At 35.3% G+C, this 57,671-nt stretch carries 49 protein-coding genes and 1 rRNA gene (1 of these 50 running past the window's edge); 39 read left to right on the top strand and 11 right to left on the bottom strand.

The genetic code is table 11. The annotated features are described in order from the left end of the window. From FFX44_RS09100 to hisC, 15 genes are all read left to right on the top strand, one after another. A protein-coding gene (locus FFX44_RS09100; RefSeq protein WP_289980221.1) for a gamma-glutamyl-gamma-aminobutyrate hydrolase family protein crosses the window boundary here: on the top strand, nucleotides 1-537 show its 3' portion. The gene continues 207 nt to the left of window position 1, outside the view; 537 of the gene's 744 nt are visible here — the last part of the coding sequence; its start codon lies beyond the left edge, outside the window; it ends in the stop codon at nucleotides 535-537. A 10-nt stretch (nucleotides 538-547) separates the two neighbouring features. Beyond that, nucleotides 548-1,900, top strand: a complete 1,353-nt coding sequence (locus FFX44_RS09095; protein ID WP_289980219.1) for a glutamine synthetase family protein — start codon at nucleotides 548-550, stop codon at nucleotides 1,898-1,900. Nucleotides 1,901-1,908: 8 nt separating this feature from the next. Beyond that, nucleotides 1,909-3,045: an amidohydrolase family protein gene (locus tag FFX44_RS09090; protein ID WP_289980217.1), complete on the top strand. Its 1,137-nt coding sequence runs from the start codon at nucleotides 1,909-1,911 to the stop codon at nucleotides 3,043-3,045. Continuing rightward, nucleotides 3,035-4,357, top strand: coding sequence for an APC family permease (locus tag FFX44_RS09085; protein ID WP_289980216.1), 1,323 nt, complete (start codon nucleotides 3,035-3,037; stop codon nucleotides 4,355-4,357). Before FFX44_RS09090 ends, FFX44_RS09085 begins: the two co-directional genes overlap by 11 nt. A gap of 218 nt (nucleotides 4,358-4,575) precedes the next feature. Next, nucleotides 4,576-5,481 carry a Gfo/Idh/MocA family oxidoreductase gene (locus FFX44_RS09080; protein ID WP_289980214.1) on the top strand — a complete coding sequence of 302 codons (906 nt, stop codon included), beginning with the start codon at nucleotides 4,576-4,578 and terminating at the stop codon, nucleotides 5,479-5,481. 45 nt (nucleotides 5,482-5,526) lie between these two features. Beyond that, nucleotides 5,527-7,326: a DUF2207 domain-containing protein gene (locus tag FFX44_RS09075; RefSeq protein WP_289980211.1), complete on the top strand. Its 1,800-nt coding sequence runs from the start codon at nucleotides 5,527-5,529 to the stop codon at nucleotides 7,324-7,326. A gap of 84 nt (nucleotides 7,327-7,410) precedes the next feature. Then, nucleotides 7,411-7,827 carry a GtrA family protein gene (locus FFX44_RS09070; protein ID WP_289980208.1) on the top strand — a complete coding sequence of 139 codons (417 nt, stop codon included), beginning with the start codon at nucleotides 7,411-7,413 and terminating at the stop codon, nucleotides 7,825-7,827. A 411-nt stretch (nucleotides 7,828-8,238) separates the two neighbouring features. Next, entirely contained in the window at nucleotides 8,239-9,882 is a 1,644-nt protein-coding gene (locus FFX44_RS09065) for a M20/M25/M40 family metallo-hydrolase (protein ID WP_289980205.1), read from the top strand. Nucleotides 9,883-9,896: 14 nt separating this feature from the next. After that, nucleotides 9,897-10,736: an arginine deiminase family protein gene (locus tag FFX44_RS09060; protein WP_289980204.1), complete on the top strand. Its 840-nt coding sequence runs from the start codon at nucleotides 9,897-9,899 to the stop codon at nucleotides 10,734-10,736. An 18-nt stretch (nucleotides 10,737-10,754) separates the two neighbouring features. Then, the gene (locus tag FFX44_RS09055) at nucleotides 10,755-11,585 is read left to right on the top strand and encodes a transporter substrate-binding domain-containing protein (protein WP_289980201.1); all 831 of its coding nucleotides are present in this window, start codon (nucleotides 10,755-10,757) and stop codon (nucleotides 11,583-11,585) included. Nucleotides 11,586-11,607: 22 nt separating this feature from the next. Continuing rightward, nucleotides 11,608-12,294 carry an amino acid ABC transporter permease gene (locus tag FFX44_RS09050; RefSeq protein WP_289980200.1) on the top strand — a complete coding sequence of 229 codons (687 nt, stop codon included), beginning with the start codon at nucleotides 11,608-11,610 and terminating at the stop codon, nucleotides 12,292-12,294. Nucleotides 12,295-12,306: 12 nt separating this feature from the next. Next, nucleotides 12,307-13,047 carry an amino acid ABC transporter ATP-binding protein gene (locus tag FFX44_RS09045; RefSeq protein WP_289980198.1) on the top strand — a complete coding sequence of 247 codons (741 nt, stop codon included), beginning with the start codon at nucleotides 12,307-12,309 and terminating at the stop codon, nucleotides 13,045-13,047. 21 nt (nucleotides 13,048-13,068) lie between these two features. Beyond that, nucleotides 13,069-14,349, top strand: a complete 1,281-nt coding sequence (locus FFX44_RS09040) for an aminotransferase class III-fold pyridoxal phosphate-dependent enzyme (RefSeq protein ID WP_289980196.1) — start codon at nucleotides 13,069-13,071, stop codon at nucleotides 14,347-14,349. Nucleotides 14,350-14,366: 17 nt separating this feature from the next. Continuing rightward, on the top strand, nucleotides 14,367-15,734 hold the full coding sequence (locus FFX44_RS09035) for an NAD-dependent succinate-semialdehyde dehydrogenase (RefSeq protein ID WP_289980193.1): 1,368 nt from the start codon (nucleotides 14,367-14,369) through the stop codon (nucleotides 15,732-15,734). Between the two features lie 126 nt (nucleotides 15,735-15,860). After that, complete coding sequence (hisC, locus tag FFX44_RS09030) at nucleotides 15,861-16,970, top strand: histidinol-phosphate transaminase (RefSeq protein WP_289980191.1); 1,110 nt, start codon at nucleotides 15,861-15,863, stop codon at nucleotides 16,968-16,970. A gap of 127 nt (nucleotides 16,971-17,097) precedes the next feature. Here the strand turns inward: hisC and FFX44_RS09025 are convergent, their stop codons facing one another. The 3 genes from FFX44_RS09025 to FFX44_RS09015 form a co-directional block, all read right to left on the bottom strand. After that, nucleotides 17,098-17,937: a YitT family protein gene (locus FFX44_RS09025; RefSeq protein ID WP_289980189.1), complete on the bottom strand. Its 840-nt coding sequence runs from the start codon at nucleotides 17,935-17,937 to the stop codon at nucleotides 17,098-17,100. A gap of 93 nt (nucleotides 17,938-18,030) precedes the next feature. Continuing rightward, nucleotides 18,031-19,176: a glycerate kinase gene (locus FFX44_RS09020; RefSeq protein ID WP_289980186.1), complete on the bottom strand. Its 1,146-nt coding sequence runs from the start codon at nucleotides 19,174-19,176 to the stop codon at nucleotides 18,031-18,033. A gap of 15 nt (nucleotides 19,177-19,191) precedes the next feature. Further along, nucleotides 19,192-20,499 (bottom strand): SLC13 family permease, encoded by a 1,308-nt coding sequence (locus tag FFX44_RS09015; protein ID WP_289980185.1) that lies wholly within the window; start codon nucleotides 20,497-20,499, stop codon nucleotides 19,192-19,194. A 300-nt stretch (nucleotides 20,500-20,799) separates the two neighbouring features. Between FFX44_RS09015 and FFX44_RS09010 the strand changes: the two genes are divergently transcribed. From FFX44_RS09010 to FFX44_RS08990, 5 genes are read left to right on the top strand one after another with little or no spacing between them, the layout of a single operon-like run. Next, nucleotides 20,800-21,249, top strand: a complete 450-nt coding sequence (locus FFX44_RS09010; RefSeq protein ID WP_289980183.1) for a LytTR family DNA-binding domain-containing protein — start codon at nucleotides 20,800-20,802, stop codon at nucleotides 21,247-21,249. 3 nt (nucleotides 21,250-21,252) lie between these two features. Continuing rightward, nucleotides 21,253-21,954 (top strand): hypothetical protein, encoded by a 702-nt coding sequence (locus tag FFX44_RS09005; RefSeq protein ID WP_289980182.1) that lies wholly within the window; start codon nucleotides 21,253-21,255, stop codon nucleotides 21,952-21,954. Nucleotides 21,955-21,981: 27 nt separating this feature from the next. Next, nucleotides 21,982-23,706, top strand: a complete 1,725-nt coding sequence (locus FFX44_RS09000) for an ABC transporter ATP-binding protein (RefSeq protein WP_289980180.1) — start codon at nucleotides 21,982-21,984, stop codon at nucleotides 23,704-23,706. Beyond that, nucleotides 23,706-25,487 carry an ABC transporter ATP-binding protein gene (locus FFX44_RS08995; RefSeq protein ID WP_289980178.1) on the top strand — a complete coding sequence of 594 codons (1,782 nt, stop codon included), beginning with the start codon at nucleotides 23,706-23,708 and terminating at the stop codon, nucleotides 25,485-25,487. Before FFX44_RS09000 ends, FFX44_RS08995 begins: the two co-directional genes overlap by 1 nt. 28 nt (nucleotides 25,488-25,515) lie before the next feature. Then, a complete protein-coding gene (locus tag FFX44_RS08990) occupies nucleotides 25,516-26,133 on the top strand; it encodes a DUF1054 family protein (protein ID WP_289980176.1) in 618 nt (205 codons plus the stop codon). Between the two features lie 177 nt (nucleotides 26,134-26,310). Here the strand turns inward: FFX44_RS08990 and FFX44_RS08985 are convergent, their stop codons facing one another. The 3 genes from FFX44_RS08985 to FFX44_RS08975 are packed head-to-tail and all read right to left on the bottom strand — an operon-like array spanning nucleotide 26,311 to nucleotide 30,629. After that, a complete protein-coding gene (locus FFX44_RS08985) occupies nucleotides 26,311-27,243 on the bottom strand; it encodes an NAD(P)-dependent oxidoreductase (protein WP_289980174.1) in 933 nt (310 codons plus the stop codon). A gap of 21 nt (nucleotides 27,244-27,264) precedes the next feature. Next, nucleotides 27,265-30,132 (bottom strand): YfhO family protein, encoded by a 2,868-nt coding sequence (locus FFX44_RS08980; RefSeq protein WP_289980171.1) that lies wholly within the window; start codon nucleotides 30,130-30,132, stop codon nucleotides 27,265-27,267. Nucleotides 30,133-30,176: 44 nt separating this feature from the next. Next, nucleotides 30,177-30,629 carry a flavodoxin gene (locus FFX44_RS08975; RefSeq protein WP_289980166.1) on the bottom strand — a complete coding sequence of 151 codons (453 nt, stop codon included), beginning with the start codon at nucleotides 30,627-30,629 and terminating at the stop codon, nucleotides 30,177-30,179. A 134-nt stretch (nucleotides 30,630-30,763) separates the two neighbouring features. Here FFX44_RS08975 and map point away from each other — a divergent pair, with 134 nt between their 5' ends. From map to FFX44_RS08955, 4 genes are all read left to right on the top strand, one after another. After that, nucleotides 30,764-31,552, top strand: a complete 789-nt coding sequence (map, locus tag FFX44_RS08970; RefSeq protein ID WP_289980163.1) for a type I methionyl aminopeptidase — start codon at nucleotides 30,764-30,766, stop codon at nucleotides 31,550-31,552. Between the two features lie 121 nt (nucleotides 31,553-31,673). Continuing rightward, nucleotides 31,674-32,546, top strand: coding sequence for a UTP--glucose-1-phosphate uridylyltransferase GalU (galU, locus tag FFX44_RS08965; RefSeq protein WP_289980162.1), 873 nt, complete (start codon nucleotides 31,674-31,676; stop codon nucleotides 32,544-32,546). A 129-nt stretch (nucleotides 32,547-32,675) separates the two neighbouring features. After that, entirely contained in the window at nucleotides 32,676-33,227 is a 552-nt protein-coding gene (locus FFX44_RS08960) for a LysM domain-containing protein (protein WP_289980160.1), read from the top strand. 148 nt (nucleotides 33,228-33,375) lie between these two features. Further along, the gene (locus FFX44_RS08955; RefSeq protein WP_289980158.1) at nucleotides 33,376-34,230 is read left to right on the top strand and encodes a YihY/virulence factor BrkB family protein; all 855 of its coding nucleotides are present in this window, start codon (nucleotides 33,376-33,378) and stop codon (nucleotides 34,228-34,230) included. A 160-nt stretch (nucleotides 34,231-34,390) separates the two neighbouring features. Here the strand turns inward: FFX44_RS08955 and FFX44_RS08950 are convergent, their stop codons facing one another. Both FFX44_RS08950 and tnpA read right to left on the bottom strand, forming a co-directional pair. Next, nucleotides 34,391-35,182 carry a RecX family transcriptional regulator gene (locus FFX44_RS08950; protein ID WP_289980156.1) on the bottom strand — a complete coding sequence of 264 codons (792 nt, stop codon included), beginning with the start codon at nucleotides 35,180-35,182 and terminating at the stop codon, nucleotides 34,391-34,393. A gap of 70 nt (nucleotides 35,183-35,252) precedes the next feature. Continuing rightward, entirely contained in the window at nucleotides 35,253-35,690 is a 438-nt protein-coding gene (gene tnpA, locus FFX44_RS08945; RefSeq protein ID WP_289980298.1) for an IS200/IS605 family transposase, read from the bottom strand. 159 nt (nucleotides 35,691-35,849) lie between these two features. Here tnpA and rlmD point away from each other — a divergent pair, with 159 nt between their 5' ends. The 6 genes from rlmD (at nucleotide 35,850) to FFX44_RS08915 (ending at nucleotide 43,747) form a co-directional block, all read left to right on the top strand. Continuing rightward, nucleotides 35,850-37,244, top strand: coding sequence for a 23S rRNA (uracil(1939)-C(5))-methyltransferase RlmD (gene rlmD, locus FFX44_RS08940; RefSeq protein WP_289980153.1), 1,395 nt, complete (start codon nucleotides 35,850-35,852; stop codon nucleotides 37,242-37,244). A 170-nt stretch (nucleotides 37,245-37,414) separates the two neighbouring features. Further along, complete coding sequence (locus FFX44_RS08935; RefSeq protein WP_289980151.1) at nucleotides 37,415-37,960, top strand: DUF402 domain-containing protein; 546 nt, start codon at nucleotides 37,415-37,417, stop codon at nucleotides 37,958-37,960. Nucleotides 37,961-38,099: 139 nt separating this feature from the next. Then, nucleotides 38,100-39,230 (top strand): AI-2E family transporter, encoded by a 1,131-nt coding sequence (locus tag FFX44_RS08930; RefSeq protein WP_289980150.1) that lies wholly within the window; start codon nucleotides 38,100-38,102, stop codon nucleotides 39,228-39,230. Between the two features lie 86 nt (nucleotides 39,231-39,316). After that, complete coding sequence (locus FFX44_RS08925; protein ID WP_289980148.1) at nucleotides 39,317-40,780, top strand: ATP-binding cassette domain-containing protein; 1,464 nt, start codon at nucleotides 39,317-39,319, stop codon at nucleotides 40,778-40,780. 80 nt (nucleotides 40,781-40,860) lie between these two features. Beyond that, nucleotides 40,861-42,144, top strand: coding sequence for a hemolysin family protein (locus tag FFX44_RS08920; RefSeq protein WP_289980147.1), 1,284 nt, complete (start codon nucleotides 40,861-40,863; stop codon nucleotides 42,142-42,144). Between the two features lie 25 nt (nucleotides 42,145-42,169). After that, nucleotides 42,170-43,747: a peptide chain release factor 3 gene (locus tag FFX44_RS08915; RefSeq protein WP_289980145.1), complete on the top strand. Its 1,578-nt coding sequence runs from the start codon at nucleotides 42,170-42,172 to the stop codon at nucleotides 43,745-43,747. 171 nt (nucleotides 43,748-43,918) lie between these two features. On the opposite strand, the gene FFX44_RS08910 is transcribed toward FFX44_RS08915, so the two are convergent. The 3 genes from FFX44_RS08910 to FFX44_RS08900 all read right to left on the bottom strand — a co-directional run bounded on the left by FFX44_RS08910 (nucleotide 43,919) and on the right by FFX44_RS08900 (nucleotide 47,645). Further along, nucleotides 43,919-44,986: a MucBP domain-containing protein gene (locus FFX44_RS08910; RefSeq protein ID WP_289980143.1), complete on the bottom strand. Its 1,068-nt coding sequence runs from the start codon at nucleotides 44,984-44,986 to the stop codon at nucleotides 43,919-43,921. A 46-nt stretch (nucleotides 44,987-45,032) separates the two neighbouring features. After that, entirely contained in the window at nucleotides 45,033-45,308 is a 276-nt protein-coding gene (locus FFX44_RS08905; RefSeq protein ID WP_289980141.1) for a DUF1827 family protein, read from the bottom strand. Nucleotides 45,309-45,437: 129 nt separating this feature from the next. Beyond that, nucleotides 45,438-47,645: an ATP-dependent Clp protease ATP-binding subunit gene (locus tag FFX44_RS08900; protein WP_289980138.1), complete on the bottom strand. Its 2,208-nt coding sequence runs from the start codon at nucleotides 47,643-47,645 to the stop codon at nucleotides 45,438-45,440. 174 nt (nucleotides 47,646-47,819) lie between these two features. Here FFX44_RS08900 and FFX44_RS08895 point away from each other — a divergent pair, with 174 nt between their 5' ends. The 9 genes from FFX44_RS08895 to FFX44_RS08855 form a co-directional block, all read left to right on the top strand. Beyond that, complete coding sequence (locus FFX44_RS08895) at nucleotides 47,820-47,999, top strand: hypothetical protein (RefSeq protein ID WP_289980137.1); 180 nt, start codon at nucleotides 47,820-47,822, stop codon at nucleotides 47,997-47,999. Nucleotides 48,000-48,204: 205 nt separating this feature from the next. Continuing rightward, the gene (locus FFX44_RS08890; protein ID WP_289980136.1) at nucleotides 48,205-48,471 is read left to right on the top strand and encodes a phosphocarrier protein HPr; all 267 of its coding nucleotides are present in this window, start codon (nucleotides 48,205-48,207) and stop codon (nucleotides 48,469-48,471) included. Beyond that, nucleotides 48,471-50,192 (top strand): phosphoenolpyruvate--protein phosphotransferase, encoded by a 1,722-nt coding sequence (ptsP, locus tag FFX44_RS08885; RefSeq protein WP_289980135.1) that lies wholly within the window; start codon nucleotides 48,471-48,473, stop codon nucleotides 50,190-50,192. Before FFX44_RS08890 ends, ptsP begins: the two co-directional genes overlap by 1 nt. A gap of 329 nt (nucleotides 50,193-50,521) precedes the next feature. Continuing rightward, nucleotides 50,522-51,706 carry a glycosyltransferase family 4 protein gene (locus tag FFX44_RS08880; RefSeq protein ID WP_289980131.1) on the top strand — a complete coding sequence of 395 codons (1,185 nt, stop codon included), beginning with the start codon at nucleotides 50,522-50,524 and terminating at the stop codon, nucleotides 51,704-51,706. A gap of 16 nt (nucleotides 51,707-51,722) precedes the next feature. Further along, the gene (locus FFX44_RS08875) at nucleotides 51,723-52,751 is read left to right on the top strand and encodes a glycosyltransferase family 4 protein (RefSeq protein WP_289980127.1); all 1,029 of its coding nucleotides are present in this window, start codon (nucleotides 51,723-51,725) and stop codon (nucleotides 52,749-52,751) included. Then, nucleotides 52,748-53,761: a lysylphosphatidylglycerol synthase transmembrane domain-containing protein gene (locus FFX44_RS08870; RefSeq protein ID WP_289980125.1), complete on the top strand. Its 1,014-nt coding sequence runs from the start codon at nucleotides 52,748-52,750 to the stop codon at nucleotides 53,759-53,761. The genes FFX44_RS08875 and FFX44_RS08870 overlap by 4 nt, the downstream gene beginning before the upstream one ends. 532 nt (nucleotides 53,762-54,293) lie before the next feature. After that, on the top strand, nucleotides 54,294-54,527 hold the full coding sequence (locus tag FFX44_RS08865; RefSeq protein ID WP_289980122.1) for a YkuJ family protein: 234 nt from the start codon (nucleotides 54,294-54,296) through the stop codon (nucleotides 54,525-54,527). Nucleotides 54,528-54,625: 98 nt separating this feature from the next. After that, complete coding sequence (locus FFX44_RS08860) at nucleotides 54,626-56,680, top strand: LTA synthase family protein (protein ID WP_289980091.1); 2,055 nt, start codon at nucleotides 54,626-54,628, stop codon at nucleotides 56,678-56,680. Nucleotides 56,681-57,562: 882 nt separating this feature from the next. Beyond that, a 16S ribosomal RNA gene (locus FFX44_RS08855) occupies nucleotides 57,563-57,671 on the top strand; the annotation flags it as partial.

Below are 57,671 nucleotides of genomic sequence, written 5' to 3'. Positions count from 1 at the left end.
CTTCCAGGTGGACCAGATGTTGACCCATTATTTTATGGTGAAGAACCTATCCCAGAGATTGGTATGACTCTTGGGATTAAGGATAAATTTGAAATTGCGTTAATAAAAGAAACGCTAAAAGTTGGGAAACCAATATTGGGAATTTGTCGTGGGATTCAAATCTTGAATGTTGCTCTAGGTGGAACACTATATCAGGACTTAGAAGCACAAAATCCAAATGTGAAAATCCAACATGCGCAAGCAACTTTGGGTCATTTCAAAACTCATCATGTCAAGATAGAAGAAAAGACACACTTGAATGATTTATTGGGAGAGAATTCTGTGGTGAATTCGAGACATCATCAAGCAGTCAAACAAGTTGCAGAGGGACTAACAGTAGCTGCAATATCTCCCGACGGAATTGTTGAGGCGGTTGAATCTGAGAACAATCATCAAATTCTTGCTGTTCAATGGCATCCAGAAAATTTATGGCAAAATGACGAAGTACAGTTCAAGTTGTTCACAGATTTTGTAGCGCGTGCAGCCAAAGAAAAATAGAGGCAAAAATATGCTAGGAGAAAATACAAAAAACATAATTGATCACTTGGATGAACAAGGGATTGAGCTTCTGGAATTTATTTATGTAGACTATACTGGAATTCCTCGCGGAAAGACGATCTTCCTTTCTGAAATAGGAAACCATTTGAGTTCCGGTACGGGGATTACAAAGGCAATGCCAGCTTCAACGATGCGTGATGAGATTGTTTCTATTGAAGGTATGAATGCAGTCGGAGAATACCGGCTCGTTCCAGATTTAAGATCATTACAGATATTACCCTATGCACCAACTGTTGCGACAATGATGTGCGATTATCGGGATCAAGATGGTTGTAAGATGGAATTTGATCCGCGTGTTTCCCTCCAAGCTGTTGTGGCTGAATATAAAAAGCTTGGTTTTGAGATAAAAATGACCTATGAGAATGAATTTACCTTGTATCAAAAAACAGATAATTCATTGGAACCTTATAATCCCAAAATCTGCTTTGCGGCTGAAGCAATGGATAATACATATCATTTTCTTCCAAAACTTATTAAAAACTTGCGCAAAGTTGGAATAGATCCAGTTGAATACTATCCAGAAGCAGGTGCAGGACAGCATGAGTTGCCAATTGCACCAACAGATCCACTGACAGCGGGTGATAATGAGATTAGATTGAAGAGAGTCATAAAAAAATTTTTCGCAGATAATGAATTATATGCAACATTTGCTCCCAAGCCGAATTTGAAATCTGCTTCTAACGGTGCCCATATCCACATGTCGTTATGGAAGGATGGCACGAATGTTCTGTATAACCGGGATGACCAATTGGAATTAAGTCAAATTGGTTATTACTTTGTTGGTGGACTGTTGCAGCATATCGATGCGCTGCTCGCGCTTACTTGTCCAACAGTCAACTCCTATCAAAGACTGCAACCAGGTCACTGGAGTTCTGCTTATGCAACGTTTGGCAAGGATAACCGAGAGGTGGCAATTAGAATTCCTTCAACTTTTAGAGGAGACAGAACAAATTCAATGAATATTGAATTAAAGGCAAGTGATGCAACTGCTAACCCTTATCTGGCCCTAGCTGGAATTCTTAGTGCTGGCTTAGAGGGGCTTAAGAATAAAAAAGCACCTTTGACACCGGTTGATGTTGCACCAGAAACGCTGACTGAAGATATGAGGAGAGAAAAGAAAATTAATCGCTTGCCACAGTCTTTGGGTGATGCCCTTGCTGCCTTAAAAAAAGACTCCGTAATGATCAAAACTTTCTCAAAGCTTGGGATTGAAACTTACATTAAAGTTAAACAAGCTGATATTGCTTATTTCGAAAATAAAACTGCTGAAGAAATAGCAGCAGAACATCGCGACATATACTAGGAGGAAAAATGGATTTAGCAGAATTTGTTCAATCAATGCCGCTTTTGGACCATCATTGTCACTATTTAATAAGTGCGAAGGCTAAAGACAGAGAAACACGACTAGCTCAGGTTTCGACTGAAGCTGCTAATAGTTATCCTATCGAAGATACAAAAAATAGGCTGGCTTGGTGGACATTCAAGGAAGAGGCAAAGCATTTTTATAAAAAAAACGATCAGAATTTCTTGCAACCTTTTACCAAGCAAGAATATATAGAATATAACCGTTCAATTTTTAGACACTATAATTACCAAATGCTACTAATCGATACAGGTTTTGTTCCAAATGATCCTGTAACAAGCATAGCAGAAACACAGGAAATAACGAGTGTCACAGTCTATACAATTTATCGAATAGAAACGCATGCAGAAAGCTGGATGCAAAAAGAAAATAGTTTTGAAAAATGGTGGCAAGCTTTAACGACAGATGTGGCAGATGCTAAGAAAAATGGATTTGTAGGATTTAAGTCGATTGCTGCATATCGTTTTGGTCTTAGACTCAAAAAGGTGGCTGTGGCAGATGCCATGAAGGCATTCACTAGCTGGAAAGAATCCGGAAGGACGCGTTTGACTGATGCAACACTCATCTGTTTTATTTTATGGAATCTTGCACCTCTTTTAGTTGCACAGAAAATGCCTTTGCAGTTTCATGTTGGGTATGGTGATGCGGATACAGATATGTTTGAAGGAGATCCATTATTGATGCGCTCTTTTTTGAATGAATGGAGTATGAAAGGTCTAATAGTTGTCTTATTACATTGTTATCCATATCATCGTGAAGCAGGGTATCTTGCCAGTGTGTTTCCAAACGTATATTTTGATACTTCTTTGATTAATCCATTAGGGCCTGCTTCAGTCGTACGGGTCTTAGATGAGGCACTTGAGCTGGCACCATACTCACGCTACTTATTTGCATCTGATGCAAGTACCTATCCTGAGATGTATGGTGTAGCAGCCAAAAGGTTTAAGGAAGCATTAATTCAACATTTTACTAAATTGAAGGATGTTCCAACCGAGCAAAAAGAACAATGGATTAGAATGATTTGTTATCAAACCAGTACTAATTTATATTTGAAAGCGAGAAACAAAAGGGAAAATGAAAAATAAAAGATTATCGTTATTAGAGGTCATGGGACTATCAGTAGCTATGTTAGCACCAACTGGAGCAATGGCATTTAATACAGCCGGAGCAGTAGCAAGTTCAGGAGTTGTTGCACCACTCGGATTCTTGCTGGCGGGCATAGGCATATTATTTGTTGGGATTTCTTTTGTCACCTTAGGGAGAAATATTGAAGGGGAAGGATCAGCCTATGCGTATAATGCCAAAGCCTTAGGAGAAAAAACCGGTTTTATTTCTGGATGGCTACTTGTTTTAACATACGTGACATTTGCATTCAGTAGTTCGGCGGTCGTTGGCAATTTCTTGAACGTTTTTTTTAAGCATTTTGATATAAATCTTCCTATCCCTTTATATGTGATTGCTGTTTTGTTGATTGGCGGAGCGTTGAGTCACCTTGGAATTGAATTTTCTACGAAATTTGCTATTATTTTGGAGCTGTTTGCAGTAGGTGCTTTGATTATTTTGACAGCAGCAATATTGTTTCAAGGCGGCGATGCTGGAATTACCTCCAAACCGCTGGATCCAGCAAATGGAACAGTTTCTGGGATTGGAGCAGGGATGATTTTTGCCCTGATGTCATTTGCGGGTTTTGAAGGGGCAGCAACAATTGTACCAAGAGCAAAGAAGCCTGCTAAAGCTATTACTGTTGCAATTTTTGGATCTGTTGTTTTTGCAATGATTTTCTATTTTGTTGTTAGCTACACAGAAATCATTGGTTTTGGAACTTCTAATATTGTTAAAATGCAAAATTCAGCGGCTCCTTTGAATTACTTATCAATTAGATACGTTGGAACTTGGATGGCAATTTTTATAGATTTTGCTTCTGTTACCAGTTATTTTGCCTGTTACTTCGGTGCTTTGAATGCTGGAGCCTTTATGATTCAAGCACTAGCAAAAGAGGGATATCTGATGTCTTGGATGGGTGAGCTAAAGGGAACAAAAAAGACACCGGTCCATGCACTTGATTTGATAACTATACTGTCATTGATTTTCTATGCAATAATTGGGATTGGAATTGGAGTTAGCGCTGGAAATTATTATAATTATTTAGGGACAATTGGTGTGATTGCTTTATTATTGGTTTATGTTTTAGTCAGTGTTGGAGCAATTGCATTCTTTCGGAAAAAGGGTAATAATAATCTTTTCCTTTTATTTATACCGCTGGTTGCAATTTTACTAATGGCTTTTCCTATTTATAGCAACTTGTGGCCAATTCCAGCGTGGCCGATGAACATATTCCCATACATTGTCTTTATTTGGGTAATAATCGGCTTTTTTATACCAAAGAAGAAACGTTAATATTTTAAATGAGATAGTTAAGCGAAAAGGGGAGTGCATCTTTAGGATGAATGACCTATTTCGCTTTTTATGTATAAAAATAATTTAAAAGGAATTCGTTTTCTTTTACGAAAGTACAGCAAAGAATTATTTTAAAAACTAAAATATTATATAGCGGTCAAATATGATAGGCTTTAAGTATAAGAATGAGAACGAAATTTTGAAGGAGGTTGTAATTAATGAAAATAGGAGTGGTTGGACTAGGCAATATTGCGCAAAAAGCCTATTTACCAACGTATTCAAAAATCAGAGATCAAGCAGATTTTATTTTTGCAACGCGAAATGAAGAAGTCCGAAACAAACTAACGAAACAGTATAATTTGACGAAAACTGTCAAAACTGTTGATGAGCTTGTTGCGCAAAATATTGATGCTTGCTTTATCCACAGTGCAACAGCTGCTCATTATAAACTCGCTAGAAAATGCTTAGAAAAGGGGATTCATGTTTTTATAGATAAGCCGGCTAGTGAGAACATAAAGCAAGTTAAAGAACTACAAAGGCTGGCATTAAAGCAATCTAAAATATTAATGATTGGGTTTAATAGGCGGTTTGCTCCAATGGTTGAGCGGTTAAAGAAAGTTAAAAATAAAAGAATTATTTCATTGCAGAAAAATCGGGTCAATGCAATTAGCGATCCAAAATTTATGATTTATGATCTTTTCATTCATCTTGTCGATACGGCAGTTTATTTGCTTGATGATAAAATCATTCAAACTAATAGTAAGATCATTCAAAATGCGGGTAAGCTGGAGATGATCACGTTGACAATAGAGACTGCAAAGACACTTGTTAATCTGACAATGGATTTAAATAGCGGTTCTAACCGGGAATTATACGAAGTGACGAGCAGTACAGGAACCTATGTACTGGAAAATCTTGCACAATTGAAGATATATCACGAAAATAGCAATGAGACATTTTCTTTTGATGATTGGGATAACCCGCTTTATGTTAGAGGATTTGAGCAGATGGTGGCTAACTTTATAACATCAGTCAAGACGATGACATCAAGTGATTTGCGGCAGAAAAACGTTTATTTAAGCCATAAGATCTGCGATGAAATAATAAATAAAATTCAGCAATAAAAGTTATATTTGGGGGAGATTATACTGAAGACACAAAAAGGTACGGTGAAAATATCTGAAAGAATACTGATATTAATCTTGTTTTTTATTATCGGAATTATCGCGGGTGCTGTTAATGTCAGTGCTGACGGTTTTGATATTAAAAGCTATGATGTGAATGCAGATGTTCAGAAGGATGGTAATGTTTGGTTAACGCAAAAGATAAAATATGATTTTGACGGTTCTTTTCATGGGGTCTATTATAACCAAGATATTAAAGGAATTAGTGGTGTTTCCAACGTAAGCGTTGAGACGATTGAAGATGGCAATGTAGAGAAGATTCCATTGTCTGTTAAGAAAAGTAACAATACTTTTTCTCAGATACAATCAGCAAATCAGTTAAAGCTAAAAGTCTATCACAGTGTTGCGAACAAAGAAGTGACCTTTGTTTATCATTATTTATTACATGGGGTAGTCAAAAATTATAAAGATACAGCTGAATTAAATTGGAAAATAATCGGGGCTCATTGGGATGTTGCACTCAATAATGTCAAGATTAAGATTGTGTTGCCTCAAAAAAATATTACAAAGTTGCAAGCTTGGACACATGGAGAGTTAAGCGGCAAGACGATAGTGAGCAAGAAACAGGGAAATGTAAAAATCTCATTGAGAAGGAATCCCGCTAATACTTTTATTGAAAGTCATATTGTTTTTCCAACAAGCGTGACTGCACTAAATCAAAATACTAGTGAGCAAAATGCTTTAAAATCTATCCAGAAAAAAGAGCGGACATTGGTCATGGAAGCAAATGAAAAAAGGAAGCGTCAAGAACAAAACAAATCCTTTTTTAAGAAAATTATGCTTTTTCTTATAATTATCTTAATTCTTTTATGGTTTATATGGAGTTATATGAATCCCGGAAATAAAAGCAAAAAGTTGCGCCCAATTGTTCATTCATATGAGATTCCAAGTCCTTCATCCGAGGTTACACAAGTCATATATCGGGATAAGAAACCAGATACTGCTGCTTTTAGTGCATTTATGTTAGAACTAGCGGCTAATCACCAAATCGAAATAGAAGAATCAAGCAAAAAGAAGAAGGATTTTAACGTTATTTTGAAAGATACTAATCTTGTTCGAGACTATAGTATCTTTAGAGTCCTGTTTAATACTGTCGGAGATGGGAATCAATTCACGTTGTCTAAATTAAAGAAGTTTGGTAAGAAGAAAAAAGAAGGTAAGAGGCTCTTTACTGCATATTCTTTGTGGCAACAAAAGGTTATGGAGGATGCAGATAAAATAGAATATAAGGATAAGCAGAATATAAGTTTGAGGAAGAAAGCCTTAGCATGGCTAATCGTCACAACATTAGTCACAGTGACTACATTGTTTTTATTAGCAAACAACTTTATTGTATGTGGCTTCTTAGTAATTTTGTATGCTGTTTTTGTATTTTCCTGTATCCATTATTATCGGTCACATGCACCATATTCTGAAAAAGGACAGGCACTAAAGTATCAGATTATGTGTTTCAGAGGAATGCTTAATGATATCGGAAATTTTGATATGAAAAAAGTTGGTGACCTAGTGTTGTGGGAACAAATTTTACCTTATGCAGTTTCATTAGGATTGGCAAAGAAGGTAATAAATGCGCTGAAAATTAATTTTGCGACAGCTGAACTCACTACGATGGGTGTCTATTATCCAATTTTGCTTGGTGGAAATTGGAATTTCAACGATACAATGACAACAAGTATGAGTTCTGCAATTACGAACTATAATAGTTCCGTTAGTGGCGGTTCTGGCGGCTTCAGTGGTGGTTCGTCTGGCGGCTTTGGGGGTGGATCCGGTGGCGGTGCCTTCTAAATCACAAAGGGGTCTAGGTTAGTATGGATTTCTGTAGTACAATTATACAGGTACTATTAAAATCATTTTTAGTTGAGGTTTATCATGAATAAGTTAATTGAGCTTTTTGAAAAATACAAACAGGTTATTGCTTATCTTTTTTGGGGTGGAGCAACAACTGTAATTAATATCGGAATATTTGAAATCTGGCATTTACAAGGTCTGAATTACCAAGTCGGGAATGTGATTGCGTGGTTCGTCTCGGTTCTTGTTGCGTATATTTCCAATAAGCTATGGGTATTTAAGACACCGTTTGGGACTCTTAAAGAATCTTTACACGAGTCAGGTGCATTTTTTTTCTATAGATCGGTAACATTAGTGCTGGATATCGTGATTACTTGGGTAGGGATTTCTTTATTAGGATGGAATCCACTTTTGGTCAAAATAATTGATAATGTTATTGTGGTTGCTGCTAACTATTTCTTCAGTAAGTGGTATATTTTTAAGAAAACAATTCATTAATATTTTCTATATTATAATTTTTTCGTAGTTTATAGGGTCGGTAACTAAGAAAACTTATGTTTTTAAGCGTGAAAGATAATGACACCAGAGAGCAACATCTGGTGTCATTTTTTCTATTCATTTTCTAATGAATAATAAAAAAACGGGTTGGTAAAACTAAGCATATAGCAAAAATTTATTTTGAAAGAAAATAAATAGTCAATAATACTTTTTTTTATAAATTCAAAAGTAAACGGTTCCAATTGTAACGATCCTTATATAATAGTATTTAAAGATGAATATGAGAAGTGAAAACGCATAAAAATGTCCTTTTTTCACGAGATGAGTATTAAAAAATCTAATGTGATGTTTGTTGACGTAAAGAAATATATAAATTATAATTCGATTAAATTAAGAGAATGAAGTGATAAGATGAAGTCAGCATTTGATTTAGAAACAATTCCAGATGAAAAACAGAGAATCGAGTTATTAACACGAGAATTAGTCGCCACAAAAAGTGTCAACGGAACAAAAGGTGAAGTTGTTTTAGTGGAGAAACTTGAAAAAATCCTTAGAACCTTTACGGTTTTCAAGAAACATCCTGAGTGGGTTTGGACACAGAAGATTAAGGGGGATGAATTAGGAAGAAAAAATATTTTTGCGTTTCTCGGTAAAGAAGGGATTCAAAAAACAGTCTTATATCATTCTCACTTCGATACTGTTGGTTTGGAAGACTTTGGATCAATTAAGGAGAAAGCACTGGATCCGACTTATCTAGAACAATATTTTACAAATTATGATAGTGATCGCGAAGTTCAAAATGATGCAGACACGGGAGATTGGCTTTTCGGTAGGGGTGCGCTAGATATGAAAAGCGGAGACGCTGTAAATATTGTTAATTTATTATATTTCAGTGAACACCCAGAGCTTCAAGAAGGTAATTTATTGTTCATGGGTAATTGTGTGGAAGAAAATGATCATAGTGGAGTAATTGCTGCTTTAGATGAGTTGAAGAGATTACAAGAAGAATGGAATTTACAATATAGTGTGGCTATCAACACTGATTTTATTAGTCCTAAGTATGCTGGTGATACACAGAAATATATTTATTACGGCGCTGCTGGCAAAACATTGACTTGTTTCTATATTAAGGGAATTGAGACTCATGTAGGTAACACTTACGCTGGGATAGATTCAACGTTAATTGCAAGTCGCATTAACCTATTAATCAATAATAATCCTGATTTTGTTGAAGATATTTCAGGTGAAGAAATCTTACCATCTTCGTGCCTTATGTTGCGTGATCAAAAGGATTTTTATAATGTGCAGACAGCAAAAGTAACTGAGATGTATTTCAATACCTTTACGTATAAGAAACCGGTTTTTGAAATCATTGAACAGTTAAAGATCGCGGTTAAGTCAGATTGTGAAAAATTAGTGAATGAAGCAAGGCAGCGCGAAAATAAATTTCTTAGTAAATTGAATTTTCCAGAGGTTGACAATACACGCAAACTCAATGTATACAGCTTTGAGGAATATCTTAATCACCTGGACGATTTGGGAATTGATTGGCAGTCACTTATTGACAGCTTTATCATCAGTAACCCTGAATTAGATAAGCGTTCTGCTGGATTTGAGCTGATTGACTATCTTGATCAGCAAGTTAACGATAATGAGGCCAAAGTTGTTTTATTCTTGGCGCCTCCATTTTGTCCGCATAACAGCATCTCACAAGACTCAAAGGTGTATCAGGATTTAGAAGAGGTGTTACAGAAAAACAACGAAAAAATTGATTTTACAATGAAACAATTCTTCCCATATTTGTCGGACAGCAGCTATTTAATGATTGATGAAACTCCACAAGAAATAGCAAAGATGAAGAATAATTTTCCACTTGTAGAACAACTATATCCGTTACCTTATGAAAAAATGCGAGAGTTAAACATTCCTGCAGTTGATATTGGTGTTTATGGCAAAGGTGCGCATACTTGGAAGGAAAGGGTTTATAAACCTTATTCATTCGGAATACTGCCTAAGCTAATTAGAAACTACACTCAAAAAATTTGGCAAGATTAAGGAGAATAGAAGATATGTTTGTAAGAAATGGAACAGCGGTATTAAAAAAAGTTTTAACCTGTCCTCCTACTTTTTTGGATGAGGCTGCACCAATTAATGAAATTTCAAAAAAATATCAAGATCAACCATTAGATAAGGCAAAGCTGCTAGACGAATATCAGCAGTTACTAGATGCTTACGCAAAAGCAGATGTGCAAGTCGAGCAGCTGACACCTCAAGAGAGCATGACTAATTCGGTTTTTGCACGCGATTTTGGTGGATGTGTAAAGGAAGGATATATATTAGGTAATTTCAAGGAACCATTACGTTATGCGGAGCATGCAGCATATGAAGAAAAAATGGCAGAACTAGGAATTCCTAAACTCTTAGAAGTAAAAAAAGGACTTTTTGAGGGTGGTGATTTTGCTTTTTTACGAGAAGATATAATTGCGGTCGGAATAATCGAAAGAACCAATATGGAGGGATTTAACGAGTTGAAAGAGGGACTAAAACCTCTTGGGTACCAGGTCTATCCTGTACCAGCAGATTCACGATACTTGCATTTAGATATGTGCTTTAATCTGGTTGATGACAATCTAGCAGTCGCATACGAAGAGGGGTTACCAATCGAATTTAAGGAGCTACTGAAGAAATTAAAGATCGAAATTATTAAAGTCCCTGAAGAAGCAATATTTCAACATGGGTGCAACTTGGAAAGCTTAGGCCAACATAGAGTTTTGTCATTGGAACAAAATAAAGATGTGAACAATGCCTTGCGTGAACATGGAATGGAGGTAATCGAATTAGATATTACTGAAACTTTAAAAGCAGGTGGGGGACCACATTGTATGACATTTCCGCTAGATCGTATATAAAAACTGGAGGGGTTTACTATGAAAAAAGGATTCAAAAAGGGATTGGGAGTTATTGGAGCAACACTTGCTTTAGGATTGATACTAGCGGGTTGCAGTAGCAGTTCGAGTTCTGATAATAGTGTTAAGAAAATTCAGGATAAGGGAACTTTGGTCGTTGGAACATCTGCTGACTATGCACCATTTGAATTTCCAATAGTAAAAAATGGAAAGAAACAGATTGTTGGATATGATATGTTGATTGCACAAAAGATAGCTAACGACTTGCACGTTAAGTTGAAGATTGAGAATACTGAATTTTCGTCTTTAATTTCTGAATTAAAGGGTAACAAAATTGATTTGATACTTGCTGGAATGGTTTCGACAAATCAACGTAAAAAAGCAGTTGCTTTCTCAAAATCTTATTATACGGTTGAAAATGTTTTATTAGTTCAAAAGAAAGATGCTGATAAATATAATTCTATTTCTTCATTAAAAGGTAAACAAGTAGGTGCACAACAATCCACGACACAACAAGAAATTGGGCAAACACAGTTAAAAAATAGTAATTTAGTTACAGAAAGTCTGGTAACTAGTTTAACAACTGAGCTCTCTGAAGGAAAGTTGGATGGAGTGATTGTTGAAAATGAAATTGCGAATAATTATTTAAAACAATATCCAGATAAATATGCAGTTGCAAAAGTTAAATTAACAACACCTAAGCAATATCGTCAAGTTAATGTTGCCCTTAGAAAAGGTGATAAAGCCCTGCTTAAGAGAGTAAATAAGGAAATTACAAAGTTACAAAAGAGTGGGGAAATGACAAAATTATTTAAGCAGGCTGAAAAAATACAAACTAAATACAGTAAGTAGTCAAAAGTAAAGGGTGAAGACAATGTTCGATTTTTTAAAGCAGTACTATCCAGTTTTTCTTGAAGGAACTGCGCAAACAATTTTAATTTCAATAATCGGTATCGTTATCGGCATCCTTTTGGGCCTCATTTTTGTAATGTTCCGGCTATCGAAGATCAAGGCTCTTTCTTATATTGCACGCGTTTATATTGCGATTGTTCGTGGAACGCCAGCAATGATTCAAGTCATGTTGATTTATTATACACTTTCTAATGTATTAGCCGTGCCACAGATTCAGTTTTTGGGTTCTGGATTGGACAGAGTTATTCCCGGGTCAATTGCATTGGGAATAAATTCTGGCGCATATACAGCTGAGATCTTCCGCTCAGGTATTATTTCAATTTCAAAGGGTCAGACTGAAGCAGGAATATCATTAGGATTGAGTGAAAGAACAACAATGTTTTCGATTATATTACCTCAAGCAGTTAGAAATATCTTACCTGCATTAGGTAATGAATTTATTTCATTAGTCAAAGAGTCCTCAGTGCTGTTTTACATTGGTGTCCAAGAAGTTACAGCGCAAGCCCTTGGAGTAGGTGGAACCTTGTATAATTTTGTTCCTCCTTTAATCGTTGCGGCAATTATCTATTTTGTGCTCACTTTTGTTCTTTCTCAGCTAATGCAAATAGTAGAAAGAAGAATGGGTCGCAAATATATACAGAGTAATTAGGGAGGGCAACCAATGGCAGAAGAAAATATTATTGAAGTAAAGAACTTGAAAAAAGCTTATGCGGATAATGTTGTTCTTGAGGATATTTCATTTACAGTAAGAAAATCAGAGAAGGTTGTTTTGATAGGACCATCTGGTGGTGGGAAAAGTACTTTGTTAAGATGTCTAAACAGACTTGAAGGTGATTATTCCGGAAATGTTATCTTTGAAGGGGAGGAACTAAATAGTGCCAGCAAAGATAAATTACGGGCACTCAGACAAAAAATGGGAATGGTCTTTCAGCAATTTAATCTTTTCCCAAATAAGACTGTTCTTGAGAATATTACATTTGCGCCTGTTAAGCTGAGAGTAGATACGCCAAAGCAAGCAATTGAGCATGCGCATTCTTTATTGAAGCAGGTTGGATTGTCTGAAAAGGCAGATGCATATCCGCAATCGTTATCAGGAGGACAACAGCAACGTGTAGCAATTGCGCGGGCACTTGCCATGAATCCCGAAGTCATGTTATTTGATGAACCCACCTCCGCACTTGATCCAGAGGTGGTTGGAGAAGTACTGGGTGTAATGGAAAAATTGGCGGCTGATGGGATGACGATGATTATCGTTACTCATGAGATGTCTTTTGCTCAAAATGTTGCAGATAAAGTTTTATTTATGGATAAGGGAAAGATTGCTGATAGTGGTAATCCAAAGTATATTTTTGAAGAAACTAAAAATACGCGGACACAATCATTTTTATCTAAAGTGATGTAGACCGTGAATGGAGTGGATAATGTGGTTAAGTCTTTATATGAACGTTCATTAGAAGTATTGCCTCCTGTTGCGAAGAGGTCAACAAAACTCGGTGTAACAAAAGGAAAAGGGGTCTATCTTACTTCTGAAGATGGCGAACAATATCTCGACTTTGCAGCTGGAGTAGGCGTTGTTAATTGCGGACATAATAATCCCAAAGTTGTTGTGGCAGTTGAAAAACAGTTGCATGAACTTGTGCATGGCGGGCACAATGTCGTTTATTATCCTTCATACATTGAATTGGCTGAAAAATTAGTGAAAAGAGTGGGAGAAGATTATAAAGTCTATTTCTCTAACAGTGGTGCTGAAGCTAATGAAGGAGCTGTGAAACTCGCATTGAGTGTTACAAAGAGAAATGGAATAATTGCATTTACAAGTTCATTCCATGGACGAACGCTTCTGACGGCTGCGATGACAGCTTCAAATGCACAGTATCGTAAGAACTATGAAGGCGTATTGCCGCCAGTTTATCATGTTGACTTTCCAGATGTTTACAATTCGAAATTGAGTGTTGATGATGAGGTTGCAAGATGTGTAACTCAGTTGGAGAATCTCTTTCATAGTGTTTTGGCACCATCTCAGGTTGCCTGCATTGTTGTTGAGCCAGTTCAAGGAGAAGGTGGCTATTTACCAGCTCCTAAAACATTCTTAGAAAAATTACGAGCAATTTGTGATGAGCACGGCATATTATTGATCTTTGATGAGATTCAGAGTGGCTATGGCAGAACGGGCCACTTGTTTGCAAAAGACTATTATGGAGTTCAACCCGATATCTTGACTTCTGCAAAAGGAATTGCAAATGGAATTCCTTTGAGTGCAGTAATTGGAAAATCAGAATATATGGATCAATGGGAACCAGGAGCACATGGAGGTACATTTGGTGGGAATCCGCTTGCGTGTGCTGCAGGAAATGCGGTTTTGGATATTATGAATGATGATTTCCTGGGAAATGTACGACAGAAGGGTACCTATTTCAAAGAAAAACTAGAATTGCTGGCAAATAAATATGATGTAATCAGTAGTGTTCGTGGCTTGGGATTAATGATTGGTGTAGAATTTAGAAATCCCCAAACTAATGAACCTGCTACGGAGTTGGTTACAAAAATTAGAGCAGAAGCATTGAACGAGCACCTGATTTTGTTGAATTGTGGAGTATTTCATAATGTGATTCGTTTCATTCCACCCTTGATAGTTTCGTATGATGTTATTGATAAAGCATTAGAGATCATTGATCGAAGTGTAGCAAAAAGTCTAACTCAGTAATGGAAAGGGGTCGTAATATGGCATATAAGGTTATCAATCCATACTCTGGTAAAGTGGTAAAGGAATATGAGTTGATGTCTAATGGTGAGATTGCAGAACGCTTGGATCAAGCCCAAAATTTTTATAAGGCTCAAAAAAAGGTCTCAGTTTCGGAAAGAGCAAAAAAATTGTTGGAATTTGCTGCAATACTTGAGAAAAATCAAGATAAATTAGCAACAGAAGCTGCAATTAATATGGGAAAAAGAGTTGCTGAGGGTAAAGGTGAGATTTTGTTGTGTGCAAATTTAGCTCGTTATTATGCAGAACAAGGACCAGACTTACTAGAACCTAAGCCTTATGCATATGCAGCTGGCAAAAAGGCACTTTTGGAACATCATCCGATTGGGATAGTTGTAAGCATTGAGCCTTGGAACTTTCCGTATTCACAAGTCATAAGAGTTTTAGCACCTAACTATTTGTTAGGGAACCCAGTTGTTCTCAAGCACGCAGGAATTGTTGCAGGATGTGCAAAATTACTCGAAGATTTGGCAATAGAAGCAGATCTTGGTGCTGGTGCATTTGCTAATCTTTTTGTGTCACATGATCAAATTGCTGAGATTATTGCGGATGAGAGGGTACAAGGTGTTGCTTTAACAGGATCTGAAGATGCGGGGCGGATAATTGCTGGACAAGCAGGCAAAAGTCTGATTAAATCGACGATGGAACTTGGCGGTAGTGATGTGTTTGTAATACTTGATGATGCGGATCTTGAATTGGCAATAAACGATGCTGTTGGTGCGCGGTTGCGGAATGCAGGTCAAGTATGTACTTCAGCTAAGCGCTACATTGTAGAAAAAGCTGTTGCTGCAAAATTTATTGCAGGTATAAAGCAGAAATTTATTAACATTAAATTAGGAGACCCACTAGCTGAAGATACTGAATTAGCACCATTATCCTCAAAAGATGCAGTTGAAGGACTTCAAAAGCAGGTGGAAGATGCTGTTGCAAATGGTGCTGATGTTTTAGTTCGAGGTGGCTCTGTTCAAGGCAACGGGTATTTCTTTAAACCAGTTGTTTTAACTAATATTAAACCCGAAAATCCGGCCTATTACCAAGAATTTTTTGGACCAGTGGCACAAGTTTATGTTGTCTCTAACGATGAAGACGTGATTGAGTTGGCTAATGATTCTTTCTTTGGACTAGCTGGGGCAGTATATTCGCAGAATGTAGAAAGAGCACATGTTGTTGCCTCTGAGATTGAAACAGGGCAAGTCTTTATTAACCGTCCGTCTGGGGCATATCCGGAACTGCCATTTGGTGGAGTAAAACATTCTGGCTATGGTCGAGAAATGAGTGACTTAGGGCTCTATGAATTTGCTAATGAAAAGATAATTGTGTTTAATTGAGTGATTTTATAAACGCAGACCAGATGCAATAAGAGAGAGGCAAGGTCAAAAGTTAAATTTTGATTTAGTCTCTCTATTTATTACGAATAAACGTGTTTGTTATTTTTTTAAAAATTGGAGGTCATCATGGAAGAGCGTGTAATGTATTTGAACTTACGGAAACAAGTTAATGATTGTAAGCCATATATAGCTGGTGAAACAGAAGCGTCGGTGTTAAGAAGATACGGATTGGATAAAGTTGTTAAGCTAGGTTCGAATGAAAATCCATTTGGTCCTTATAAGAATGCAAAAAAGGCTATGCAGGAAAGTTTAAAAGTAATTAATCGTTATCCTGAAGATGATTATGTAGAATTAACTGAAGTTCTCGCTAAAATTAATAATTTGGAAATCAAAAATGTTGCATTAGGGAGTGGGGCCGGCAATGTAATTGAAACAGTGGCTAGATTATTAATCGATGAGGGTGATGAGGTTTTAGTTGCTAAGCCAACATATCGTTTATATCGAGAAGTTTCAATCTTGATGGGAGCAAGTATCAAAGAGATTCCAGTAAAAGCAGATTTCACGTATGACTTGGAAGCCTTGCAAGAAAGTATTTCTGATAAGACAAAATTAATTTGGATGTGCAATCCTAATAACCCAACTGGAGTAATCAATGATAGAAAAGAGATTGAACGGTTCATCGAAAATGTTGGCGAGGATGTATGGGTCGTGTTAGACGAAGCATATGCTGACTTTATAGATGAGGATCAGCGTCCTGAGATAGTGGAACTTTTGAAGAATAAGAAATTAATTGTTATTAGAACTTTCTCTAAGTTCTACGGGATGGCTGGAGCTCGAGTTGGCTACATTATGGCTCAAGCACCAGTGATTAGTGCGTTTGATACAATTACGGAACCATTTTGTGTAAACCGAACCGGACTTTTTGCTGCGAAAGCTGCTTTATTAGAGGATCAGGAACAAGCAAATAGGATAAAAGAGTTTATTTTAGAAGAACGTGAACGAATGAGTGCTGCTTTGAGTGAAAAAGGATTTACAGTTATTCCATCAAGTTCAAATTTTATTTTTGCAAAGTTACCTGATGGTTATTATTCTGCAGCATTATGTGAACAGCTCATGGAAAAGGGAGTTATCATTCGTGAATGTGATGCTTGGGGCTATCCCGAGTATGTGAGAATAACGATTGGAAGGAAAGAAGAAAATAATTTCTTGCTTAATAAATTGGCTGAAATTATTTGAAATTAAAAAAGAAGCAACTATGTCCTGTGTAATGATCCTCCCCAAAAATAGATATTTCGGTATAACTTTTTGAGAAGTGATTCATTTTTTGGCATAGTTGCTTCTTTTTTGTAATAACATAAATATACTAAAGCCCTAGGCGACCACCATGAACTTTAACGACATTAGAAGTAACGATAAAAGCTTCAGGATCTATTGCATGAATTGCGCGCAGTAATGGGCCATAGCTTTGATTGTCGACAACGAGCATCAGTATTGCTTTTTGGTTGTCACTATAACCGCCGCGAACATCATATACGGTCAGGCTGTGATCGACATTGAGAGCCATTGCCTGAATTTCCTTTGTTTTATGGAGGCTCATGACTTGAATTTGAAATTTGTGATCTAAGCCTGTCTCTATATAGCGCATTACCATAGAAGTAATGACTAACGAAAAACCGGCTAAAAAGAAGGCATTCAATCCCATCGTAAAAATATTAAAGAAGGTTACAATAAAATCAATAACTAGGAGTGAAATCGCAGTGTTGATATGAAAGTACCTACGGATGATTAGCGGTGGCACAGTTGTTCCACCACTAGAAGCATCAATGCGATAGAGCATTGCAATTCCAATTGCAAAAATTGTTCCACCAATAATAACCGCGAGGAGAGAGTCATCAACAATCTTGAAACTAGGTGTTAGATACATGAAAAAGGGTAACAGTAAACTACCCAATGTAATTTTTTGAACAACTTCTCTCTCTAAAAAGAAGAAAGCCAAAATAATCATAATGATGTTTATTACTAGGACTGAAATTGCTGTATTAATCCCAAAAGAAGCGTTCAACAAGATTGCAATTCCAGTTGCCCCACCTGCTGCAACCTCAATTGGTGAGTAGAAAAAATTGATAGAGATAACTATTATTTCAAGTGCCACGACAAGTATCAAAAAATTAATTATTGGTCTTTTGCTGAGGTTTTTTGGCATAGATGACTCCTTCCGTATTACTTGTTAGTAATATTTTACCAAAAATCCAATAATGACGCGAGAATTCTTGTACCAAAATCAGTATTTTAAGTTCTAGGACTTGAGAGTGTTAATTAGACGTGCAATATTTTCAGAAGTTTGTGCAATGTCTGCTTCGCTATCTTTAAATGCACATTCTAGACTTTTAGCACCAGAGACGGTTGAAAAAATAGCATCTATTACATTGTCTTGGTACAAAGCATCGACGTCTTTACCTACATATCCAGCAAGAGCAATTACAGGAGAGTTGGGAGAAATACTTTTAGCAGTTTGCGCAACTCCAAATGGTGTTTTACCATATTTAGTTTGAAAATCAATTCCACCCTCACCAGTGATGATGAAGTCTGCATCCTGTATTTTATTTTTCAAGTTTGAATAATCCACAACGATATCAATTCCGTGTTTCATTTGTGCTGTAGTAAAAGCTAATAGTCCTGCACCTAATCCGCCTGCTGCACCTGCCCCGGGCAATGCTGCCACATTTTTTTTCAGATATTTCTGCAACATTTTTGAGTAATGAACCAAACTTTCGTCTAGTTGCTGTACCATTTTTGCAGTTGCTCCTTTTTGTGGGCCAAAAACTGCGGAGGCACCATTTTTACCAGTCAATGGATTAGTAACATCGGATGCAATCACTATCTTGACCTTACTTAAACGGCAATCGATATTTTGGGTGTCGATTTTAGCAAGCCGTATTAAGGCTGCACCACCAAATGGTAATTCTTTTTCCTTTGAGTCTAGCAAATGGACACCAATAGCCTGAGCCATTCCAGCACCGCCATCATTTGTAGCACTACCACCGATGCCAAGAATAATTTCTTCCACATTGTGATCAAGAGCGTCAAGAATTAACTGGCCTGTTCCAAAAGTAGTTGTAATTAGTGGGTTGGCTGTTGTCTTATTAATGTAGCCAATCCCACTTGCTTCGGCCATTTCAATTACAGCAGTTTTAGAATTTCCAAGCAAGCCATAATTTGCAGTTACTTTTTTCCCGAGAGGGCCGGTGACTTCCTTCGAAATAATGGTACCATTTGTAGCATCGACGAGAGATTGGACAGTTCCTTCGCCGCCATCAGCCATTGGGACAAGTTCAAAAACGGCTGTAGGAAAAATTTTCGAAATGCCTTTTTTTATGGCCAAAGCAACTTCTTTAGCTGTTAGACTTCCTTTGAATGAATCTGGAGCAATGACAAATTTCATGTTTAAAAACCTCACTTAAAATTTTAGAAAACCAAAAATAATTGTTGCAGCTACCATAGCTGTAAGTCCTATGATAGACTCATAAAGGATACACCGTGAACGTTCTTTGATGTCCATATGCATTGCATTTGCAGTGACATGAAAATAGTTACCATGGGGAAGTTGGTCAATTACGATTGCTCCTGTATGAACCATAGCAGCTGCAGCAAGCGGAGTAACTCCAAATCCTAGGATTGCTTTTGAAAATGATCCTGTTGCCAAGATAACACCTGTTGAAGTCGAAGCAGAAGCTGCTGCCATTAAGATTCCTGATAATGGTGCAAGTAAAACACCTGAAATATGGCTAATTTTAATCAAATTAATGATTTGTTCTGGTAAGTTTGAAGAGGTAATGGTCGCTCCAATTGTACCAGCACCGATTAAAATCAAAACAACATCCGTCATTCGATTTATCCCAGAGGCTGCATATTCACGAATTTTATTGCTCTGTTTCATAGCAATCGTACCAATAATAGCGGCAAAGGGGAGTATGTAGAGCGCATCTAAGTTTAAGTTAGTTAGAAAAGTAATATGGAGAAGGGAACCAATTGGATTTAATAATAGCAAGACAACCGCTACTAAGGGAGTTACAAGTGCAGTTTTCAAAGTTGGCAATTGTTTGAGAGATTTTGAACTACTAGGTAATTCAAAATCATGGTCTGTGATCATCGTCCCTTTTTTCTTAAGCAAGTTTGCGATGAAAATTGTCATTGCAAGTGCTAAAATGGCAGGGATTAAATCAGCAACCATAACTTGACTTAACTGCAGGTTGAATCCCTTTGCAGCAGCAATTGTGTTGGGATTAGGCGAAATTATGTTACCTGCTTTTCCACCTCCAGAAAGCGCGATTAGTAAGGATAACTTTGAGATATGCATGCGCTGTCCGACTTCTAGGGCAATCGGTGCAACTATTAGAACAGCGACAGGGATGAAAACGCCAACGGCTGTAATGACCATTGTGGCTAGGGATAATGCAAAAAGTGCAAAGCGATCACCTAGTTTAGTGACAATTGCGCGGGCAATCGTATCAGCGGCTCCTGATTCCATCATGACGCCGGCTAACATTCCTGCTGCAAGGACACGTAAAACTGTGCCCATAACACTTTGTGAACCTTGAATTAAAATATTAATTGTTTGGACTAGGTTTGCACCACCAAGTAAGGCACCGATTATGGCACCTAAAATCAGTGAATAAACAGGGTTAACCTTTTTTAAAATTAAAATAATGGCAATCGCCAAACCGATTAATGCAGCCCACCAAGAAATCGTAAGAGAGGAACTCATTTAAAAACCTCCTAATTGTGAAAAAAGCATCAAAATAAACAACAGAGTACATTGTACTCATATGTGATAATAATTACAAGCCCTTTTGTGTGTTGCTGGATAAGTGTTTGTAATAAAATATATGCGTTAAAAGTACCTATTTATTTTTTATTTTTATAAGCTAATTTAATCACAATTTTTTAAAAAGTTAAGTCGATGTTATTAGAATAATCACTTTAAACAAAAAAAACGACCACTTGCGTAAAATCAGTTTACCTTTTTAACGACATATGGTGTACTTAACTAGAAGGGAAAGAGCGTATGAAGATTAGAGTAGAAATTGATGAAGCGGTTGAAGAAACTGAAGTGGTTATTCGGGCTGCTAGACAAACTGATGATATTAAAAAATTGTATGAAGAAATTTCAAGAAAGGTTATCAACAAAAAAATTAAATTATTTCAAGGAATAGCAGAATTTCATATAAGCAGTTCTAATATACTCTTTTTTGAAACTGATGAGAGAAGTGTAAATGCACATACAAAAACTGATTTATTTGAAACACACTTAAGATTGTATGAGCTTGAAAAGTTGTTACCGCAAAATTTCATGAGAATCTCGAAATCGGCAATTATTAATTTGGATGAAGTATACACGCTAACACGTAGTTTAACAGGAAACTTGGTTGCGTTTCATGAGTCTTATAAACAAATATATGTTTCGCGAAAATATTTTAAGGATGTAAAAAAAAGATTAGAAAGTAGGGAAAAATAAAATATGAGAGCAAAACGCTTCTTTTTAGGAATTATAATTTTGATACTTGCAATATTACTTGTTTCAACAAAATTAGAAATTATTAGCTTTCAGTTTAAATTTTGGACAATTGTATTGACTGTGTTGTTTATATTTTTATTGGTACAGGGGATGGTATACAGGAGAATTTCACAAAGTGTCTTTTCAATAGCACTTTTGGTAATCCTTTATGCCAAAGAATTAGGGATTGAAAGATTAGGAACATGGACGATTATTTTAGCTGCATTCTTAGTGAGCGCGGGGTTGTCAATGATCTTTAAATCATTTGGCAAGAATAGAAAATGGTATTGGAATTGGAAACACAAAATAAGTTCACTTGAGACGGATACCTCTGAAAAGAAAATAAAAATCAATGAGAGTATGTCCAGCAGTGTTAGGTATATCAAGGCAAACAATCTTGAGCAAGTTGCCATTGATGCGCGGCTTGCATCTTTAAAAGTTTATTTTGATAATGTCCAAATTGAAGGGAATGAAGCAAATATATTTATTAATGGCTCATTAAGTGAAATAATAATGTTCTTCCCTAAAGAATGGAAGATTTCTGTCAATATCAACAGTGTATTGAGCGAAGTTAATACTGCACAAGAAGAAGGAAATGTTTTTGAGAAGAAAATATATCTCAGTGGGAATTTGAATCTAGCAGAATTAAAAATTAAGTATATTTAATAACTATTTTTGGGAGTGAATGTTTATATGGGAATTTTAAAACCCTATTTGAAAAATAATTATCTATCAATAATTGGTGCCGTTATTTCGGTAATTGTACTTGCCGGAAGCACCTTATGGCAGCCTAAGCTTTTACAAACAATTATGAAGGCGATCATTGCAAATAATCGTAATGAGGTCTATGACTATGGAATTCAGCTGATTGTTTTAGCACTAGTCGGAATCGTTGCGGGGATTGCAAGTACATTTTTTTCTGCTAAAGTCGCACAGTCAGTTACCACAGATTTAAGAGCAGATTTATATGCTAAAGTTCAAAAATTTTCTTTTGGAAATATTGAAAAATTTTCAGCTGGTAGTTTAGTTGTGAGATTAATCAATGACATGAATCAGATTTTGAACCTAGTTATGACAATGTTGACACAAATACTACGAATTCCAATCCTTTTTGTGGGGGCGTTTATCTTGGGAATTATTACAATTCCTAGATTATGGTGGATTGAAATTGTAATGATTCTATTGATATTATCGTTAACAGGTGCTGTTTTCTCGCATATGGGTAATTTGTTTGGAAGATTTCAAAAGTGGTTGGATCAGATGAATACAGTTGCTAAGGAATCAATGCAGGGTATTAGGGTTGTTAAATCATTCAACCAAGAAAAAAATGAAACCAAGAAATTTGCGGCGACAGCAGATGAACTGAAAAATTTGAATTTGACAATTGGATACTTATTTTCATTATTGATTCCTGCTTTTATGTTAATTTCAAATTTGATGATTTTACTAGCAGTTTATTTTATTGGAGCAAAAATTGTAAGCCATCCAAATGATTTAGCAGCAATTGCGTCCTTTATCTCTTATCTGATGCAATTAATGTTTGCTATCATAATTGGTGCGATGACAATGACAATGGCATCTAGAGGAATGATTGCATTAAAACGTGTCAAAGAGGTATTAGAAACAAAACCTGATGTTGTGTTCAATACCAGCTCAGATGAAAATTCTTTAACCTCAGATGTTGAATTTGAGAATGTTAGTTTTGCTTACCCCAATGCTAATGATGATTCTTTAAAAAACGTTTCATTTAAAATTAAAGCTGGTAGTTTTGTCGGAATTGTTGGTTCTACAGGATCTGGTAAAACAACTTTGGCACAGTTGATCGCGCGCTTATATGACCCAACAAAAGGTGGCGTTAAGATTGGCGGTAAAAATTTACAGACAATTACTGCAGCAACATTACGTACAACCGTTAGTTTTGTTTTACAAAAATCTATTCTTTTTTCCGGTACAATCGCAGACAATTTAAAACAAGGTAAAGCTGATGCAACAAATGAAGAGATGGAATGGGCACTAGACGTAGCTCAGGCTAAGGAGTTTGTCGATAAATATGAGGATGGTGTAAAACATCATGTTGAGGAGCGCTCGGCCAACTTTTCTGGTGGCCAAAAGCAAAGGTTGTCAATTGCACGGGGAATCATTGGAAAGCCTCAAATATTAATTCTTGATGATTCAACGTCTGCATTGGATGCAAAATCTGAGAAATTGGTGCAAAAGGCGCTTGAAAGTAAGATGCAAGCGACAACAGTCTTTATGATTGCTGAAAAAATATCTTCAGTAATAAAAGCAGACACGATTTTAGTGCTTGATAATGGGGAGTTAGTTGGAATAGGGACACACTCGGAATTATTAAAGAGTTCACCAATTTATCAAGAAATATATGCTGCACAGCTTTCACGGATAGGAGGACAAGCATAGTGAAGGATTTTAAGTTATCAATTGCATATTTCAAACATTATTTAAAACCTTACTGGAAAGGGTTGCTCTTTGTTGTAGCATTAACAATTGTTTCTACTTGGGCACAGATAAAAGCACCAGTTTATCTTGGAAAAGCTATGACAAACCTCAGCAGATATTTAGTTGCCTATATGAATCCGGCAACTCATCAAGAGGCATCCTTAGACAGCTTTCACAATGCACTTTGGATGATACTGGGTTTTTATCTTTTATCAATATGTACCATGCTGATCTCAAGCTTGTTGATCTCTCGGATAAATGCCTTATCAACTAATAAGATGCAACGCGGATTGTTTAGCAAGCTGCAAAAGATGACGATCAGCTATTTTGATAGACACCAAGATGGTAAAATTCTATCATTGTTTACATCCGATTTAGATAACATTTTTAATGCGATGAATCAAGCGATTTTCGAATTGATTTCACAGGTAGTACTCTACATAGGGGTCATCTGGATGATGTTTTCATTGAATGTGAAGCTGGCATGGGCGACTGTCGCCTTAACACCAATTGTGGTTTTAATTGCTTTTTTTGTTATTCGGAAGGCAAGGTATTACATTGATAATCAGCAAGATGAAATCAGTCAGTTAAACGGGTATATTAATGAGCAAATTAATGGTGAAAAAATAATTATCACCAATGGACTTCAAGAAAAGTCTGTGGAAGGTTTCAAGAGTTTAAATGAACGTGTGCGGAAGTCGACGTTTAAAGGGCAACTATATTCAGGGATGCTTTTCCCATTAATGCAGGGATTGTCACTGCTTAACTTGGCAATTGTCATAGCATATGGTTCTTGGATGGTAATCAATGGTGATGTAAGCAAGGCTGTTGGGCTGGGTTTAGTAGTTACATTTGTACAGTATTCACAGCAATACTTTCAACCTATTACGCAGATTACATCCATGTATTCCATGCTGCAATTGGCATTAACGGGTGCTAAAAGATTGAGTAATGTGCTAAAACAACCCGAAGAGCAAGTAAATAAAGACGGACGTGAACTTTTGAAGATTAATGAGGATGTCGCGCTGAAAAACGTTCACTTTGAATACAACAGCGGGAAAGAAATTTTACATGGAATTGATATTGCTGTGAAAAAGGGCAAGATGGTTGCTTTAGTTGGACCAACTGGCTCAGGTAAAACGACTGTGATGAATTTGTTGAATCGTTTTTACGATGTAACAAATGGGGAAGTTCTATTTGACGGAACAAATGTAAAAGATTTTGAACTGCATTCTCTACGTAAAAATGTTGGAATCGTATTACAGGACTCAATTCTATTTTCAGGGACAATTGCAGACAACATCAAATTTGGATTACCAGAAGCAACTGATAAGCAAATGATTGCTGCGGCAAAACAGGCACATATTCATGACTATATTGAGAGCTTACCAGACAAATACGAAACCAAGGTCAATGATGAAAATTCTGTATTATCTGTGGGTCAGAAACAATTACTTAGTATTGCCAGAACATTGTTAACTGATCCTAGTTTCTTAATTTTAGATGAGGCAACCTCAAATGTTGATATGGTTACAGAAGAAAAGATTAAAAAGGCGATGGATAACGTGATTGCTGGCAGAACAAGTTTTGTCATTGCTCATCGTCTTAAAACAATCGTGGAAGCAGATGAAATTATTGTTTTAAAAGATGGAATAGTGATAGAACGGGGGACCCATCAAAAATTGCTGAAGGAAAAGGGCTTCTATTACAATCTGTATGTTAATCAAATGGTATTTGAATAGATAATTACAAAATAAGAGGTAGGTATGCATGATAGCAAAGGAATTTTTTAACGTCTTCCTAGTACAAGGACTTGATGAGAGAATGCAGGTTATTAGAGAAAATGTGCAGCCAGAATTTAAGGTACTAGCGGGAAAGCTGATTCCTTTCTTTGAGTCACAATGTGGCAAAGAGTTCTACGCACATGTGGCACAACATCGGAGAAGAACAAAGTACGCTCCAGAAATCACATGGTGCGCATTTAGCCAACAAAAAAGAGGATACAAAATGGAACCACATTTTCAAATAGCAGTCAATAAAGACTATCTTGCACTGTGGTTGTCATTTATTGATAATCCCAAGGGAGAAGAAAAAATGGCTGCTGCATTTGTCAATAATCCAGAAAAAATATTTGCTCTGCCAAAAGATTTTGATGTGTCACTCGATCATACTAAAAGTAAGACTGAAAAAGTTGGAAGTGTAAATCTGATTGAAGATCTGAAAAGATGGGAAAATATAAAAAAAGGTGAATTTCAAATTGGAAAAGTTTTTCCCAAAGAATATTTTAAAAAAAATGGCAGTGAAGAGTTCATTACTACAATGTATAATGTTTTTGCGAAATTAGTCCCTGTTTATCAGGCTGCAATGAGTAGTATAGTTAGAGATTAATATCAAAAAAATGAGTGTGATATAAGTCGAGGAAACTTCGAGTTAGACGGAGAATTTTGACTTATAAAATAAGTTTATTCGTAATAAATAATAATGGGTCTGTGACAAAAGTTAACTTTTGTCACAGACCCCATTTGTTATTTAATTTTAACTATAGATGTAAATTAAAGCATATGACTAAGCAAGTGTATTAACTGGGTTTAGCGGTTTTCCGTGTTTAATCGCTGCATCAACGTTAGCAATTGCACCGAATGCCATTGCTTCAAGGCTTTCGGTAGTCAGTGCAGCAGAATGATTTGTAATAATTACATTAGGATCAGCGATTAGTTTTTCAAGTGAAATTTCGTCATTATCGTATACATCCAAGCCCACGGCACTTAACAAGCCCCGCTGCAAGCCTTTAAGCAAAACAGAATTTCTAACTAGCTCACCACGACTTGTATTAAGTAAGATAGGTTGCTTTTTGGTGTTCTTGATAACTTCATCGGTAATCATATATTTTGTATCTGATGTTACTGGGAGATGAAGTGAGATAATGTTACTTGTTGAAAATAGTTCATCTAAGCTGACCTGCTTAGCATAAGTTGATTCTCTTTTTGAACGATTATAAAAAATAACGTGCGCACCTAACGCAGACATCAGTTCAGCAAATTTTTTACCGATGAATCCCCAACCCACAACTCCTACAGTTTTTCCATGCAGTTCTGTACCTGTCGCTGGTGATAAATCATTTTTCCTATTCATCTTGTTATAGCCCAAGCCTTTTAGTAAGTAGATTGCAAGTGCTAAGCTATGTTCAGCGACGGCTTGAGCGTTAGCACCCGGAGTATTAGAGACCCAAATATTCATATCAGTTGCTAATTTAAGTGGAACGTTATCGGTACCAGCTCCATTACGCGCGATAATTTTTAAATTTGGTAATGCGGTAATAAATCTCGGATCAACAGGCTCAATGTTGCGCACGATTATTCCCTCATATGCAGAGAATTCTTGCGGTACAAGTTGATCAAAAGCCTGAGCGTTGGGTAATAAAGTAAAGTCATAGCCTAAATCTGAAATCCTTTGTTTGGCTTGTGGAACCAAGTCACCTAATAGTAGTATTTTATTCATAAATGAGCCTCCCTTGATAAACTATTTTTTTGTTTTGTGAAAAAATAGTTTTCTAATTAAAATAAGTAAAGATAATGATGTGATTGTCAAAATGGTGCCAATTACCGATATTAATTTACCACTCTTCAATCCGGGAGTGGAGTAGATTAATTGAATGTGATGAGATCCAGATTGGAGTTGTGCTCCTAAAAATCCTGTATTTGTCTTAATAGCTTTTAATCTTTTACCATTATCATAGATACTCCAACCTTTAGAAAATGGAATTGATGAAGTTAAAATTCCATTTTTAATAGTTTTAATTGTACCAGTAATATTATTTTTGGAGAACTTCAACGATTTTAAGCGGTTTTTTTGAATTTTTGCAACTTCTTTGTTATACGTTTTTCCCAATTTTTCAGCAACAATTTTAAGCTTGAAATCATATGTTCCCAATTTGGATGGTGTTAAAGTAAAATACTTGGGAGTCGAAGTAAAGTATCCTAGATTTAGCACGCCAGATGTTACGGTCTTATAAAATGACAATTCTGATTGCTTGGGCTGGGTAATGCTTTCTGTTCCTAGACTCGAAGAAACCTTTATGCTAAAGCTGTTATCAGGCGAACCATTTAGAATGTGATAGCGAAGGTAGCGGTAGTAATTATAGCTGTCATTATTAGTAATAATCCCATTTGAAGTAAGTGTGGCCTGCTTAATTTGTTCAATCTGAATCTGATTTGTTAGTGATAATTGATGATATTTGATATTGCTAAGTTCAATATGCAATTCACTGTCTTTATAATTACCTGGATTCTTCAAGATAATTTTGTAGGTTTCCGTACTGTCTAAATGTTCAAGATTGGATGTACTTACAATGTTGCCACGACTGGAAACGAGATAGTATTCGAGTTCTTGTGTGTCATTTGTTAATTTTGCTTTGGGATAGTGTTTAGCTATTGAATTACTTACACGTACTCCAGATGCTAACGCACGTTCCTTAGCAGTTGTTGTCATTGATTTTAATTGCTTAGAATCAATGACAGTATTTTGCCAATAGATAAGTGGAAAAGCTTGTTTGGTTCTATAGCGGATAGTTTGCGTGTCATTACTGTCTGATTGATTGTCACTTCCACTTGTTGACCGAGTTGAGGCTTTTTCGGGCAGGTAATTAACTGGAATCTTAGCTGAATTTTGCTGGTTTATTTGGGCAAAAATATATCTGACACCTAAAAAGTTATTTAGGACAGTTCTGTCACTGAACTGACTAATTGGAATATTTGCTTCGTATTGTGAGTTTTGCATTTTGCGAGCAAAATCACCAACGTTAACATTTTGTAATGAATAATATGAGGTAATTGAATTTAATTTATTAGGCTGTGCATTGTACATATGGAAACTGTTACCTAAGTTATAATTTTGACTAATGGTTGAAACGCGATATGAATTGGATGACTTTATATCCTTATCCAAACCAGCATACCTTGTTTTAATAAGTTTTTCGAAGCTTTTGAGAGGAAGCATTTCGTTTGAATAACCACCATTATAAGGAGCTTCAAAATAAATAGCGTTGAAAATAACATTGACTACAATTAAGGCTAGAAAAGCATAATTAGAATGATTCTTTTGCCCACTTGAGTAGTAGATTAAAAAGCCATAACTAATAAATAAAAAGGCCATTGGAATAAAAAGCTTCTCATCATTCTGAAAGAAGTAAGTAAAAAAAATCCAGCAGCTATATATTGCAAGACAATAAGTTAAAGTTAATTTTGTTTTATGCGTTAACTTATCAAGTTGTTCAATTAATATGCAGACTGAAATCGCAATTGGGAGTGATAGCATTAGAGTCCAACGATTAGAGGGAGAAGTTAGACCGTTAAATAGTGCGCCAAATTGTGGAAACAATAGCATTATTAAACCTAAAATAAAACTTGTACCCAGCAACGGATAATTCTTTATCTTGATAAGAATAAAGACAATTGCAAAAAAACTGATACTGGCAAATCCCAAGGCACTCCAGAAATAGAAATTACGATTGCCGCCATTAATTAATTGTGAAGGCAGTGCAAGGTAATAGTAAAGTGGATAAAGGCGTAAGCCGTTTACGAAAGGGGCATTACTGCGTGTAGATGAAAAGACAGCCAGCATCTCTGGAACCCATAAAATAGCGGTTATGGAAAGTGAGATGATTGTACTTAATCCCAGCTTGAAAAAAGTTTTGAAAAATCCTATTTTTTTGCGATAAGTTATTAGATAGCGTAGTCCCAAATATAATAGTGCACCAAATCCTAGAATATAGGCAAAATAAAAATTGCTAAAAAGCATCCAGCAAAAAGCGAATGTTAAAGGCCAAATTGATTTTTGCTGCAACACACGCTCAATTCCAAGTATTAATAATGGGAAAATCATAAAAGGGATGGAAAAGAAAGGCTGGGCAATATTAGCATAAAGCAAGAATGCATTGAATAAGTAGACAACTGTTCCAGAAAGAATTATTGTGTTTTTAAAAGAAAAATGAGATGCAAAATAACAAAAAATAAGGCCAACACAATATAGCCGCAGTATAATTAAAAATTGATATGCAAAAATAATTTTGGAAGCTGGAAATAATAAAATCAAATAATTAAAAAGATCACCTGTAACATAGTAAGCATTAATTTGGAAAATATCCCCACCAAGTCCAAGCTTGAATGACCATTGAGGCCAAGGTGAAAAGGGGTGTCTTAGTATGTTGAGCAGTGTTTTACGAAACTCTTCTAACAATGGAAGATGTTGTTGTGCACCATCTAGATGCCAGATTAGAGAGTGACCGGTAACAAAATATGTACCATACACAAAAAAAGCAATAAGAGCAAAAATTGCAGTATATTGCAAGTACAACTTCAAATTATTTTTTTTAGTAAATGAGAATGTCAAAGAAACTCCTCCTAGAAAAAACTAACTAATAAGTACAGAAAAGATTATTTACTTATTTTTGCTGCCAACTCATTTACAAAAACATCCAATTGTTGCAAGGCTTCTTCTGTGTCTGGAGCTAGGTTTATTTTTACACTTGTAGTACCCTTGGTAGCGCCTGTTTTTTCGAAAGCTGCCGCAAATTTGTCAACAGCAACACAATAATATTCACCATAGAAAGTATCACCAGAGCCTGCAACTCCATAAATTTTTCCTGTTAGGTCGAGGTTCTCTAATTCTTCAAAAAAGTCAATTCCCTCATCAGGAAGTGCACCTTCGTCATATGTATAGGGTACAACAATGCACAAATCGACATCTTCAAAATCAGATGGATCGCACTGTGAGATTTCTTCAATATCGACAGTGATGTTCTTTTTTTCCAATTTTTCTGTCACAATATCAGCAATGTCCTCATTATTTCCGGTAATTGAAGCAAATACAACCTTAGCTTTAGTCATTCATATTGACCCTCTTTCAGTAATCTATCACTAGTTATTATAACAGAACTTTATATTTGCATTTAAAGTAATTGAAACATTATGCTAAATTTAGGATATAATAGATATGTATATTAAATTGGAGGCAAAGAATTATGATTACATTGAAATCACCACGAGAAATTAAAGAAATGGCAAAGTCGGGTGCAATTCTTGCAGGGATGCATGTCGGATTGCGAGATATTATTAAGCCAGGAATTTCTAGTTGGGAGATTGAAAAATTTGCACGTAAGTACTTTAAAGATAACGGTGCAATTCCTGAACAAATTGGTTTTGAGGGTTATAAGTATGCAACATGTATTAGCATAAATGATGAGATTTGTCATGGTTTCCCAAGAAAAGGGCTGATTTTGAAGGATGGAGATTTAATCAAGGTTGATACTGTTGTCAATTATCATGGTGCGATGAGCGATTCATGTTGGAGTTATGTTGTGGGAAAATCAACGCCAGAGATTGACCGCTTGATGAAAGTAACAAAAGAAGCACTTTATTTAGGTATAGAACAGGCCCAAGTTGGAAAAAGAATTGGTGATATTGGTGCTGTGATTCAACACTATACTGAAGATGTTAATGGATATGGTGATGTTCGTGATTTTATCGGTCATGGAATTGGGCCAACGATGCATGAAAATCCTAGTGTCCCACACTACGGCGAAGCTGGAAAAGGACTGAGACTGCGTGCAGGAATGACTATCACTATTGAACCAATGATTAATATGGGAACATGGAGAGCTGAGATGGATGATCCAAATGGCTGGACTGCACGGACAGCCGATGGAAGTCTGTCATGCCAATTTGAACATACACTTGTAATCACCGAAGATGGTCCTAAAATTTTAACTTCACAAGATCCAGAATTTGATAAAAAATATTTGCTTGATTAATGTTAATTTTTTTTATAAAATAGATTTTGTTATTCTGCTGATAACAAAAATTGCTGATAATTGTTACGAATAGAATAAGTGTTATAATCGTAGAAAAGCGTATAAGAAGGAGCTAGTACTTATGAAAGTTAGAAAAGCCGTTATCCCTGCTGCTGGTTTGGGAACTCGTTTTTTACCAGCAACTAAGGCACTTGCTAAGGAAATGTTGCCCATAATTGATAAGCCAACAATCCAATATATTGTGGAAGAGGCAAAAAAATCTGGAATTGAAGATATCTTAGTTGTAACTGGAAAAGGTAAGCGACCAATTGAAGATCATTTTGATTCCGTTCCTGAATTAGAACAAAATCTTAAAGAAAAAGGGAAGACTGAATTATTAAAACTTGTTGAGCAAACAACAGATATTAACCTGTACTTTATTCGACAGTCACATCCTAGAGGACTTGGCGATGCTGTTTTGATGGCAAAAGACTTTGTAGGAAATGAGCCTTTTGTCGTGATGCTTGGTGATGACTTGATGAGGGATAAGGTTCCATTGACTAAGCAGCTAATTGACCGCTACGATCAAACACATGCTTCAACACTTGCTGTAATGCGTGTTCCCCACGAAGAAGTTAATAAGTATGGGGTAATCGATCCGGGTTCCGAAACGAGCAAGGGGCTATTTGATGTAAAGCAGTTTGTTGAAAAACCGGATGTTGACAAAGCTCCTAGTGATCTTGCAATTATTGGACGTTATCTTTTGACACCTGAGATATTTGGAATGTTAGAAACGCAAAAACCAGGTGCAGGTAATGAAATTCAATTAACGGATGCAATTGATAGGCTAAATAAAATTCAACGGGTATTTGCACATGAATTTAAGGGTGAGCGGTTTGACGTTGGATACAAGTTTGGCTATCTAAAAACTTCAATCCAGTTTGGTCTTGAGCATCCTGAAGTTAAGGATGACTTAATTGCTTACATTAAGGAATTATCCAAAAAATTGAAATAAAGTTTGAAGCAAAAAAAGATTCGTTTTTTTAGACGAATCTTTTTTCATATTTTTATTGAATTTATTTAAGATATATCTGATAATTAACTTTGGAAACTTTTTTAGAAATTATTTATTGGGGGTATGAGAATGGCTAGAAAAAAAAGCCATACTAGGACGAACAAAAAAGTATTATGGGGATTGATAACCATAATCGTGGTGGTTGCTATTTGTATCTTAGGGGGGACTAATACATTTATCCGAGATAAGTTTACAGGTGTCTTCAGCGATAGTGTAAAATCACAAAAAGTAGAGTATCAAAAGCAGCAGAGTATTGCTCAAAAAAAGTATGGCAAAGCTAGTGCATCTGATAGCGAGAGCAGTCAAAAAAGCTCAACAACAGATACTTCTGGAAGCAGCAAGTCGAGTAGTTCAGAAGTAAATAAGAAAAGTAGTGGGGTATCAAGTAGTGAAGCGATGAACTCAACTGCTGCAACAACCTCTTCAACTTACAAGAGCTATGTAGTTGAGGCAGGTGATACATTGTCCACTATTGCCAATGAGTATGGAACGACAGTTACCAGATTGATGACCATTAATAATTTGAGTACAGGGACTATTTCTACTGGGACGACTCTAAGAGTTCCAACAAGCACAGGATCGTCAAGCACGAATTCATCGCGGACCTCTAGCACTGACTAAATAATTAAGGCGGTGTGTTTTTTAAATAGATTGTTGTTCAGTCCTTAGTAATTAATTTTTAATTCCTACCGTGCTATAATTAGCAAACGAACAGGGGGAGTAAAAAATTAGAAAAAGAGAATTTAATACTATTGCAATTAAGGAAGTTGTGAAAGACTTAATAAAAAGATCTTCTAGTATTAATATTAATAACACTTCAATTGTTATTGCTTATTACGCCTTGCTAGCAATTTTTCCATCGATAATTTTGCTTGGAAATACGCTACCACTTCTAAATATCAAGGCTTCTACAGTTTTAGTGTACTTAGAATCGGCAGTTCCAGCGACAATTTATAAAACATTATATCCGATTATAATTTCTTTCTTAGATCACAGCAGCGGCGGTTTGATTTCTGTGAGTGCTCTTGTAGCATTATGGGCAACGAGTCGAGGTGTTAATGCACTTAAACTGGCTTTTAATGAGACATATGGGGTCGAGGAGTCACAAAGCGCAATTACTGCCAGAATTATTTCTTTTTTCTTAACATTGATCTTCATTTTCTTAATGATTGCAATTATTTTACTATTCAGTTTTGGACAAACAATCCTTGAATATTTAACACCTATTTTTCAGTTACCAAGAGAGTTAGGAAATATTTTCAGTACATTGAAATGGCCAGTTACCTTGCTGGGACTATTTTTTATAATAAGTCTAATTTATTATTTTCTTCCAAATGCTAAGTTGCATCTACATTTAATTATACCGGGAGCTACAGTTGCAACACTGGGGTGGATTGCATTGGCACAAGGATTTTCTATCTATGTACATTATTTTGCTAAGTCTGTACTTAGTTATGGAACAATTGGAACGTTCATCGTGTTACTGTTTTGGCTCAATTATTCTGGATGGATCATAATGATAGGTGCGGTGTTGAATGCATCACTTGAAAAATATTTTTATAAGGAAATTAAAGTTAAGAAAGCAAAGTTAAAAGAATATATTAAGAAAAAAGTTGAAAGTTAATTTTAGTTAGTACTCAAATTTTCCCGCTTTATGTCGCACTCTGATTAAACGTGTTCCGCAAGGCAAAATCTTCCGTCTAACTTCAAATTACTCATAGCAAAGAGCATGCTATGTTCATAATTTTAGTTAGTACTCAAATTTTCTCGCCTTGTGTCACACTCTAAAGTTCATCAAGTTTATTAGTGATTTTGTCTAAAGCAAACCCTTTACGATAAAGAGTTTGCTTTATTTTTAGTTTTTTCTGAGAATCTGTGAGATGGCTGTTATTATATTTATTCCAAAGTTTTTCTACATTATTCAACAAAAGTTCATCTTCATGATCTGAATCGTTAGAATAGTCGGCAGCAAGGATATCTACAAATTCTGTAGTATTATATCCCTTTGCAATAAGTCGTTGCTTGATTTTCTGAATACGTATTTTTGATGGTTGATTCCGATACTGATGGATGAGTTTTGGAATTAAAGCTTCTAATTTGGCGGTCACTTTGGTGGAATCATAATCAAGCTTTGCCTGCTCAATATTGTTTTCTGAGATACCTTTTGTTCGTAAATTATTTCTAATGACGTTGAATCCCTTGTCTGAAGTGTTGACCATCGTTCTTACATAACTGGCAGCATATTTTGTATCATCCAAGAGATTATAAGCGCGAAGTTTATCTTTTACTTTTTCAATTAATAAGATATCATCAGAGGTTTTTTTTAAATGATTATCAATTTCTTTTTCACTTCTTAATTGATAACTCAGATAATTCAAAGCTTTTTGATATATTTTAGAGAAACCTTCAGAACTAATTAGATGTGCAATTAATTCATCAGTGAGCTCTTGTCCCTTATGAAGGTGGTTTTCAACTAAGACTGTTTCTGAGACTGAGAAGATGTATTTACCATCTATGAAAAGGTTGAATCGACCTGGCTTTTTTTGAGCCTGAATTTTTGTTAAGATTCTGGGCATAATAAATTCCTTTCAGTTTTTTTATAGGGTCGGTAACTAAGAAAAATTATGATTTTAATCGTAAGATAAATTAGTGTCTTGACCGACCAGAATTGTATTCTGTTAATTGATTTTCAATATATTTAGCAACTACTTCTTTTGAAACATTTCCTAAAGTACTCATAAAATAGCTATGCGACCATAGATGTCCTCCCCAAAGCTGTTCTTTTGTTTCTGGAAACTGTTTAAACCACTCTCTAGCTGAAGTTCCTTTAAAAGACTTAACAATGGAACTGGGTGTCTGTTTTGGAGAAAAACTTAACATCATATGAACATGGTCAGGCATAACCTCAATATATTCAATTTCAGTATTGTTATTGTTTGCTATTGTGTACAAGATGTCTTTCATAACACTTCTAGCTTGTTCATTGGTAAAAATATTCTTTCTGTATTTAGTGACAAACACTAAATGGAAATTAAAGTCATAAACATTGGTTCGATTGTATTTTAACATGCGTATATCTCCCATCACCAAATAATAACATAAATATATCGGACTTTAAATTAACATATGTTATGCTTATTTCTGGAAGCTCGGTACTTTAGATAATGTAAGTCACAACATATGAGCGAAAAAGATTAAATGATATAATTAAGCAATTAAGAATGTAAGTTGAGGAGTTTTGTAATGCAATATAAGAAAAGAAATCAAGATAGTGGACAAAATCTGTTAGTTTCTGGGAAAAGGTTTCCGTTAACAATTAAGCGACTAGGTATTAATGGTGAAGGAATCGGATATTTTAAACACAAAGTTATTTTTGTTGAAGGAGCATTGCCTAATGAAGTGGTTGTGGCGGAAGTTGTAGAAGATAATGGCAAGTATGCGACTGCTAAAATTCATCAGATTAGAACAAAAAGTCCTTACAGGATTGAGAAGAAAGATAATTATGATGTTGGCGGAATAGAGCTAGAACATCTCAAATATGAAGAACAATTAAAATTTAAGAAAGATGTTTTTGCACAAGCATTAGAAAAGTTCAAACCACAAGGATATCAGAGATTCAAGCTTCTACCAACTATTGGAATGAAACATCCATTTGAATATCGAAATAAGGCACAGTTTCAAGTGAGAAAAACAATTGAAGGAAAAGTAATTGCGGGATTGTACAAAAGAGGGACACATGACCTAGTGGACTTGCCGACTTTTAGCACTCAAAGACCATTAACAATGAAAGTAATTAGGAAAATTTGTAAGTATCTTGAAAATTTGGAGATACCTATTTATGATGAAGAAAATAATTCTGGAATTATAAAGACAATTGTTGTTCGGGAGTCATTTGCGACTGGAGAGGTGCAAGTCGTTTTTATTACAAATTCAGAGAAATTACCAAAGAAGCGATTTCTTTTCGAAGAAATTAATAACAATTTGCCTGAGGTTACTTCTGTTTTACAAAATATAAATAAGGGCAAGACCTCATTAGTATGGGGAAAGACAACCAAGTTGCTCAGTGGTAATGAATACATTACGGAAAAATTAGGCAATGTTGAATTTAAATTATCAGCACGAGCATTTTTCCAATTGAACCCCTATCAAACACAAAAAATGTATGAGGAGGTAAAAAAGGCGCTTGCTTTGGGCAAAGCAGAGAAACTGATTGATGCGTATTGTGGTGTAGGAACGATTGGTCTGTTTGTAGCAAATGAGACTAATGAAATTCGTGGGATGGATATAACTCCTGAAGCAATTGAGGATGCAAAGCTTAATGCCAAATTAAATAAACAAAATAATTTCTTGTATACAGTTGGAAGAGCAGAAAATTTAATTCCAGAATGGCAGCAAAATGGTTTTGCTTTTGACGCGCTTGTAGTTGATCCACCGCGAACAGGCATGGATACAAAGCTAATTAAAACAATTTTAAAAGCTAAGCCGCGAAAATTTGTATATGTCTCTTGCAATCCATCAACGCTTGCACGTGACTTAAAGGAACTTACCCAGGTCTATTATGTTGACTATATTCAATCAATTGATATGTTTCCGCAAACAGCAAGGTGTGAAGCAGTCGTTAAGTTGTCTAGAAGGTAAAAAATACAATTTAGTGTATTGAAATTTAAGTTTAATAATTTCCAAGCAAAATGGTGGTGAATTAAAAATAATAATTAATTTTTTTTGGGCTTTATCGAAGAAGTTTGATATAATAGATAGTGATAACGGTGTGAGTTACACCTTGTGTTTATAGAAGGCAGGTTTTAACCATGCATCAGGCAAGAGAACCAAAAGAAGGTGATTTTATCACCATCAAAAGTTATAAACACGACGGTAGTTTGCATCGAACATGGCGGGATACAATGGTACTTAAAACTAGTGAAAATGCTCTGATTGGTTGTAATGACCATACGCTTGTAACTGAATCTGACGGGCGACGTTGGGTTACGCGTGAACCAGCGCTAGTTTATTTTCATAAGCATTACTGGTTTAATATAATTGCTATGATCAGGGACAATGGAATTTCGTATTATTGTAATCTTGCTTCGCCAGCAATTTTAGACCGTGAAGCATTAAAATATATCGATTATGATCTAGATGTCAAGGTTTTCCCAAATGGGGAGAAGAAGCTGCTTGATGTGGATGAGTATGAAGAACATGGGGCTAAATGGAATTATTCAAAAGACACAGACAAAATTCTAAAACACAATGTACTTACACTTGTTGATTGGATTGATAACCAGAAGGGTCCTTTTTCTGAAGAATACATCAGAATCTGGTATAATCGCTATTTAGAATTGTCGCGGCGCATGTGAACGTTGAATTGTAACTGAGAGGGGCTGGGTCAGAAGTTAAATATTGATCTGGCCTTTTTCTCGACTCCGAATAAAAAAATGTTTTATAAAGCAAAAGGAGAAAATAAGGTTAACAAATAATATATGAGGATGAATGATAATGTTTGAAAAATTAAAAAACTCAAAATTAATATATGTTACAATTGAGGCTCTCTTGATTGCAACTTTAATCTGGATTTGTACAAAGATAAGCTTTATTTTTGAGCCTGTAGGAACATTCATCTCAACTTTATTTGTCCCAGTAATAATTTCTGGTTTTTTGTATTATCTATTGGAGCCGCTGGTTAAATCTTTAATGAAAATTAAAATAGGCAAGTTTTATTTGAACAGAACTTGTTCGGTAGCAATCGTATTTTTATTGTTAATAGCCATCGTTGCAGCTGCGTTAGCCTTTTTGATTCCAATATTGGTGTCACAGATTGGACAACTCATTTCAAATTCGCCTGACTATATTAGAGCAGTGCAAAAAATGACAAATCGCTATTATGATGATTTTTCACAGCAAGAGTGGGTGAAACAGTTAAACATAAGTAGTTATATCGGTACCGTAGAAAAAAATCTGTTGAAGTATGTTGAGGGCTTTTTAAGTACTGTCACGAAGAGTCTTGGTTCGATAATTGGAATGGTAACGAGTATTACAGTGACAGTTTTAACCGTTCCGTTCATGTTATTTTATATGTTGAAGGATGGGCATCGACTGATTCCAAATATTCAAAAACTTATGCCTAATAAGCATGGTAAACAAGTTGAAACACTATTGAGAAAAATGGGTGAAACAATTTCAAAATATATTGCAGGACAATTTATTGAATGTACCTTTGTAGCGACTTTTACCACATTAGGATATTTTATGATAGGGATGCCATATGCTCTTTTATTGGGAGTAATGGCTGCCTTTACCAATCTCATTCCATATTTAGGACCGTACTTCGGGGTCTTACCGGCTTTGTTACTCGCAATTTCAATTTCACCTAAAATGGTCATGCTAGTTATTATCGTGTGTATCACCGTCCAACAGGTTGATGGAAACCTAATTTATCCGAATGTAATTGGGAAAACTCTTGACATTCATCCCCTAACAATCATTGTATTATTATTGGTTGCTGGTAATCTAGCCGGACTTATGGGAATGATTTTAGGAATACCTTTTTATGCAGTTTTAAAAGTTGTAATTAAATATTTCAGAGATATCTATCTGTTAAATAAGAAAGAAAATAATTCTCATGAATAGTTTAAGATGATCTTATTGAAATTGACGTAGAATTTAGTATCTTGTAACATAGCAGTAGATGAAACAGAAAAGTCTTGGGTGAAATTATGAAAAAAATAGAATTAAAATATATTACAAAAAGTACACCACTGCTTACTGAAAAAAAAGATATCGTTAAGTCGAAGCTGTCGGCAAGCGAAAGTAAAAATTTTTGGGAACTGAGGGGTATTAATCTTAGCATCAGTCCAGGTGAAGCAATTGGTCTCCTAGGCAATAATGGTGCAGGAAAGACAGTCTTAATAGATATTTTGGCTGGAAAAGAAAAACAGACAACAGGTTTTATCACGATGGAGGCGCATACTAGTGTAGCAACAACAAGATATGGTCTGGATAGGAATATTACTGGATTAGAAAACATTAAGCACGTTGTTTCTTCTGCAAATTTAGATGAATTTAAGGCAAATCATATAATAAATGCAATTATCAACTTTAGTGATTTAGGAGAATGGCTATATTGTCCTGTAAAAACCTTTTCTACTGGATTATACGCTAGATTATCAGTAGCAATTGCACTTTTTGTTAAACCGGAACTTATTTTAATTGATAGTATTTTTGGCAGTCTTGACCTTGCATTCTTCAAAAAGGTAAGCGATAAAATTCAAAGCCTGAAGGACGCTGGTGTATCTTTTGTTATCTCTGACATTAATGTTGTTAATATTGAGCGCTTTTGTGAACGGACACTTTGGCTAGAATTTGGTGAAGTGCAAGATTTTGGTTCAACCCGTGAGATTATGGTGCAATATGAGTATTCTTTTGGTTGGCTGCAATCGTTAACTGCGTCAGAAAAAACAGATTATTTGGCCAAGAAACAAGTTGAACGTCAATCTTTTGATGTAAGTACTGTATATGAAGAGTTTAAAATTGAACAGTTCAAAAATGGGTTTACACGAAAAGATGAGCCAAAAATGCGTAATGCTTTTTATAATGAACGTGGTGCTGACCCAGTTAAGCTGCTTACAGATAAAAAAAATCAGGAAAAAGCTACTATTAAGCGAACAAAGAAAAAAAGTAGAAGATTGAAAATTATTGCTTGCATCATAGTTCTATTATTACTTGGTGGTGGTATATATGATTTAGCTTTTGCTAAGGAAAGTGCTTGGGATTACATGCAAAATAGTATTGCACAAAATAATAGTAAATCTACGGCTAGTTCAAAGGCTGAAAGTCAGCAAAAAAGTAAGTCAGAAGCTAAATCTACGGCTGCAGCCAATAGCAAAAGTTCTTCTAAAAAAGTTGCAACGAAAAAAGAAAAAGCAGCGAGAGCAGCTAGCTTAGCCAGTTCAGAAAGTGCATCAAGCGCAAAAGCGGCTAGCGAATCCAGTGCAAAAGCCTCAAGTGAAAGTGTACAAAAGTTAAAGGACAATACACAAACAATCAATGTTCAAAGTGGTGATACTTTGGAAGCTTTAGCGAATAAGTACGATACAACTGTTGATAATATTATGAAAATTAATAGTTTTACTTCAAATAGTGATTTAAAAGCAGGAAATGTTATTCGAGTTCCAAAATAACCATGATTGCGGATAAAGAGTGTATGTTATATAATCAGGAATTAATATTAACTTTTTAACAATTGGAGAGAAAATATAAAATGAATTCAGAGCCTGGGCTTGTTGGTTCGTTACTTATGGGTATTGCTATAGTTTCACTTTTTAGCGCTGGAATAATTCTAAGTGTTATCAGAAACTACCAACTTTTTTATAGAATGGAACAGCATAATGAGAAAATAACTTCTTTCAAAAATGTTAAAATAGGAGCTGATTTTTCGCTTGTTTTTTTGTTGGTTATGGGGGCATTGTTAAGTGTAACTGCAATTAGCAAGTTAAAGTTGGTCGTAGTTGGAAATAATGTGCTAGTTTTTTTTGCTGTCAGTGTGGTAATAACAGCTTTTCCAATTTTTGTAGCAGATGTATTTGAAAGAATATATAGAAAGAATAATTTGCAGTTCTTTTTACATTTTCTGAGATATACAGTCATGCTAAGTTATCTTTTTATACCATTTCAAAAATTGCATAATGTAGTGATCTCAGATAGAAAAAATATTTCTGATATTAAATCACAAGATAACATCACTTCCGTTGAGGCATTAGGAGCGCTAATTTCTCCTGAGAATGAAGAAAATACATTAAAACCAGAGGCCTTTGATATGATCAAAGGAGTTCTTTCGATGCATGAAAAAGTGGCAAAGGAAGTCATGGTCCCACGAACAGATGCTTTCATGATTGATATTCAAAATGATAATGATCGGAATATTGATGCAATATTACAGATGCAGTATTCAAGAATTCCAGTCTATAATGAAGCCAAGGATGATATCGTTGGAATTGTGCATATAAAAAATATATTAAAAACTGCTCGTGAACAAGGATTTGATCACATAACTATCAGGAAAGTCATGCAGCCAGCCTTATTTATACCTGAAATTATGGCAATTGATGAAGTAATGTTTGAAATGAAAAAAACGCAGAATCAATTGGCAATCCTTTTTGATGAATATGGTGGAGTTGTTGGATTGGTCACATTAGAGGATCTTTTAGAAGAGATAGTGGGGGAAATAGACGACGAATCGGATCAACCAGAACAAGACTATCATAAGATTTCTGACAGTGAATTTATCGTACAAGGTAAGTTATCATTAGATGACTTCAATGATGAATTTAGGACAAACTTTGAAATGAATGATGTGGACACCATAGCTGGTTTTATGATTGCAAAACTTGGGTATATACCAGAGGATGGCAGTTATGAAAGTGTCGATATTGAGGGGGTTAAGTTAATAACCGAAAAAGTTGATGATTCCCGTATCATGGAGATTAAAGTTGAACTTACTCCTGCGTTAGCAATCGCACATGTTCAACGTGAAAAAAAGGTTTAGATCTAATAAATGAAAGAGGGAAATTATGAATATTCAAGACTTGGCAGGGGCAGTTAATAATAGGCGAACGTTTGCAATTATTTCTCATCCTGATGCAGGGAAGACTACTATAACTGAGCAACTGTTATTATTTGGCGGCGTCTTACGTAAGGCAGGCACTGTAAAAGCAAAAAAATCAGGGAGTTTTGCAAAGTCTGATTGGATGGAGATTGAAAAAAAGCGCGGGATTTCTGTTACAAGTTCAGTAATGCAGTTTGATTATGCAGATAAACGCATTAATATTTTGGATACACCAGGACATGAAGATTTTTCTGAGGATACGTATCGAACTTTAATGGCGGTTGATTCTGCTGTGATGGTAATTGATTCTGCAAAGGGGATTGAACCCCAGACAAAGAAACTTTTCCAAGTATGTAAAATGCGTGGAATTCCGATATTTACATTCATTAATAAGTTAGATAGAGATGGAAAAGATCCGCTGGAATTAGTTGCGGAGCTAGAAGAAGTTTTAGGTATAGGTGCTTTCCCAATGAACTGGCCAATCGGGATGGGAAAAGGTCTGAAGGGACTCTACGATATTTTCAATCATCGAATTGAGTTATATCGCAAGGAAGATCAGGGAGAAAGCTATCTGGAATTAGATGAAAATGGCGAATTAATCGGAGACAATTCGTTAAAAGAAGAAAGCATTTATCGTCAGGTTCTTGAAGAAGTTGAATTGCTAAAAGATGCTGGTAACCAAATGGATAAAGAAAAGATTGCTGCTGGTAATCTTACTCCGGTTTTCTTTGGTTCTGCTTTGACTAATTTCGGTGTAAAAACATTTTTAGATGCGTATTTGCAATTTGCTCCTGCTCCTATCGCACATAAGGATGAAGAAGGTGAGAGAATTAGTCCGACTTCTACGGAATTTTCAGGATTTGTTTTTAAAATACAAGCTAATATGAATCCTAATCATCGTGATCGAATTGCTTTTGTACGCATTTGCGCAGGTGAGTTTGAAAGAGGGATGGATGTCACATTAGCACGTGATTTAAAGAAAATAAGGTTATCGAATTCTACACAATTTATGGCGGATTCCAGAGAAACGTTAGAGACAGCGGTTGCTGGTGATATTATAGGTCTATATGATACTGGTAATTTTCAAATAGGAGATACTATTTTTGCTGGAAAACATAAAATACAGTATGAAAAACTACCTCAGTTTACTCCTGAGATTTTTGTAAGAGTTACTGCTAAAAATGTAATGAAGCAAAAGTCGTTTCATAAAGGAATTGCGCAACTTGTTCAAGAAGGTGCTGTTCAATTGTATCAGAGCTATAGTACAAGTGACTATATTTTGGGTGCAGTTGGTCAACTTCAATTTGAGGTTTTTCAATTTAGAATGTTGAACGAGTACCATTCTGAAGTTGTAATGATACCTATGGGCAAGAAAATTGCACGCTGGATAGATCCAGAACAGTTAGACGAGAAGATGTCATCTTCTCGAAATATATTAGTGAGAGATCGACAGGGATTACCGTTATTTTTGTTTGAAAATGAATTTTCTGAACGTTGGTTTGCTAACAAATATCCAGATGTGAAGTTGTCAGCCAAACTATAAAAAAGTTGAACTTTTAGTTTAAATAAACATAAAAAAATTAAAGAAGGAACTGAATCAAAATTTACTTTTGACTGGTTCCTTCTTTAATTTTTGTAAGCTAAAATTATGGTAAAACACTTAATTTTGATTTCGAGATAATTAGATTCGAAGCGCTGATGGATACAAGGTTTTTTACTTGAATAGAATATACTGACTAGGAAGCCAGAGACTATTGGTTAACCTATACCATGTGACTTCATCGGAGGTGGATGAATACTCAAGTCTAATTTTAGTTCCGTGTTTGAGTGTGCCAGATATCTTACCAAAAGGTCTATCATAGAGATTAACAGATTTATCAACAATATAGTCCACAGTAGCGTCAATGAACATAGCAAGTTTGGCAGCACCATGGACAGGAGGTTCAATGGTAATTTCAGCTGTGGATATAGACATAAGTGTACTGTTAAAAACAATCCATAAGGGACCACCAATACAATACCATTTTGTATTTTCTGCTGTTGTAATAACCGTAAAGGTTTTCCAAATAGTTTGTGGAGATAGGTTGATTTTAAGTCGCTTTCCACCTGGAGCATCATATACAGGTACCGAGCTTTGCATCTTAAAATAGAGAAAAGCCGGCTCGTTTGCAAGCCATGCCCGTCGGCGATAGAAAAATGTTAGAGAAGAACTTCCTAAAGAACGAATTCCTCGAACTGATCCTTTGACATTTAGTAGGCTGTACTCTGGAATAGAAGGTGAATATAGCTGATACGCATCTCCTAGATAGCCCTTAGATAATTTGGGTGATAAAATTAGTTCGTTTGTATCGGCATCTCTATAGAAAATCCATATCGAGCCTGCTGTTTTTTTATGGAATACCAGAGTCAAAACTGCATAGGGGCTAACGTAATTTTTTGTGAATCCCTTAAAATTAATCAGGTCAAAATTTTCAAGAGGTTTAATCCGATAATTAATTTTCTCACCAAGATGTCCACTAACAATTTGTGGTGTAGCCAGTTCGTTTGCATCTTCATCTGTATAGATAATTAGCAAGACTGAATCTTGAAATTCTTTTTTTTTGTATGAAGACTTCCTTGCAATTTCGACGGATTTCTTACTCTCAGATTGTTCTACGAATTGTCGTTCAGAAAGATCCTTCTCCTTCTGTGCAGATGTAACATCATTCTTACTTGTCTTTCTTGCATATTTTCTTTTTGAATCGCGTGATAATAAATTCTTAATGAACTTAGGAAATTTCAAAAATGCACCGCCTTAGAAACAAATGGAAAAGATTGTAATATCATTTTTAATTTTTAAATGAAATATCGACAACTCTATTACCAGTTGTAATTGTTACATCAGCAATTGATGAGTTTGTTAGTTTTTCAAGTACAAAATTAATTTCTTCTTCAGTAATCCCACGTATCTTATTAGAAATAACAATCTCGCTGGTCGTTGCATTTTTTCTGAAGACTACACGCGTGTTGCCAAGTGTGTAAATTTTGATGAAATGGTTAATAGAATGTGCAAGTTCTTGTTTTATCTTTCTTGAGTAACTACTACTAACGTCTATTAGATGCATTATAAAACCCCCTTGCTAATGCTAATTATTTTTATACTCCTATTATAATATAAAATGGTACATATAATATAGCAAAATGCTATAAAAAAAGGAAATGTAAGTGAATTTGCATTTCCTTTCGATTAAAGTTTATTTTTTTGTCTGTTTAGTAATGTTAGCAATTTCAGGTGAATCAATTTTTATTTGGTCATCAGTAAGTTTTGCTTCAAAGATCTTTGCACTTGGATGTTCCAAATAGTAATCTGCAATATTGTCTTCAAGTTGTTCCTGAATAACACGTCTAAGTGGGCGTGCTCCCATTTGAGGACTGTAACCCAAATCAACGAGCTTGTCTTTAACATCATCCGTTACACTTAGTGAAAGTCCTTGGTGAGCCATCATCGAATTAACATCATTTAACATCAACGATACAATAGAGACTAAATCTTTTTTGTTGAGTGCATTAAATTCAATAATATCATCAAAACGATTTAAAAACTCAGGTTTAAAATACTTGTTAAGCTTATTCAACACAGAGTGTGTATTCCCAGTAGCAGCAGCACCGAATCCGACACTCGCAACAGAATCTCCACTTCCTGCATTTGAAGTCATGATGATAATAGTATCTTTAAAGCTAACTGTTCGGCCCTGCGAATCAGTTAGACGACCATCATCGAGTATTTGCAGAAACATATGCATCACATCAGGATGTGCCTTTTCGACTTCATCGAGTAATAATAAGCTATACGGATGACGACGAACCTGTTCAGTCAATTGACCAGCTTCCTCATAGCCAACATATCCTGGAGGTGAACCAATCAATTTTGAGATTGAATGCTTTTCCATATACTCGCTCATATCAAAACGAAGCATCGAATCTGTTGTACCAAAAAGCTCTTTTGCCAGTTGTTTTGCTGTCTCGGTTTTTCCTACACCAGTGGGTCCTACAAATAAGAAAGAACCGATTGGTCGGCCTGACTTATTAAAGCCAACGCGATTACGCCTAATTGCCCGAGTAACCTTGTTGACAGCATCTTTTTGCCCAATTATATGAGAATCTAAGGAAACAGCTAAGTTTTTCAGCTGTGTTTGCTCTTTTTCTTGTAATTCTCCTACTGGAATATTTGTCTTTTCTTCAATAATTTTTTCCATATCTTTTTCAGTGATTATTGGAGAATTTTCAGAATCAACCTTTGTTTCTTTCATTGAGCTTAACTTGTTTAGTTGGTCACGATAATAGGCAGCCTTTTCGTAGTCTTCTGCCTTTAACGCAATTTGTTTTTGCCCTTGTGCGTTTTTAATTTTCTGTTCAATAACATTGGGATCAACTGCTTGAATGGTCAAATTTTTGCGTGAACCTGATTCATCAAGCAAGTCGATGGCCTTATCTGGCAAAAAGCGGTCTTGAATATAACGATCAGACAAGGTAACTGCTGCATTAATAGCTTCAGGAGTGTAGTGGACGTGATGATATGCTTCATATTTAGCTTGAATACCTTCAAGTATTTTGATAGTTTCATTAATAGATGGTTCATCAACTTGTACTGGTTGAAGTCTGCGAGCAAGTGCGGCATCCTTTTCAATCGTACGATATTCATTCAAAGTTGTTGCACCTACTAATTGAAGTTCTCCGCGTGCCAGAGCAGGTTTTAATACATTTCCAGCGTCCATGCCGCCTTCAGCGTTACCAGCACCTACAATCTCATGAATTTCATCAATAAAAAGAATAACATTCTGATTCTGTTTCAACTCATTCATTAATTGCTGCATTCTTTGTTCGAATTGACCACGTACCCCAGTACCTTGAACTAAAGAGACAACGTCCAAGCGAATAACCCTCTTATTTAGCAATTTTTGTGGGACATCGCCATCAACAATTTTTTGTGCTAATCCTTCAACAACAGCGGTTTTACCAACACCGGCTTCACCTATCAATACAGGATTATTTTTAGTTCTTCGGTTTAAAATCTCGATTACCCGTGAAATTTCATTATCACGACCAATTACGGGATCGATATTGTTATTTTTTGCTTCATTCGTCAAATCCAAGCCAAACTGTGCTAGGATTCCACCATTACCACGTCTTCTTCCACCATTATCAGAAAATTGAGCAGATTGTGGCACACCTTGTTGTGCTTGTTGAGTAGGGGTTGATCCATCTCCAAGTGAACGGAAGATATCATTAAGACTCCCAAAGCCAAAAGGATCCTGCAAAGCATTATCCTCACCATTTTTTTGAGACTGCTCCTTTAAGGCGCGGTAGCAGTTTTGACAAAGGTCAATCGATGTTTGCTGCCCATTGAGACTTGTAGAAAGATGAATTGTTGCTGGATTATTTTTACAATTTTGACATAGCATTAAGAACTCACTACCTTTCTTGAGATAAATAAGTCAAAAATATATTTGACCATCTTTGACCTTTGAAAGTAGTATACTAACTTTTCAGTGCTAGTTCAAGCATTAAGCCTTTTTTTATTTGTTTTTTTTGAAGTAAGTATGTATCATAGATTATGCAAAGAAAGGGATGATAGTGTGGCAGAAATATTTACAGATAAGTTGAAAAAATTAGCTGATGGTGAACTTGAAGAAATTAAAATAACAACTGATAATTTTATGAATTTTCAAGAAGCGTTTATGAACTTTCCACAGAGGAAAAGAGTAGTTGGGGAAGCAAGCCATAATGGTGAGATTACCTATCATTTTGAAAAATAAACGGGATTGACACCAGCAAATAACAGTAAAAAAGTTCAAAAAAATTTTATTGTAAAACTTGTATTGTAATTTGATTCATGCTAACATTTACTCTTAGTAGGAGCGATTCTGTCACTATATAATGAAAACGTGTTCTTGAGACGTTTTCATTTTCAGATGAGTTCTTAAAATACTTTATTTATAACGTAAAGGAGTTCGACTAGACATGGAAAAGAAAGAATTTCACATTATCGCAGAAACAGGTATTCACGCTCGCCCAGCAACGCTTTTGGTGCAGGCAGCAAGCAAGTTTAATTCAGATATTACTTTGACCTACAAAGAAAAATCTGTTAACTTGAAATCAATCATGGGTGTTATGTCACTTGGCGTTGGTCAAAATGCTGATGTTACAATTAATGCTGATGGTGCAGATGAAACAGATGCACTTGCAGCAATTGCTGATGCAATGACAAAGGAAGGACTTGCAGAATAATGTCTGAAATGTTGAAGGGTATTGCTGCGAGTGATGGTATCGCTACAGCAAAAGCATATATGCTCGTTCAACCAGATTTATCGTTTTCCGAAAGTTCTGTTGAAGATACAGAAGCTGAGACTAAGCGGTTGGACGATGCGGTTGAAGCTGCAAAAGCTGATCTCAAGATTATCAAAGAGAAGGCTGCTACAAATTTAGGTGCAGAAGAAGCAGAAGTTTTTGAGGCACATTTAACAATTTTATCTGATCCTGAATTGCTTGGAAACATCAAGGACAAGATTGTAAATGACAAAGTTAACGCCGAGGAAGCCTTAAAAGAAGTAACCGATGGTTTTATCGCGATGTTTGAGGGTATGACAGATAATGCCTATATGAAAGAACGTGCGGGCGATATTCGAGACGTTACTAAACGTGTTTTGAGCCATTTACTAGGAGTTACGTTGCCTAATCCTGCTCTGATTAATGAAGAAGTAGTGATTGTGGCACATGATTTAACTCCATCCGATACAGCACAATTGGATAGGAATTTTGTAAAGGGGTTTATCACTGATATAGGTGGACGGACATCGCATTCAGCTATTATGTCTCGGACCCTTGAAATTCCTGCTATTGTTGGTTCAGGCAATGCTACTACCGCAATTAAAGAGGATCAAACTGTTATCATCGATGGCATTGAAGGCGAAGCGATTATTGAACCTTCTAATCAAGAATTAAAGAAGTATGAAGATAAGGCTTCTGATTTTGTTAAGCAAAAAGCTGAATGGAAAGAATTGAAGGATGCTAAGACGCTTACAGCAAATGGTAAGCAATTTATTTTGGGGGCTAATATTGGTACACCGAAGGATGTTGTAGGTGCAACTGATAATGGTGCCGAAGCTGTCGGCTTGTTCCGTTCAGAATTTTTGTACATGGATGCAAGCGAATTTCCTAGTGAAGATGATCAATTCGAGGCATATAAACAAGCTGTTGAAGGTATGAATGGTAAACAAGTTGTTGTTCGTACAATGGATATTGGTGGCGATAAAGAATTACCTTATTTGCCGTTGCCAGAAGAAATGAATCCATTCTTAGGATATCGTGCTATTCGTATTAGTTTGGATAAGCAAGATATTTTCAGGACGCAGTTAAGGGCTTTGTTGCGTGCATCTAATTATGGGCGTCTAGCAATTATGTTTCCAATGATTGCTACAATAAAGGAATTTAAAGATGCTAAAGCTATCTTTGAGGAAGAAAAGGCTAAATTTGTTAAAGCTGGGAAACCCGTCTCGGACGACATTGAAGTTGGTATGATGATGGAAATTCCTGCAGCAGCGATGATTGCTGATAAATTAGCTAAGTATTCTGATTTCTTCAGTATTGGAACCAATGACTTGATTCAATATACTATGGCTGCTGACCGCGGAAATGAACGTGTTTCTTATTTATATCAGCCTTATAATCCATCAATTTTACGTCTTATTAAGAATATTATTGATGCTTCACATGCAGAAGGTAAGTGGACCGGAATGTGTGGCGAGATGGCGGGCGATCAGATTGCTGTACCTATTTTAGCAGGTCTCGGTCTTGATGAATTTTCAATGAGTGCAACTTCTATCCTTAAGACACGTAGTTTAATGAAAAAGTTAGATACAGAGAAAATGAAAAAATTAGCTGAAAAAGCAGTTAGTGAATGTGAAACAACTGAAGAAGTTATTTCTTTAGTTAAAGAGTTTACTAAGTAATAGATAGTTCATTTTAGGGGCTGGGTCAAAAGTTAAATTTTGATCTAGCCTCTTTGCTTATTCTTGATAAATAAGGCTGATCAGACAAAATTTTTTTTGCAACCTTGAATTACTAATGGGAAGATAGATGTACGCTATTTTTTAATTTAGTATCAGCATTGCTTGCTAAAGTACAAATTCGTATGCGTTATTTTATTTGAATTTGAAGATTAAGTAAAAAAACTATTAAGATTAAAAATGATTTTTAATGAAAAATTGAGGAATCATTGCATTAAGTTGGCGGAACCAATATAATTAACAATGACTATTAATTATTAAGGGGGATGCTCGTGAATATTGGGATTTTTACGGATACTTATTTTCCGCAAGTCAGTGGCGTAGCTACCTCTGTTAAAACATTACGTGAACAGTTGGAACAACATGGGCACAATGTGTACATTTTTACAACGACTGATCCAAATGTCGAGCCTAATCAATACGAAAGAAACATCTTTAGATTTAGCAGCATACCTTTCATTTCATTCACTGATCGACGAATTGCAGTCAGAGGTCTGTTTAGGGCTTATCAGGTTGCAAGGGATCTGGAGTTGGATGTTGTGCATACTCAGACAGAATTTTCGATGGGGTGGATTGGTAAATTTGTTGCTAAAAACCTGAAGATTCCATGTATCCATACCTATCACACAATGTATGAGGATTATTTACATTATGTCGCTAAGGGTAAGTTATTGAAGCCATATCATGTGAAGCAGATGTCACGTACATTTTGTTACCATATGACTGGGATTGTTGCACCAAGTGAAAGAGTCTTGGATACTTTGGATCGATATGGGATTAAGACTCCTGTGACAGTGATTCCAACAGGTGTTGATATTAAGAAGTTTGAGGACGTTACAGCCGATTTAGACTTACGTGAAAAATATAATTTTAAGAGTGATACACCAATATTGTTGACATTAAGCAGACTAGCTTATGAGAAGAACATTGATAGATTGATAAATGTCTTACCTGAAGTATTAAAAAAAATACCGGATGTAAAACTATTAATTGTTGGTGATGGTCCAGCTATGGAATCTTTAAAACAACAAGTTACTGATTTGAAATTAGAATCAGCTGTCATTTTTACCGGTGAGGTAGATAATGAAGAGGTTGCTAATTATTATCATACAGCTGATTTGTTTGTCTCAACTTCTATTTCTGAATCGCAGGGTTTGACCTATATTGAAGCTATGGCGTCTGGACTACGTGTTGTAGCTACGCATAGTCCATATACTGATGAGTTGTTGAGTGATAGAGATTTTGGTGGAACTTTTAGCAACAAAGATGAATTAATTGATAAAATTGTTTTTTACTTGGATAAAAGTAAGGAACAAATTAATCAAGATAAACTAAGGTCCAAATTAACTTCTATTTCTGCAGACAATTTTGGCGAGAAAATATTACAGTTCTACGCCGATTGTAAAGCATTGTATGGTAAGGAAAGTGAAACTAGTCATTCTAGCGAAACGGGCTGATTAAGGGAGTTTTAAGATGTTGAAGATTCAGATGTTTTCTTCTGCCACGAAAGTAAAGGGGCAAGGGGTTGGTAGTGCGTATACAGAGCTAATCGGATTGTTGCGCAAAAAGTTATCAGGAAAGTTAGAAATATCAATTAATAAATTTAGCAAGTCTGATATCAGCCATTATCATACGATTGATCCGCTCTTCTTTTTGACAACCTTCTTTCCAGGGAGAGGTCGAAAAATTGGATATGTCCATTTTTTACCCGAGACACTAGAGGGCAGTTTGAAGTTGCCTTGGATTATTAAAAAAGTTGTTTATCGTTATGTAATTGCATTTTATCGTAGAATGGATCATTTGGTGGTTGTCAACCCGATTTTTATAAAAGATCTTGAAAAATATGGAATTTCAAAAGATAAAATCACGTATATTCCTAATTTTGTTTCGCGAGATGTCTTTTTTTCTCAAAATACTGAAGGAAAAATAAAGATTAGAGAAAGACTTGGAATTGCTCAGAATAAATTCGTTATACTTGGAGTTGGACAAGTTCAGGAACGTAAAGGTGTTCCTGATTTTATTGAACTCGCTAAGAAGTTGCCAGAATTTCAGTTCGTATGGGTCGGAGGTTTTTCTTTTGGAAAAATTACGGATGGATATGATGAGCTTAAGAAGGTTGTTGATAATCCTCCAAAGAATCTTATTTTTCCAGGAATAGTTGATCGCATACAGATGAATGATTATTATAATGCAGCTGATGTCTTTTTGTTACCATCATACAACGAGCTTTTTCCGATGAGTATATTAGAAGCTTTCAGCACAGGGACACCTGTCGTATTGCGGTCACTTGAATTATACGAGGTCATCTTGAAGGGATATTATCTGTCTGGCAAAGATGTCGCTGAATTTGAGGTGATTTTAAGGAATTTGGCAAATAAGTCTGAATTAATTAATGAAATGTGTCAAAAGTCATTAAGTGCTTCGAACTTTTATTCAGAGGATAATCTAGCTAAAATATGGTACGACTTTTACTGTCAGCAGACTGAGATGGTGAAGGGATGACAAAGAAAAATAAAATTGTCTTATTGTTGATGTTTATCTTTGGGAGTATTATTTTAGGATTCTCTTTGCGCGATATTTCATTCGGTTCATTAATGCATGATGTTTCTTCGCTTAAATGGGGTTGGTTGCTAGTTGCATTTGCAAGTATGGGGCTATCATTATTGATTGAAGCTGTTGTGGTCAAAATACTATTACATCGTGAAGGATCTAAATTTAGTTGGCGGGATACTGTTAGAATACCTTTGATTGAACAACTTTTTAATGGAATTACCCCCTTTTCTTCTGGAGGACAACCCGCACAATTGTTTGCACTCCTACAATCTGGTATTGATGCAGGGAGAGCAACATCAGTTCTTTTAATGAAATTTGTGGTATATCAGTCAATGATTGTTATTAATTTTGTATTTGCATTATTCATCGGTTTTCATTTGATAGCAGACAAGATGCATGCCTTGTCTATTTTATTTATTTTTGGATTTGTAGTGCATTTAGTAGTTATATTGGCACTATTATTGGTAATGTACTGGTATGACTTTACTAAGAAATTAGTTAAGCTGTTGTTTAAGCCTGTCAAATGGTTCTCTAATTCTGAACGCTACATGAAATGGGAAAAAGCGATTGATGAAAAAATTGATAATTTTTATGAGGAAAGTGTGCGCCTGAAGGGTAATTGGAAGCTATTACTGAAAATAAGTCTATTGACTCTTGTTCAGTTATCTTTTTATTATGTGATACCCTATTTTATTTTGTTAGCATTGAATGTTTCGCATGCTCAAATATTATTAGTCATTACACTGCATATCCTTATTGTAATGGTTATTTCGCTGTTCCCAATTCCGGGTGGTTCAGGAGGGGCAGAGTATAGTTTTTCAATGATCTTCTCAACATTTATAGCCAATTCTAGTAAGTTAGTATTAGCCATGATTTTGTGGCGCTTTGTGACTTATTACTTTGGAATGCTTCTTGGGATGATTGCATTGATTATCCCACCTAAAAGTAGAGAAAAATAATTTTTTGAATTAACTCGTCCTCTGTTGGACAGTCTTTGTGGAATCAGGGAGCTTTCTAAAGATGAGGGGCTTTTTCGTATTCAGGGGAATTTTGACTTATGAAACACGATTGTTTGTAATATATTGAGGGTTGGTTTAAAAGCTAAATTTTGAATCAGCCCTTTTTCTATTGAGCTGGAGGGTAGAGGGCTTAATCAAAATCGAATAAAATGATATTGAAAACAGGAGTTAATCAGATTAAAATTATTGCATCAACTATTGGAAATTATTTTAAGGGAGATTTGTAAATTGAATGGCAACCGCAAAATACATTTTTATGCGTGACTATTATAAAAGCAATCTAAAAAGAGGGGGATTTATTAATTCTTTTATTTGTTTTTATATTAAGACACATGTTTTTTAAACTTTTTTAATGTTATTTGAATGATAAAAGTGATATATTTCGTGTATGTTTAATTTTTATTTGTTAAAATAAATTTATTATGTTCATTTAAGGATTGTTTTTCAATCTGGAAAGAAGGAGTTTTTTAAAATGGAGATTTCACAATTGACAGCAATAATTTCACGTTTAGATGCAATGGTTAAAGAACAAAGTGATGAGGTTCAGAGCAGACGCTTTGAAAAAGATGGGCGTGAACGTGGAGTAGTTAGCTATGATAAGGAAACAGACACATTTACTCTTGAAGAATCGTCAGATAAACAGAAATTTGAATTTGACAATATTGATTTAGCTGCAATGGAGATTTACGATTTATTGAATGACTAATTGTTAAAAAAAATTGAAGATGAGTTTTATTTTTATGTTGTGTGCACAAATAGGGATATAATTAGTCTAAATGATATTTTGAAGATGGAGGCAGTTTAATGGGGTCGGTCTTAAACAAGATTAGGAATATCCTGAACACCAAAAATGGTTTCTTTGTTTTATTAATGGTTTGTTTCTGGATTAAAACTTATTGGACTTACCAGACGAAGTTCAGTTTAGGGGTTACTGGTGGGGTTCAAGAGGCAATCTTAATGTTGAATCCACTTCCGTTTGGATTATTACTTTTGGGGATTGCATTATATTTTAGAGGGAAAAAATCATATTGGATTATGATGATAATTGATTTGTTAGCATCACTGTTGCTGTTTGCTAATATTCTTTATTATCGAGAGTTTTCAGATTTCTTATCTGTGGGAATAATCAAATCCTCTGGTTCAGTTTCAAATAATTTGGGACTTAGCATTATGGAAATTATACGGCCAAGTGATTTCTTAGTATTTTCAGATTTTATAATTTTAAGTCTACTTTTACTTTTTAGAGTTATCAAAATCGATAAGAGAAAAACGAATTTTAAGTTGGCAGGGGTAGTTACTGCTTTATCAGTAGTTCTATTTGCATTAAATATAACTGTTTCCGAGAAGAATAGGCCACAATTATTAACAAGAACATTTGATAACAACTATATAGTAAAATATCTAGGATTAAACTTTTATACGGGATATAATGTTTATGAGACGTATAAGGAAAGTTCGACTAGAGCAAATGCTAGCAGTAATGATTTAAAATCTGTGTTGTCTTATTTGAAGAAAAATCGATCATCTTCTAACATTTCATATTATGGTAAAGCAAAGGGAAAAAATGTCTTTATTTTTCACTTAGAGAGTTTTCAACAATTTTTGATTAATTATAAGGTAGATGGAAAAGAAGTTACTCCAAACATCAATAAATTCTATTCTGACAGCAGTACATTATCCTTTGATAACTTTTTCAATCAAGTAGGACAAGGAAAAACTTCAGATGCTGAAACAATGTTGGAGAATTCATTATTTGGTTTACCATCTGGCTCAGTGATGACACAATACGGAACTTCAAACACTTTCCAAGCATTACCTGCTATTTTGGATCAAAAAGGGTATTCAACAGCAGCTTTTCATGGAGATGTAGGAAGTTTCTGGAATAGAGATAATACTTATAAATCTTGGGGATATCAATACTTCTTTGATGATGATTATTACAAGCAAAAAACTGATTATAGTGTAGGATATGGTCTGAAAGATAAGATATTCTTGAAACAGGCGACTAAATATATTCAACAGTTGCCGCAACCGTTTTATGCAAAGCTGATTACTGTTACGAATCATTATCCATATGAATTAGATAAGCAAAATCAAACTATTGCAAAGACTACGACGGGTGATAAGACTGTTGACGGGTACGTCCAGACAGCACATTATTTGGATCAAGCATTTGGCGAATTTATATCTTATTTGAAGAAATCAGGTCTATACAACAATTCAATGATCGTTGTTTATGGTGATCATTATGGTATTTCAAATAATCACAAGAAAGCAATTGCACAATTGCTGGGAAAGAAGTCTGTTTCAAGTTATGATTTGGCAATGTTCCAAAAGGTACCATTTATGATTCATTTGAATGGGCTAAAGGGTGGTGTTAATCATACTTATGGTGGTGAAATTGATGTAATGCCTACTTTGGAAGACTTATTGGGTATTGACTCTTCTAATATGATTCAGTTGGGTAATGATTTGCTTTCGGAGAATAGGAACCAGACAGTAGCATTTAGAGACGGTGACTATGTTTCACCAACATATTCAAAAATTGGGAGTAAGGTATATGATAGCAGCGGTAAGGTAGTTGAAAATCTAACTACTGAACAAAAGGAACAGGTTAATTCTATGCAATCCCATACGGATAAAGTGCTGTCATTATCGGATAAGATTGTTACTGGTGATCTTTTAAGATTTTACACGCCTTCCGGATTTAAGAAGGTAAATAAGAGTAATTACAGCTACAAGTATGCAGATGGAATTAAGAACTTAAAAGCTGCTCAGAAAAAGGGAACTAGCCTAGTTGAGAAATATGGCGGTTCAACTGTAAATTTGTTTAAGACAGATGCGCCTGAACTAAAATAGAAAAGTTATCCAAGAGAGGTAAGTCGGATATAAGTCAGGAAAATGTGTGTATTAACTCGAAATTACGAACAATATGAATGTATGTTGCTATGGGTAATTCTCAAAGTTGGACAGAGAATTTTGACTTATGGAATATATTTATCAATAACAAATAAATAATCTAAGATTAGTTCTGGTATTAATTGGTGAAAATCAGTTAATACCAGAACTTTTTGTTTTACGCTGCAAGTGAAGCTAAGGGCGACTATAAGTCCCTGGGACTAGATCAAAATTTAACTTTTAGTCTGGTTCCTTTTTATTGACTACACGCAAATACGTTTGGTAGGTTGTAATTATTTATTTTGAGTTGTTCATAGTTATATACTTCATTCACAGGCCCAAGTTAGTACTAAAAGTATCTGTATTAGTACAGTATCTTTTCTTATGTTTGAATACTGTGCCGCTGTACTTAGCTCAACGATAATTAAGTGAAATTATTGATAGTATTCAATGAGTCAGAGTTATTATAAAGAGGTAGTACATTTATCTTTTTTAGCGGATATAAATGTAATTTAGAAGTATTTGGAATAAATAAAAAAACTTCTTGACGTGTAGTGTAATAATTGGTATTATATTTGTTGTCGTTGAAAGATATGAATACTTAGCTAAAGTAAATATTTGAATATTTATTAGTTCTACAGGTATTTTTATTCAAAAAAAGTTATTGACTTTAATGAACGATGATGATATTATTGAATAGTTGTGTTAAGCAATTATGTAGACCTTTGAAAACTGAACAAAGTTTCGACAAATCAAATGTGTAGGGTCTCTTGTTTAGTACAAGAGCAAACATTTGCGAAGTCAATTCGCTAGTAAATAATTAATTAAAGAGTCACAAACTTTTAAAATGAGAGTTTGATCCTGGCTCAGGACGAACGCTGGCGGCGTGCCTAATACATGCAAGTCGAACGCAAAACTTTCACCGAATGCTTGCATTCACCGGAAGTTTTGA

Source organism: Lactobacillus sp. UCMA15818 (assembly GCF_030400225.1).
GTDB lineage: Bacteria > Bacillota > Bacilli > Lactobacillales > Lactobacillaceae > Liquorilactobacillus.
The sequence above is the reverse complement of the archived record's forward strand: the minus strand, read 5'-3'. Positions and strand labels throughout refer to the sequence as shown.

What these genes read in the sequence shown, in the direction of transcription:
- FFX44_RS08915 (WP_289980145.1), top strand. Translation starts at nt 42,170, where the DNA reads ATGAATATTCAAGACTTGGCAGGGGCAGTTAATAATAGGCGAACGTTT.
- FFX44_RS09020 (WP_289980186.1), bottom strand. Translation starts at nt 19,176, where the DNA reads ATGAAATTTGTCATTGCTCCAGATTCATTCAAAGGAAGTCTAACAGCT.
- FFX44_RS09080 (WP_289980214.1), top strand. Translation starts at nt 4,576, where the DNA reads ATGAAAATAGGAGTGGTTGGACTAGGCAATATTGCGCAAAAAGCCTAT.
- FFX44_RS09015 (WP_289980185.1), bottom strand. Translation starts at nt 20,499, where the DNA reads ATGAGTTCCTCTCTTACGATTTCTTGGTGGGCTGCATTAATCGGTTTG.
- FFX44_RS09055 (WP_289980201.1), top strand. Translation starts at nt 10,755, where the DNA reads ATGAAAAAAGGATTCAAAAAGGGATTGGGAGTTATTGGAGCAACACTT.
- FFX44_RS09035 (WP_289980193.1), top strand. Translation starts at nt 14,367, where the DNA reads ATGGCATATAAGGTTATCAATCCATACTCTGGTAAAGTGGTAAAGGAA.
- FFX44_RS08950 (WP_289980156.1), bottom strand. Translation starts at nt 35,182, where the DNA reads ATGCCCAGAATCTTAACAAAAATTCAGGCTCAAAAAAAGCCAGGTCGA.
- hisC (WP_289980191.1), top strand. Translation starts at nt 15,861, where the DNA reads ATGGAAGAGCGTGTAATGTATTTGAACTTACGGAAACAAGTTAATGAT.
- FFX44_RS08875 (WP_289980127.1), top strand. Translation starts at nt 51,723, where the DNA reads ATGTTGAAGATTCAGATGTTTTCTTCTGCCACGAAAGTAAAGGGGCAA.
- FFX44_RS09045 (WP_289980198.1), top strand. Translation starts at nt 12,307, where the DNA reads ATGGCAGAAGAAAATATTATTGAAGTAAAGAACTTGAAAAAAGCTTAT.
- tnpA (WP_289980298.1), bottom strand. Translation starts at nt 35,690, where the DNA reads ATGGGAGATATACGCATGTTAAAATACAATCGAACCAATGTTTATGAC.
- FFX44_RS08985 (WP_289980174.1), bottom strand. Translation starts at nt 27,243, where the DNA reads ATGAATAAAATACTACTATTAGGTGACTTGGTTCCACAAGCCAAACAA.
- FFX44_RS09070 (WP_289980208.1), top strand. Translation starts at nt 7,411, where the DNA reads ATGAATAAGTTAATTGAGCTTTTTGAAAAATACAAACAGGTTATTGCT.
- FFX44_RS08960 (WP_289980160.1), top strand. Translation starts at nt 32,676, where the DNA reads ATGGCTAGAAAAAAAAGCCATACTAGGACGAACAAAAAAGTATTATGG.
- FFX44_RS09000 (WP_289980180.1), top strand. Translation starts at nt 21,982, where the DNA reads ATGGGAATTTTAAAACCCTATTTGAAAAATAATTATCTATCAATAATT.
- FFX44_RS09085 (WP_289980216.1), top strand. Translation starts at nt 3,035, where the DNA reads ATGAAAAATAAAAGATTATCGTTATTAGAGGTCATGGGACTATCAGTA.
- FFX44_RS08930 (WP_289980150.1), top strand. Translation starts at nt 38,100, where the DNA reads ATGTTTGAAAAATTAAAAAACTCAAAATTAATATATGTTACAATTGAG.
- rlmD (WP_289980153.1), top strand. Translation starts at nt 35,850, where the DNA reads ATGCAATATAAGAAAAGAAATCAAGATAGTGGACAAAATCTGTTAGTT.
- FFX44_RS09060 (WP_289980204.1), top strand. Translation starts at nt 9,897, where the DNA reads ATGTTTGTAAGAAATGGAACAGCGGTATTAAAAAAAGTTTTAACCTGT.
- FFX44_RS08900 (WP_289980138.1), bottom strand. Translation starts at nt 47,645, where the DNA reads ATGCTATGTCAAAATTGTAAAAATAATCCAGCAACAATTCATCTTTCT.
- FFX44_RS08870 (WP_289980125.1), top strand. Translation starts at nt 52,748, where the DNA reads ATGACAAAGAAAAATAAAATTGTCTTATTGTTGATGTTTATCTTTGGG.
- FFX44_RS09095 (WP_289980219.1), top strand. Translation starts at nt 548, where the DNA reads ATGCTAGGAGAAAATACAAAAAACATAATTGATCACTTGGATGAACAA.
- FFX44_RS09025 (WP_289980189.1), bottom strand. Translation starts at nt 17,937, where the DNA reads ATGCCAAAAAACCTCAGCAAAAGACCAATAATTAATTTTTTGATACTT.
- ptsP (WP_289980135.1), top strand. Translation starts at nt 48,471, where the DNA reads ATGTCTGAAATGTTGAAGGGTATTGCTGCGAGTGATGGTATCGCTACA.
- FFX44_RS09090 (WP_289980217.1), top strand. Translation starts at nt 1,909, where the DNA reads ATGGATTTAGCAGAATTTGTTCAATCAATGCCGCTTTTGGACCATCAT.
- FFX44_RS08860 (WP_289980091.1), top strand. Translation starts at nt 54,626, where the DNA reads ATGGGGTCGGTCTTAAACAAGATTAGGAATATCCTGAACACCAAAAAT.
- FFX44_RS09050 (WP_289980200.1), top strand. Translation starts at nt 11,608, where the DNA reads ATGTTCGATTTTTTAAAGCAGTACTATCCAGTTTTTCTTGAAGGAACT.
- map (WP_289980163.1), top strand. Translation starts at nt 30,764, where the DNA reads ATGATTACATTGAAATCACCACGAGAAATTAAAGAAATGGCAAAGTCG.
- FFX44_RS08920 (WP_289980147.1), top strand. Translation starts at nt 40,861, where the DNA reads ATGAATTCAGAGCCTGGGCTTGTTGGTTCGTTACTTATGGGTATTGCT.
- FFX44_RS08905 (WP_289980141.1), bottom strand. Translation starts at nt 45,308, where the DNA reads ATGCATCTAATAGACGTTAGTAGTAGTTACTCAAGAAAGATAAAACAA.
- FFX44_RS09065 (WP_289980205.1), top strand. Translation starts at nt 8,239, where the DNA reads ATGAAGTCAGCATTTGATTTAGAAACAATTCCAGATGAAAAACAGAGA.
- FFX44_RS09005 (WP_289980182.1), top strand. Translation starts at nt 21,253, where the DNA reads ATGAGAGCAAAACGCTTCTTTTTAGGAATTATAATTTTGATACTTGCA.
- FFX44_RS08975 (WP_289980166.1), bottom strand. Translation starts at nt 30,629, where the DNA reads ATGACTAAAGCTAAGGTTGTATTTGCTTCAATTACCGGAAATAATGAG.
- FFX44_RS08990 (WP_289980176.1), top strand. Translation starts at nt 25,516, where the DNA reads ATGATAGCAAAGGAATTTTTTAACGTCTTCCTAGTACAAGGACTTGAT.
- FFX44_RS08935 (WP_289980151.1), top strand. Translation starts at nt 37,415, where the DNA reads ATGCATCAGGCAAGAGAACCAAAAGAAGGTGATTTTATCACCATCAAA.
- FFX44_RS08865 (WP_289980122.1), top strand. Translation starts at nt 54,294, where the DNA reads ATGGAGATTTCACAATTGACAGCAATAATTTCACGTTTAGATGCAATG.
- FFX44_RS08925 (WP_289980148.1), top strand. Translation starts at nt 39,317, where the DNA reads ATGAAAAAAATAGAATTAAAATATATTACAAAAAGTACACCACTGCTT.
- galU (WP_289980162.1), top strand. Translation starts at nt 31,674, where the DNA reads ATGAAAGTTAGAAAAGCCGTTATCCCTGCTGCTGGTTTGGGAACTCGT.
- FFX44_RS08890 (WP_289980136.1), top strand. Translation starts at nt 48,205, where the DNA reads ATGGAAAAGAAAGAATTTCACATTATCGCAGAAACAGGTATTCACGCT.
- FFX44_RS09010 (WP_289980183.1), top strand. Translation starts at nt 20,800, where the DNA reads ATGAAGATTAGAGTAGAAATTGATGAAGCGGTTGAAGAAACTGAAGTG.